Source organism: Renibacterium salmoninarum ATCC 33209, assembly GCF_000018885.1.
Taxonomy (GTDB): domain Bacteria; phylum Actinomycetota; class Actinomycetes; order Actinomycetales; family Micrococcaceae; genus Renibacterium; species Renibacterium salmoninarum.
The window spans coordinates 2052760-2109434 of record NC_010168.1; the positions used below are offsets into that span (position 1 = coordinate 2052760).

A 56675-nucleotide genomic window follows, 5' to 3' on the forward strand; every position below is an offset into this window, starting at 1 on the left:
CGAGTAAAGCCGGGCTAGTGCAATTGATCCGGACGGCGGCAGCCGAGTTTGGCCCATCACGCGTTCGGGTAAACGCGATTGCTCCTGGCGTGGTGGAAAAGCCGCTCACCGCTCAGATCAAAGCAAATCCGGATTGGTTCCGCGCTTACGCTAATAAGAGCGCATTGGCGCGGTGGTCTCAGCCCGAGGAGCTGGCTGGCGCGGTGGTGTATCTTGCCTCTGATGCGGCCAGTTTCGTCACCGGATCAGTGTTGACGGTCGACGGCGGTTGGACCGCAATTGACGGACGCTTCGATCCGCCGGCCTAATAGCTTACCAGGAGTTCTGCCCAATCCGGAATTGCTGATTCTGGCCGATTCGCTTCATACCAAGCTGCGGCGCTCAGCACGCGCTGGTCAGCACCTACTCGGCCGGCAATCTGCACCCCGATTGGCCGACCGTCCGCGGTGAAGCCGCAATTCACGGTCGCCGCTGGTTGATCGGACATATTGTAGGGCGCGGTAAAGGCGATATGACCCATGGTCTGCTCCGGATCATCGTTAGGCATCGGCTGTTCTGCGCCAAAGGCAGCCATTGGTGCTACGGGTGAAATCACGAGATCGTACGGCCAGGTGGCCGCTACCGTGGCCTGCTGAATCGCCGCAATAGCTTCGTAATGGCTGATGGTCGTGGCGCCGTCGAACTCAGAACCGCGAGCGCACCAACGAGCGATATATGGCAGCACCCGGCCTTGATCTTCGACCGTGAGGGCCGCGAAGTCACGATACGAACGAGTGCGCCAGAAATTATCGAGTGAGTCCATGAGCTGCTGGTTGATAAACGGTGGCAGTGACGCGACTTTAGCCCCGGCCTTGGCGAAGACCTCCGCTACGGCAAGTACCGCAGCCGCAATCTCATCATCAACTTCCGCTCCGGCCCCAGCGTCCAAATGGATACCGACCCGCGAATCGATTGGCTGGAAGGCCAAATTCTGCAGCTCCATCTCGGGATAGGGCCGTGCGGTGAAGTCTCGGGCGTCGAACTGAGCTACCACCGAAAGTAAAAGGGCCGCGTCGGAAACGTTGCGCGCGATCGGGCCCGCCGCGCGTCCAAGGTACGGCGCATCGAGCGGCACCAGACCGGCACTAGGTTTGAGTGTGGCCAAGCCTAGCCAGGTTCCGGGAAGCCTAATCGAGCCACCGATGTCAGTACCAAGGTGCAACGGTCCGTAACCAGCGGCAGCGGCAGCGGCTGCCCTGGCTCCGGCGCTAGAGCCACCGGTTGTCCAGTCAGGATTCCAGGGGCTACGACTGATGCCGTGCAAACTTGATACGCTAGATGAGAGCATGCCCCAATCTGGCATCGTGGTGGAGCCAAGGATCACCGCGCCAGATTCCACTAGCCGATCAACTATTGGCGCGTTCGCTACAGCAATCGGTGGATTGGGTAGGGCCGTGCCTGCGGGCATCGGCACACCTTTGCGCGCGATGTTTTCCTTGATCGTCACCGGCACACCATCGAGCGGCCCACGAGCTGCTCCGCTAAGCCAACGCTGGGTGCTTTGCGCCGCCGCGAAGATCGCACCTTCTGCATCTTGCTGATAAAAGGCGTTGAGCGTCGGCTCGCATTCCTCGATTCGAGCTAACACGGCGGCACAGACGTCGCTGGGGCTGAATTCTGCACTGGCGTAACTCGCCGCTAGTTCCGCAGCATTCAAGTCGTGGAGCTTAGTCATCGGGTCATCCTGCTCTGTAGTTCGGAGTGCAGTTGCAGACTAGAGTTCAGCAAGGTCTTGGTGTATTCATGTTGTGGCCGTTCATAGATATCGGCCGCCAAACCCGCTTCCACAATTCGTCCCGCGCTCAGCACAGCTATTTTTTCGCAAAGATGCCGAACCACACCAAGATCATGCGAAACCAGCACCAACGTGAGTTGATACTCCTGGACCAACTCAGCCAAAAGATTCAACACCTGCGCGCGGACTGAAACGTCCAGAGCGCTGACTGGCTCATCAGCGACCAAAACGGCGGGCCGGCAAATCAGCGCCCGCGCTATGGAAATACGTTGCCGCTGGCCACCAGAAATTTCATGGGGATACCGTTCGGCAGACCCTCGGGCCAAGCCGACGGCGTCGAGCATCGTGGCGACTTTCGCCCGTTGTATTTTGCGACTAACTTGTTTGACTCCTGCACCTCGAAGCGGTTCAGAGATGATGTCTTGCACAGTCATCCAAGGGTCCAAAGAACCCAGAGGATCTTGAAAGATCAGCTGCAAATCAAGGCTCGATGCATGCGGATTGTTTCCAGCTACGCTCACGCTGCCCGAGCTGGGCTGATCTAGCCCAGCGAGAATCCGAAGCAAGGTGGATTTGCCCGAGCCAGACTCGCCAACAATGCCCAGGTGCTCCCCTGGCTGCACATCAAAGGAAATGCCACGCAGCGCCGGAACTGATTTTGCCCGGCTGAATAAGGTGCCGCCGCGTTGGTAGTTCCGGGTCAGATCACGAACCGAAATAATCGGCGGGTCCGTAGGCTCGACAGCCGGTTGAACTGTACTCGTGAGTCTATTCGGTTCAACAAGCGACAGCGGCTGGTAGTCACTTGCGGTTGCCACCGTGAAAAGCTTGCCATCGCGATCGGTAGCGCTCAAATCTGAGGCCGTGAGCAGTCCCCTGGTCTAGGGATGTTGCGGACGAAGCAATACTTCTTCGGTGAATCCTTCTTCGACGATTTTGCCGTGATTCATCGCTAACAGCCGATCACAAATATTCGCGACCACGGCTAAATCGTGGGTGATAAACAGCAACCCGGTTCCGCTGGCGCGCACAGATTCCAAAACCAAATCTAAGACCTGACGTTGCACGGTGACATCAAGAGCCGTTGTTGGTTCATCGCAGAGCAACAACGCCGGATCGTTGGCCAAAGCCATCGCAAGCATGACGCGTTGTCGTTGACCTCCAGAGAGCTGGTGGGGATATGCTTTAGCTGCTTCGGCCGGATCCGGTAGCCGAACTTGCGCCAGTAGCTCCAACACTTTCCGGGCTCGTTGTTGGCGCGTTGGCACGCTCCTGTGCACGGCAAGTACCTCGGCAACTTGAGCACCGATCCGCATCAGCGGATTGAGCGCGCTCAGCGGTTCTTGGAAGACCATCGAAATGCTCTGGCCACGAATTGCACTCATTTGCTTTTCGGTAGCGCCCACGAGATCGTGCGAGGCAGCTGAAAATCGAATCGATCCGCTGCTAGAAACCCCTTCGGGCAGTAGCTGCATCAAAGCGGAGGCCGTCATCGACTTTCCGGAACCAGACTCGCCAATCAGCCCTATTCGTTCCCCTCGAGCCATCTGCAGGTTGAAGGACTCTACGAGCGTTTTTTGGCCAGCTCGAATCTGTAGATCTTGAACCGAGGGCAGGGATGCCGCAGCTAGCGGTTGAGCTTGGCTCATGGGCGGACCTGGCTAGATGTGCTCTGGCTAGTTCGGGAATGGTTCAGCTTCGGATCGAAACGGTCGCGAAGTCCGTCACCAAGAAGGTTGAAACCTAGTACTGCAACGGCGATTGCGACGCCGGGCCAGACTGCCAGCATCGGGCTCACACCGAGCAACGACTGCGAGTCCTGCAACATCCTGCCCCAAGACGGCACCGGCGGTGGCGTGCCCAATCCCAAGAAGGACAGCGCAGCTTCGGCAAGTACGGCAATGGCGAACGCGACCGAACATTGCACAATGACCATGCCAGAAATGTTGGGAACGACATGCCGCCGGGCGATCGCGAAGCGAGTTTGCGCTGATGACTTGGCAGCTTGAATATATTCGGTGCTCATCACTTGTAGTGTTCCACTGCGCGCCACTCTGGCGAATCCCGGGATGGAGCCAATGCCAATCGCCAGCATCGCCGTCGTCGTACTTGCACCAAAAACGGCACCGAAGACAACCGCTACCAAGAGCGCGGGAAATGCCAACATAACATCAGAAGCACGCATGATCATTTCGTCAAGCCACCTGCGCCGCATACCGGCGATGATGCCCAGGGGCGTGCCGATCAACAACGCAATTCCGACGGCGACCAGGCCAACCAGCAAGGTAGTACGGGCACCGTAAAGCACGGTGGACAGCACATCGCGACCGTATCGGTCCGTGCCCATCAGATGTTGCCAGCTAGAACCTTGTAATCGGTCGGCCGGGATAGCGTGCAGGGGGCGTACGGCGTCCAAATAAAAGACAGCAGCGCGGCCAGCACAATTACCGTGACAATCAGCAGGCCAAGGCCCAACTGTAGATTGATCCGTTTCACGCTATCGCCGCCCGGCCCAGTCGAATTCGTGGATCAATCACGGTGTACAGCAGATCGACCACTAGATTCACCAACAAAGTAATCGTGACCAGCACCATGACAAGGCTTTGCACAGTTTGCAGATCTCGGTTGGCTACTGAGTCGATGGGCATGCTGCCAAGGCCCGGGAGAACAAAAACCCGTTCCACCACAACAGCACCAATAATCAAGGTGGCAAATTGCACACTAGCTACCGTCAATACCGGAATAGCCGCATTGCGCAAGCCGTGTTTAATCAGCGCCTTACCGGGCTTTAGTCCCTTGGACCGGGCCGTCCGCAGATAGTCCTCATGCATCACTTCCAATACCGCGGAGCGCACGTATCGCGTGAGCACGGCCGCTTGCACAGTGGCGAGCGCAATAACCGGCAAGATCAATCGCCGCAGAAAATCGCCAAAATCATTTCTCGGCGGCGTCCAACCGTTAGCGGGCAACCAGCCTAGCTGAATGGCGAACAGCGCCACCAGCAAGATTCCGGCAAGAAAACCAGGAATTGCCAAACCCAGCTGGCTCGCGCCGCTGACCAGCAGCCCGGAGACCTTTCGGTGATTGACCGCTGCGAAGGTGCCAAAGGGAATCGCCACGAGCAGTGAAAGCAGCATGGCAAGCACTACCAGAATCAGACTTACTTGTAAGCGATCGTTGATGATGGGGCTGATGTCTTGTCGGGTGACAAATGAGGTGCCGAAATGGCCGCTGGGCAGCCCACCGATCCATTCGAAATATTGCACGATGAGCGGTCGATCTGTGCCAAATTCGTGCCGTTTTGCCGCCAAAAGCTCCGGGCTGGCCTTGATGCCCAAAGCAATTTGCGCCGGATCCCCCCCCCCCCCCGCAGCGCACGCAACAGTAAAAAGATTGCGATTGACGCAACAAGAAAGGTTGCTAAGAATCTGGCCAGAAGTACCGAAATCCGAACAATCATGGCGCCCAACTCATGCTGGCCAGATCAAAAGCTTCGGTTGTCGCGTTAGCCGGAATGCCAGTAACGCCGACTTTGGCCAAGATCAGATTGGGGAAAAGGAAAAGCGAGTCCGCGGCCGCATCGTCGGTGATGGTGCGCACAATCTGTTTCATACCTGAGACGTAGCCGTTTTGCTCATCAGCATCGGCTTGAGCGGCCAAATCCTTGATCTTGCTATTGTCATAGCCCAAGTAGTAGTTCGGATTATTGAACATCGTGAGCAGATCATGGCTTTCAACCGCCAGAATCACTGACATTTGGTAATCGTGCCGGGTGAAAACTTTATCTAGCCAAACGGACGGAAATTCTGCCGATTCAATGCTTGCCTGAATGCCGACGTCGGCTAGTTGTGACACCACAATTTCAGAAACCGCTTTGGCATAAGGCCGGTTCGGCACGCTGAAGCTAATCTTGAGATTCCGCACGCCAGCTTGATCAAGCAGCTGCCGCGCTTTCTCTGGATTGTAGGGGTAGCTAGCGCTGAGATCTTCGTAATAGGGATCGGTCGGTGGCACCGGGGCTGACATCACGGTACCGAATCCGCTCCACGCGGTATCCAAGACCGCTTTTCGGTCAAGCGCGTACATTACTGTTTGGCGGACGCGCACGTCGTTGAATGGTGCGGTTTTGTTATTCATCGACAAAATGACTTTGCTGGTGGAGCTGCCCTGGATAACCTGGTACTTGCTGTCTTTGCTGAGAGCTCTGCACCATATCTGGCGCCTGCATGTTGTAGACCAGATCGACGTCGCCCGATTTCAAGGCGTTCGTCGTCGCTACGGCGTCTGAGAAATAGCGCAGCGAAACATGCTTAACCTTGGCTGAACTCCCCCAATAGTCAGGGCGAGCATCCATTTCGATGCTCGCCCTGTGGTTCCATTGCGAAATCACGAACGGACCAGTGCCAATGGCTTTGCTCGCTAGTTTGTCCACACTTGCCGGATCAAACATCGCACCGATCAACGTGCCCATATCGTAAAGCCAGGCATTGGATGGCTTCGCAAGTTGCACCGTGACGTGCAGATCATCGATCACTTCCACAGAAGTGACCACATCCATCTTCTTTTTCAAACTGGAAAGCCAGGCCGGAGATTTCACCCGCTCAATGCTGAACTTGACGTTTGCCGCGGTAAAAGCCGCACCATTGGAGAACTTCACCCCGGGTTGCAAGGCGAAGGTGTAGGCCGTTCGGTCCTGGCTGATCGTCGAAGATTTGGCGAGCAGCGGCTGAATTTGGCCTTGCTGATCGATTTTCACCAGACCTTCGTAGACGTTGTACATCACGGTCTGCGGAATCGCCGCACCGGCGGTGGTCGTGAAATCGAGATTAGCTGGCTCCGAGGTCAGCGCAACTGACAAACCATCGGGGCGTCCGACGGGCGGGCCCAATCTGTTCGACGCCGTGTACCCGGCAGAACAGGCAGAGAGCGCCAAGAGCAGCACTAAACATAAGCCGGTTAGTAGCCGGAATTTCCGGGGGTCCCTCATCAGTTTTCAACCGCTTTTCATCAGTTCAATACTGCCGTTCCAGTGCCGTTCTTTAGCGCCAAAACGTGGCGAAGTGTGATCACCTTAGCACCGGACCTTCAGCGAATGTCAACCTAGTTTGCTGGTATGACCACTAAACCTCGTGAGATCTGCGCGCTATGCTGTGCACAGCAAAAACCGCCGCAAGATCAATGAATGACGACGATCAGGAGCGTAGCGTAATGAATAAAGTCAGCTTCAGCCCGGCCGTTCCCATTCGGACCTACGAGCGCGTCGTCGAACAGATCGAACAGGCCATTCTCGCTGGACAGATTTCCGCCGGCGAAAATCTGCCCAGCGAGCGCGAGCTGATGGTGCAGTTTTCCGTTAGCAGACCAACCATTCGCGAAGCGTTACGAGTGCTACAGAGCTCCGGAATGATCCGATCGATGCCAGGAAATCGGGGTGGGCCCCGCGTATTACCCGTCGATGCGAATATGTTGGGGCATTCGTTTACCAAACTTGCCCGAATCGCTTCACTGTCTTTAGGCGAGCTTGTTCAGTTTCGGCTGATTCTAGAATCCGCAGCGTGCCGTTTGGCGGCCGCCCTGCGCACCGCAGAGCAACTAACCACAATGCGCCAAGCAGTCGCCCAAATGGCTGCCGAAGAAACGCACGGCAGTGAAGAATTTAATCAGGCTGACCTACAATTTCATTCCTCTATTTGGGCTGCAAGCCATAACAGTCTGTTGGCCGTCTGCGGACAAGCCGTCGCTGCCTCAATTTTGAATCTGATGAATGACAGGTTGAACAACGCGGACGACGTCGGCTCGACGATGCGCCAGGCCGTCGCCAAAGACCACGCGATCTTCAACGCGGTCGAAGCTCAAGACAGTGCGCTAGCTGCCCGTCTTTCGCATGAGGCGATCAGCACACATTTTGCTGGTTACCTTTCGGAAGAAGAACGCCGCGGCATCTCCGCTCTAGTCAGCTGATTTCGATCCATTTTGCCGATTCATTTACCTGCGGCTAGATCGCCCGGCGTTTACTACGGAGTGCATCAAATCCGTTGCGGCCCATCATCGAGCCCACGGTCTTCCACCACGGCCTCTTGAGATCAGGGTTCTTTCCTTTGCCAAGGCGATGTAGCTGGTCGGTATGCCATTGCAAGTCTAAGAAACCGTCGATGGTCTTGAGGTTCATGAGCTTACTCATGACCGGGCGGAGACCGACGCGAACCTGCGCAGCGTGCAGACGCTCTTGATCTAGATCCAGGATCAGGCTGGCGGCATCCGGCGCGGTGGCCGTTGGCCTACCCAGTCCAATCACATCGCAGGCGGCCGAGCCGACTGCTTCGACCATGGCAGCCTTAGTCCGGAAACCGCCAGTCACAGCTAACGGGATGTTCCCGGCCACTGCACGGGCGGTGTTTGCGTATTCCAGAAAATATGCTTCGCGATCCAGCGTGCTTTGCGCAGGAGTTTGCCCCATCATGGCTGGTGCTTCATAGCTACCACCACTGATCTCGATCAAGTCGATCTGCTCCCCTGCCAACTGCGCGAGTACGCTAAAAGACTCTTCTTCGCTAAATCCACCACGTTGGAAATCCGCTGAATTTAGCTTGATTCCGACGCTGAAGCCGGGGTTCAATTTGGCCCGAATCGCCCGAATCACGGCAAACAGGAACCGGCTCCGCCGTTGCGGGTCACCACCCCAATCATCGGTGCGCAGATTCGATAACGGCGAGAGAAATTGTGCAATCAAATAACCGTGGGCCGCATGGATCTGCACGCCGTCAAAGCCAGCAGACTGGGCCACTTGCGCTGCGGTAGCAAACCTCGCGATGATCTCTTCGATTTCTGCGACGCTCAGCTCCCGCGGTGTGGGCGCGCCCGGAATATTCATCGCGACTGCGCTGGGCGCAACGGGGCGCGAACGGCCAGCCAACGGGTTCGCCTGCCTGCCGGGGTGATTCATTTGCATCCACAAGCGCGAGCCGCGATCTTGAGCAGCCGTGGCCCAACGCCCTAATCCGGCCAGATCTCGTTCGTCTTCAATCGCGACGTTTCCCGGCTCGCCAAGTTGCCCGGCGTCGACCATGACGTTTCCGGTAATAATCAAACCAAAGCCGCCAGCACCCCAGCGCTTGTACAACTGCTCCAGGCGCTCGCTGGGCCCGTGTGAGGCATTGCCTAAGGCTTCGCTCAACGCAGACTTCATTATCCGGTTGGGCAACACCTGCCCATTTGGCAAGGTTAGCGGCGTCTGCAGTTCTGGCATGGGAGCTCCCTTTTTCACAATTGATACAAGTTAACCATATTTGTATCAACACTTATTGATTGGCCTCGAATTACGACGGCGAAGCTGAGTTTGCGGCGCACCTTCAGGCCGGAACTTTAGCTGGTTAACCAAGAAGGCCGCTGGTCAGAGAGAAACTCTCTGACCAGCGGCCTGGGACCAGTGCCCGAGGTGGGACTCGAACCCACACACCTTTCGATACTGCATTTTGAGTGCAGCGCGTCTGCCAATTCCGCCACTCGGGCGGGCACTGTCTACGCAGTCGCAGCGATGAAGATCACGCTCCGCTTTCAGCTGAGCTTGTCCTTGATATGCGAGAAACAACTCTACATGCAGATAGGCTGATTTATGAAAACCGTCCCGCAGTACAAGGAGTCACCGTGTCAGAATCCCCCGAACAGCAAGCTCCAGTCGCTGTACAGCGGCGCGTCGTCGTCGCTGAAGATGAGACTCTGATCCGTTTGGACATCATCGAAATCCTCCGCGGCGAGGGTTACGATGTCGTCGGCGAAGCCGATAACGGCGAGAAGGCACTTGAGTTAGCAAGCGAGCTGAAACCAGATCTCGTTCTGATGGACGTCAAGATGCCGGTTATGGATGGCATCAGCGCCACTGAGAAGATCGTCAAGGAGCGAATCGCCCCTGTAGTGCTCCTGACTGCCTTCAGCCAAAAAGAACTCGTTGAGCGGGCACGTGACGCCGGAGCGATGGCTTACGTCGTCAAACCGTTCACCCCAGCAGATCTGGTGCCGGCCATTGAGATTGCGCTCTCTCGGCACGAGGAAATCAAGATCCTTGAAAACGAAGTCCACGATCTGCAAGATCGTTTCGAGACTCGCAAGCTCGTTGAGCGGGCGAAATCGCTTTTGACCACGAAGATGGGCCTCACCGAACCGGAGGCCTTCCGCTGGATTCAGAAGACCTCAATGGACCGTCGGCTGAGCATGCGCGAGGTTGCCGAAACCATCATCAACCAGGTCGTCTAAGCAACCCCCAACAAAACGACAAACGCTGCACCACTTTTGCGTTGGTGTGGAGCTTAGCGGCTAGTTAGCCTCAACGACCGGCCACGGGCCGACCTTTTCCTGGTTTGAACGACCGGTTTCAGAGAAATCAGCAAGGTCGCCTACCCGGTGAACCTTAACCGAGTTGGTTGAACCAGCCTGTCCTGGAGGCGAACCGGCCGCGATGACGACGACGTCGTCCACCTCAACCAAGCCCTTCTCCAGCAGCATGTGGTCAACCTGCTGAGTCATCTCATCCGTGTGGTGCACCATCGGCACCATAATCGGCTGGATGCCCCAAGTCAGCGAAAGCTGGTTCCAGACTCGCTCATCAGGGGTGAAAGCGACTACCGGCTTGGTCGGGCGCAAGCGCGAAAGCCGACGAGCCGAGTCACCCGACTGCGTGAAAGCACAAACATATTTAGCATTGAGCTGATCCGCAATAACCACGGCAGCACGCGTAATGGCACCACCGCGAGTCTTCGGGCTAGTACCCAGAGCCGGTACCCGCTCCAGGCCGTGCTCTTCGGTCGATTCGATGATTCTGGCCATCGTTTTGACGGTTTCGATCGGGTATTTACCCACACTAGTTTCGCCGGAAAGCATTACCGCGTCCGCGCCGTCCAACACCGCATTGGCACAATCCGAAGCCTCAGCACGAGTCGGCCTCGGATTCTCAATCATTGACTCAAGAACCTGAGTGGCCACGATAACTGGTTTAGCCCAGCGACGAGCCAACTCGATGGCCTTCTTCTGCACAATCGGAACCTCTTCGAGCGGAAGCTCGACGCCCAAATCGCCGCGAGCCACCATGATGGCATCGAAGGAGTCAATGATTTCGGAAAGATTGTCTACTGCCTGCGGCTTCTCGATCTTCGCGATCGCCGGCACGCGGCGGCCTTCCTCATCCATAATCTCGTGCACTCGAACAATGTCCGACGCATCGCGGACGAATGACAGCGCTATCCAATCAACGCCACGGCCCATGGCCCAACGCAAATCTGATTCGTCTTTTTCACTCAATGCCGGCACGTTGACCGCAACACCGGGCAAGTTGATGCCCTTGTTGTTTGAAACCAAACCACCAACAACAACCTCAGTAACCACTTTGATCGCGTCTACTGCGGTTGCCCGCAGCGACACTTTGCCGTCATCGATCAGCAAGCTGTCGCCGACTTTGACGTCTTCAGTCAAGCTCTTGAGCGTTGTAGAGCAGATGTCCTTGGTGCCAGGCACATCTTCGGTAGTAATCGTGAAGACGTCACCGGGCGCCAGCGCATGCGGGCCATCAACGAAGCGGCCCAAGCGAATCTTGGGTCCCTGCAGGTCAGCCATGATGGCAACGGGCTTGCCCAATACGCCCGCCGCCTTGCGAACGTTTTCATACGTTTCGTTGTGCACGGTGTAATCACCGTGGCTCATATTCATCCGAGCTACATCCACTCCGGCCTCAAGCACGGCCAGAGCCTGCTCGTATCCGGAAATAGCCGGTCCGAAGGTTGCAACAATCTTTGCGCGTCTCATATATCTACCCTAATCTGAGCCCCAGGTGCTCGCATGACCTGGAGTTGACCCTCCAGTCAATCTTCAGTGCTGTTTTGCCTTCTGAACAGCAAGTTCACAGCGGAGAAATAGCTACGTCGGTTGGTGAAACCGGCGCTGGCAAGCTGGTGCTGCCACTGAGGTGGTTATCAACGGCTGCTGCGCATGCCCGACCTTCAGCGATCGCCCAGACGATCAGCGACTGGCCGCGACCGGCATCGCCGGCGACAAATACGCCGTCAGTGTTGGTCATGTAGTAACCGTCCCGATCCACGTTTCCGCGCGGATCGAATTCGGCGCCCACCTGCTCAGTGATCCCGGCTGGTTCGGCACCAGTGAATCCCAGCGACAGGAACACCAGATCGGCTGGAATCTCGCGCTCGGTGCCTGGTTTAGGCACTCGCTGCCCGTCCCGGTACTCAGTCTCCGCGATTTTCAAGGCGGTCAGTACCCCATCAGTGCCGACGAACTCAACGGTTGAAGCCAAGTAGGTGCGCTCGCCGCCCTCTTCATGTGCGCTGGCAACTTCAAAGAGCGTCGGGAACATCGGCCACGGTTGATGCTCGGGCCGCTCGGCAGGCGGTTGCTTGCCGATGGCCAAAGTGCTTACTGAAGCTGCTTGCTGCCGATGCGCGGTACCGAGGCAGTCTGCGCCGGTGTCACCGCCGCCAAGAATCACTACGTGCTTTCCCGCTGCATAAATCTGGCCTGCACCGTCGATCCCGGCGACCTCGTCACCGGCAACCGCACGGTTTGATTGCACTAAGTAATCCATCGCAAAATGCACACCAGAAAGCTCGCGGCCGGGAATCGGCAAATCACGCGGCACGGTAGCGCCAGCGCAAATCACCACGGCGTCATAACGACGGCGTAGTTGTTCCCAAGATATGTCTTTGCCAATTTCGACGCCGGCCCGGAATCGGGTGCCCTCAGCACGCATTTGCTCCAAGCGGCGGTCTAGGTGTTCTTTTTCCATCTTGAAGTCTGGAATCCCGTAGCGAAGCAAGCCGCCAATTCGATCATCGCGTTCATAAACGGCAACGGTATGCCCCACTCGGGTCAGTTGTTGTGCTACCGCTAACCCGGCCGGTCCTGAGCCAACCACGGCCACGGTGTGCCCGGTTAACCGGGCCGGTGGCAGCGGTTTCACCCAGTCGTTATCGAAGGCTTGATCGATAATTGAAACCTCGACCTGCTTGATCGTGACTGCGGGTTGGTTGATGCCTAAAACACAGGACGACTCGCACGGTGCGGGGCAAAGCCGTCCGGTGAATTCCGGGAAGTTGTTCGTGGCGTGTAAGCGCTCGATTGCTTCCTCGCCCTTATCTCGCCACACCAGGTCATTCCACTCTGGAATGAGGTTTCCCAACGGACAACCCTGATGGCAAAACGGCACCCCACAATCCATACAACGGCCGGCTTGAGATTTCAGCACACCTTTTTCTTGTGCTTCATAAACCTCTTTCCAGTCCATGATTCGCACCGGAACTGGGCGACGCGGCTGAGTCTGCCGATCGCGAACTTTCATGAATCCACGTGGATCAGCCACCGGTCACCTCCAAGATCCGTTTCCAGACGACGTCGCCGTCTGGGTCCAAGCCTTCGCCCTCAGCCTGGGCGCGGGTTTCTAGCACGGCGGCGTAGTCACGTGGCAACACCTTAGTGAAGTGCTGCGCGATAGCTGCCGGATCAGTCTCAAAATCGGCCAGCATTCTGGCAGCAAGTGCGGAGTCAGTTTCCTCTTGATGCGTGCGCAGAAGAGCTCGCACAAAGTCCACATCAGCCTCGTCAAGACGCAGCAACTGCAGCTCGCCAGAATCCAACGCCTGCTTGTTGACTTCGGCAACCGCCAAGTCGAATACGTACGCCACGCCGCCAGACATTCCCGCACCAAAGTTTCGACCGGTTCGACCAAGAATCAAGGCGCACCCACCGGTCATGTACTCGCAACCATGGTCGCCAATGCCTTCAACGACGGCGGTTGCCCCGGAGTCACGAACCAGGAAGCGCTCCCCTACCTGGCCACGCAAGAACATCTCGCCACTGGTAGCGCCATAGCCGATGACATTTCCGGCAATTACATTTAGTTCTGCCTGAAAGGTTTTTGCCCGATCCGGCCGAACCATAATTCGGCCGCCCGAGAGTCCCTTGCCTACGTAATCGTTGGAGTCGCCAAACAACCGCAAGGTGATACCAGCGGGTAAGAACGCACCCAGCGACTGGCCTGCTTGGCCGGTCAAAGTCACATCAATCGTGTCGGTACCAAGTACCTCAATGCCAAATTTCTTGGTCACTTCGTGGCCCAGCATTGTGCCCACTGAGCGATCAGTATTTACCACGGCAATACTAATCTTCACCGGGCTACGATCCGCCAACGCTTCGGCAGACATCGTGATCAGCTGCTGGTCAAAATGCTTTTCCAGCTCGTGGTTCTGTCCAATCAAATTCCGCAGCGGTACATCACGGTCAAAGTTCTGGCCTTCTAAGAGCGGGCCGAGTTCCAGTCCTTCAGTCTTCCAATGATCTACGGCCTTGCGGATGTCCAAAGCATCAGCATGACCAATAGCTTCTTCAATCGAGCGGAATCCCAGTTCAGCGAGAATTTCGCGGACTTCTTGAGCCAGGAATTCAAAGAAATTGACCACGAACTCAGGCTTACCGGAGAACCGCGCACGCAATTCCGGGTTCTGCGTCGCTACGCCTACTGGACAGGTGTCCAAGTGGCACACCCGCATCATCACGCAACCGGAAACCACCAGCGGCGCGGTAGCAAAACCATATTCTTCAGCACCGAGCAAGGCAGCAATCACCACCTCGCGACCGGTTTTGAGCTGGCCATCAACTTGCACTACCACCCGGTCGCGCAGACCGTTCAAGATCAGAGTCTGTTGAGTCTCAGCCAGGCCAAGCTCCCAGGGCGCACCAGCGTGCTTGAGCGAGTTCAGCGGCGAGGCACCAGTGCCGCCGTCGTGCCCGGAAACCAGCACGACGTCGGCCTTGGCCTTGGTCACGCCGGCCGCTACGGTACCGATGCCGACTTCCGAGACCAGCTTGACGTGCACCCGTGCCGAGGGGTTTGCCCGCTTGCAGTCGTAGATGAGCTGGGCCAAGTCTTCGATCGAATAAATATCGTGATGTGGTGGCGGCGAAATCAAGCCAACGCCGGGGGTGGAATGCCGGGTAGCTGCAACCCAGGGATAAACCTTTTGTGCCATCAGCTGGCCACCCTCACCGGGTTTAGCGCCTTGAGCCATTTTGATCTGAATATCTTGCGCATTGGTGAGATAAAGACTCGTTACACCAAACCGGCCCGAGGCCACTTGCTTAATCGCTGAACGCCGACGCGGATCCAGCAGTCGATCGACGTCCTCGCCGCCTTCACCGGTATTCGACTTGGCCCCCAGCTGATTCATCGCAATCGCAAGCGTTTCGTGCGCTTCTTGAGAAATCGAACCGTAGCTCATAGCGCCGGTAGAAAAACGCTTCACTATCGAAGAGACCGGTTCCACATCATCGATTGACAGCGGTTCACGCAGGCCCGCTTTGAAGCCAAGTAAGCCACGTAAGGTCATTAGGGTCTTTGATTGGTCGTCAATCGCGCTGGTATAGCTCTTGAAAATGTCATACCGACGTTCCCGGGTTGCATGTTGCAGACGGAAAACCGTGTCTGGGTTGAAAAGATGCGGTTCGCCTTCACGGCGCCATTGATATTCGCCGCCACCAAGCAAGGGCCGGTGCGCCTGCTCAATGCCTTCCGGCGGGTAGGCCATCGCGTGCCGAGCGGAAACCTCAGCGGCAATCACACCAAGTCCCACGCCGGAAAGCTGAGTTCTGGTGCCAGCAAAGAATTCGTCAACCAGGTCTTGGAACAGACCAAGGGCCTCAAAAGTCTGCGCACCACAATATGAAGCCACAGTGGAGATGCCCATCTTGGACATGATTTTCAGCACGCCTTTGCCCAGGCCTTTAATGAGATTACCGACGGCGGCTTCCGGAGTAACGCCAAGCACGTCACCGCTTCGAATCAGCTCTTCCACCGACTCCATCGCCAAGTACGGATTGACCGCAGCAGCGCCATAACCAACCAACAGCGCGACGTGGTGCACTTCGCGCACATCGCCCGCCTCTACGACCAAAGCCGTTTTAGTCCGAGTGGCGCTGCGCAAGAGGTGATGATGGACGGCGCTGATCAGCAACAGCGAAGGAATGGGCGCCCACTGTGCATTGGAATCTCGGTCCGAGAGCACCACGTACTGCACACCACGATTGATCGCGCCAGAAACTTGCTCGCAGATTTCGGTGAGTCGGGCCCGTAAGGCTGCTTCGCCGCCGTCGGACCGGTAAAGACCTCGAACTTTGATCGCGAGCCGCTCGCCCTCGTTCTCTGCCCCAATCGGAGCTTCGATGTTGGCGATCTTTGCTAGTTCATCATTGTTGATCACCGGGAAATCAAGAGCTACTTGCGGCTTTTTGACCTTCTTAGTGGCCAATAGATTCCCGTTCGGGCCGATCGAAGTCTTCAAAGAGGTAACTAGCTCTTCACGGATGGCGTCCAAAGGCGGGTTGGTCACCTGGGCAAAGGACTGAGTGAAGTAGTCGAAAAGCAGCCGCGGCCTCGTAGACAAGACCGCAAGCGGCGTGTCTGAACCCATCGCGCCAAGCGGATCTGCAGCATTTTTGGCCATCGGTCCAAGCAGAATACGCAGCTCTTCTTGGGTGTAACCAAAAGTTCGCTGGCGCAGATTGACCGAGGCCGAGGTGTGCACCACGTGTTCACGTTCCGGCAGATCATTGAGGCTAATTAGATTGTCTTTGAGCCAATCGGCCCAAGGCTCAGCGCTGGCTAGCTCCGACTTGATTTCAGAATCGTCAACAATTCGGCCGGCCTCGGTATCAACCAAAAACATTTTGCCTGGCGAAACTCGGCCCTTTTTGACGACCTTCGCGGGTTCAATATCAATCACGCCGACTTCAGAAGCGAAAACAACCAAACCGTCTTCGGTGATCCAATACCGTCCCGGGCGCAGACCGTTACGGTCAAGCGTCGCCCCGACGAGCGAGCCATCGGTGAATGACACTGCTGCCGGACCGTCCCATGGCTCCATCAGCAGCGAGTGATAATCGTAAAATGCTCGACGCGCGGGATCCATTGTGGCGTGGTTTTCCCAGGCCTCCGGAATCATCATCATGATCGCGTGCGTAATTGTCCGGCCAGAAAGCCAGAGCAGCTCAGCTACCTCGTCAAATGAGGCCGAGTCAGAAGCGCCGGGCGTACAGATCGGGAAGAGCTCTTCCGGATTCTCGCCCAATCACGGGCTAGCCAGCGTTGATTGGCGGGCGCGCATCCAATTACGGTTGCCTTTAACGGTATTGATTTCCCCGTTGTGCGCAATGGTGCGAAACGGCTGTGCCAACGGCCAAGAGGGAAAGGTGTTGGTGGAGAAGCGCGAGTGCACAATGCCAAGTTTTGTTTTAAATCGGCTGTCCGAAAGGTCCGGATAGAACGGCTCTAGCTGCGCGGTAGAGAGCATGCCCTTGTAGACAATGGTCCGGCTGGATAGCGAAGGAAAATAAACGCCCAGCTTGTTTTGCGCGCGTTTGCGAACTCGATATGCCCGTGAGTCGAGCACAGTAGCAATCTCGTTAGCTTCTTCGCCTTCTGACAGCGCCAAGAAGAATTGCCGGAACTGCGGCATCGAGGTTCGGGCCATCGAGCCGACCAGGTCCGCGACTACCGAAACCTTGCGCCAACCCAGTACCCGAAGACCTTCCTCAGCCGCCAATGCTTCTAAACCCTCGACGGCGATGAGAGTTTCGCTTTCCTGCACTGGCAAGAATGCTGTGCCCACTACGTACTGACCGGAGGCCGGTAGCTCCAGGTCCACCACAGCGCGGAAAAACTCGTCGGGAATCTGCGTCAGAAGTCCAGCCCCATCACCGGTACCTTCGTCAGCGCCAACAGCGCCTCGGTGTTCAAGAGCCCGCAAGGCAGTGAGTGCTGCGTCAACAATGTCGTGCCCGGCATGGCCGCGCAGGGTGGCAATAATTGCTAGGCCACAGGCATCTTTTTCATCTTCTGGCGAATAGAGGCCCTGAGCTGCTGGAGCCATGGCGAAACGTTCGAATGGGGAAATAATCGGCTGCGCGGAAGTCGCAGGATTATTTGGCTGGTATTGAGTCATAGCTGAGTCCTTCCCCCTGAGAGAGCTTTCGGAGGGGACAACACTGGCCCCGCTCGTCCGCTTCGCCAAGAAGCAGCAACGACCTGATAATGAATTCCTTAGTAGGAATTATATGACACGGATCACATCCAGCCGAGCGTAAAAAAACTCCACTGCAGGCTACCGCGGTTGCCACTGGGATATGTAGTTGCAGCTCGGTACTGCCGCCACTACTCAGGACTGTTCTTTGCTTCCGACCTGTTTCCCGGCCTCGGATTCGGTGCTGGTGTGCACCTCCGAGGGGTTATCGGCGAGATTATCACGAGCCGATTCAGCAGTCGCATTCTGCGACGCAGTGTCCGCATTATGGACGCCAACCTGCTCCGCTAGCGCCTCATCCAGCTGAACTGAATCCGGCTCAGTAGATTCAGCTGGCTCAGCTTGCGTTACCGGATCTGGCTCGGCGATCCGTTCGACGTCGTCGACGGGCTCTGCTTCAACGGGCTGCTCAACGTGTTCAGTTGGCTCAGGTTCGTTTAGCTCTGGTTCGTGGCCCGATAACAAGACCGATTCTTGATTGGCTTTATTGCGGCCAATAACGCTCAACGCAAGGAAAACGAGCAGCGATATAACGAAGACCAGAATCGAGGTCCAAACGTTCAAACGCGTTGTGATGCCGAAGAAAGTGATTTGCTCCGCAGTGTCGATCCGGAGCGCTTCGATCCAGACCCGGCCCAGTGTGTAATAAATTGCATACAGCCAGAGCAGTCTGCCGCGGCGCAGTTTGAATCGACGGTCGATAAGCAGCAAGAGCGCCACGCCGACCAGGTTCCATAGGGACTCATATAGGAACGTGGGGTGGAACAACGTGTCTGCCGCATAACCGGTAGGGAAATTCCCGCTACTCGGGTCTACCTGCAATCCCCAAGGCAAGGTCGTTGGGCCGCCAAAAAGCTCCTGATTGAAGTAGTTTCCCCAGCGTCCCAGAGCTTGCGCCAGCAACAGTCCAGGAGCGGCAGCATCAATGAGTGCTGTTAGCTTCACGCCAGCCCGGCGACAGCCAATCCAAGCACCCACAATACCCAAGACCATGGCACCCCAGATACCCAGACCACCGCGCCAAATTTGCGGGATCAAGGACAGATCCCCTGTGCCGTTGAACCCTGGCCCAAAATAAGCCTCCGGCGAAGAGAACACGTGATAGAGACGACCGCCAATAATGCCGAACGGTATTGCCCAAATAGCAATGTCCCACAGCGAGCCAGCGGGGGCACCGCGCCGTTTCCAACGCACATTCGTTAGCCAGAGTGCGGCAATGATGCCGAGCAAAATACACAGAGCATAGGCTCTGATCGACAACTGCCCCCAAGGCAGCGGAATTTCAAAGCCAGACCATGTGGGACTAGGAATGCTTGCTGGAAGGACGCTCATCGCTTGCGCAGTGCTCGCAAGATGCCCGCCTAGTGCCAAGATGCTCAAATCAGTGACCTTCCAGAATCTGTTGCGCGGCTTCTGATCTCGAAGTTCCGGAGCTCAGCTCGCTCGTTAGCTGACCGACGGAGTCAACGCCACCATCACGAAGTGCCGCCACCAGAGCCGTTCCGACAATAACACCGTCGGCGTAGCTGCCAATTTCTTTGACGTGATTGGCATTACTAACGCCCAACCCAACGCAAACTCGCTCGGCGCCCGCTGCTCGGGTTCGGGCCACCAACGACTGCGCGCTGGTCGAAACATTCGCCCGAGTGCCCGTGACGCCCATGACCGAAACGGCATAAACAAACCCGCGGCTAGCGGCCACGGTGCTGGCCAGCCTTTCCGGCGTCGAGGACGGTGCAACGAGGAAAACTCGATCCAGGCCGAATTCTTCCGAAGCCTCTAACCATTCGGATGCCTCGTCCGGGACTAGATCAGGTGTAATCAGCCCGGCTCCCCCGGCCTCAGCGAAACGGCGAGAAAAATCGCGCACACCCATCCGGACAACGGGGTTCCAATACGTCATGACCAGCACGGCAACATCGGTAACAGCAGTAATGCCGGCCACCACATCGAAAACACTAGCTACTCGGAACCCGTTGGCAAGCGCCTCAGTAGTTGCCGCTTGGATCACCGGGCCGTCCATTACCGGATCGGAATACGGAATACCGATTTCGATCAAATCCGCGCCATTGCGCGACATCGCAATTCCAGCGTCAATGGAGCTCTGCACATCCGGATAACCTGCTGGCAAATAGCCAATCAACGCGGTACGGCCAGCAGCGTGCGCGCGGTCAATTGCCGCGGCAGATTTGCTGGGCACAATTTCACTCGAGACGCTCATTCGCCGGCACCTTCGTCGTTTTTGGCATCAAGTAAGTCAAACCATTCGGCGGCGGTGCCAACGTCCTTATCGCCACGGCCGGACAAGTTCACCAGCAGCACAACTTGCTTCGGGTCTGCAACGCCTTCGGTGAGCTTCTTGCCTACGCGCATGGCACCTGCCAGCGCGTGCGCAGATTCGATTGCCGGAATGATGCCCTCAGTGCGGCAAAGCAACCGGAAGGCTTCCATGGCCTCAGTGTCCGTTACCGGCTCATAAGTTACCCGGCCGATGTCGGCCAAATAAGAATGCTCCGGCCCAACTCCTGGGTAGTCCAAACCAGCTGAAATTGAATGCGACTCAACAGTCTGGCCGTCTTCATCTTGCATCAAATAAGATCGAGCTCCGTGCAAAACTCCGGGCCGTCCCAGCGTGATGGTAGCGGCATGCCTCCCAGTTTCTACGCCGTCGCCACCTGCCTCGAAGCCAAAAATCTTGACCTCGGCATCGTCCAAGAATCCGTGGAAGATGCCAATCGCATTTGAGCCACCACCGATACAAGCGCAGACCGCATCCGGCAACCGACCGATTTGCTCAAGAATCTGCTCGCGAGCTTCTTCACCAATGACTTCATGGAAAAAGCGCACCATAGCCGGGAAGGGGTGCGCTCCGGCAGCGGTACCAAGCAGGTAGTGCGTGGTACCTACGTTGGCGACCCAATCGCGCAATGCTTCATTGATCGCATCTTTTAGCGTCTGCGAGCCGTTGGTCACCGGAATCACGGTGGCGCCCAGTAGTTTCATTCGAGCGACGTTAAGCGACTGCCGTCGAGTGTCTTCAGCGCCCATGTACACAACGCACTCCAGGCCCAGTAGGGCCGCTGCTGTGGCGCTAGCAACTCCGTGCTGCCCGGCACCGGTCTCCGCGATGATACGAGTTTTACCCATTCGCTTCGCGAGCAGAGCCTGGCCGAGCACATTGTTAATTTTGTGCGAACCAGTGTGGTTGAGGTCCTCGCGCTTTAAGAAAACTCGAGCTCCGCCAGCGTGCTCTGCAAACCGTTCCGCTTCTGTGAGCAAGGAGGGCCGACCGGAGTAATTCTTGTTCAGCCAGGCAATTTCGGCGAGGAATTCCGGATCAGCCTTGGCTTTCTCAAAGGTGTCTTCCAACTCGTCAATCGCAGCAATCAGCGATTCCGGCATCCAACGTCCGCCGTACTCACCAAAGTACGGGCCACTAGCGTGCTTCAGGCTAGCGGGGCGTGCGCCAGCAAGGAAGCTAGCGGCGGTGTCTTCGGCTCCATCGGGTGTGCCGGTATTGGCTGAGTTCGCCATCTGCTGGATCCTTCGAGTTGTTTCGGTAAGACGAGGTCAGGCTGGGGTATGGGCCGCGGCACCAGCAGCCCGAAATTCGGAAATCCGTTCGGCCGGGTCGGCATCGCTAACTAATGCTTCACCCACCAGAACCGCGGTAGCGCCATGTTGAGCATAGTGGGCAACGTCAGCTGCATCTTTGACGCCGGATTCGGCGACCAGGATGCCACCGGAGGGCACGAGAGCTGACAAGGCAGAAAAGACTCCGCGGTCTACATCAAGCGTTTTAAGATTGCGGACGTTGATTCCGATAATCTTGGCACCGATCGCTAGCGCCCGCTCGATTTCCTCCGCCGTGTGTGTCTCTACTAAGGCGTTCATACCAAGTTGCTCAGTCAACGCTAGGAACTCACGCAATTGGTCATCGCTGAGCGCCGCAACAATAAGTAGAATCAGATCCGCTCCATGGGCGCGGGCTTCCAAAATTTGATAGGCCTCAACGGCGAAATCTTTGCGCAATACCGGGATCTGCACCGCTTTACGCACCGCATCCAGATCAGCTAAAGTGCCGGAAAACCGTCGTTGTTCGGTCAAAACACTGATGACAGCCGCGCCGCCAGAGGCGTAACCAGCCGCTAGCACAGCCGGATCTGGAATGTCGGCCAGCTGCCCTTTGGAGGGACTGCGTCGTTTCACCTCCGCAATCACACTCACACCAGGTGAGCGCAAGGCAGCAAGGGCGTCCATTGCTGGGGCTTGCGCTGCAACGAGGCTCTGGAGTGCTTCGAGTGAGACGTCAGCTTGCCTGACGGCGAGGTCTTCGCGAACTCCCGCGATGATGTCGTCCAGGACGCTCACGCTCAGTGGCTCGAGTTCTTGGTCCTGGATCCGCCGACGCCGAAGCCCATTTTGCGCATAACGATGCCGATAATTCCGCCGATCGCCATGATGACCAGGCCAACAATAAAAATCGGCGTGTTTGCGAACACAAAGGCGATGGAGCAAACCAATGCCCCGGCCAAGGATACAAATACCGTGGTCCAGGCGGACGGGCTGCTGCCGTGGCCTTCCACCACTGCGCGCTGTACCGGCTCGGTGGCGGCTTGAGTTGTGGTGGTCTTGCTGCTCATGGTCTCTCCTGAAGAGTTCGCTGGTTCACTTGCTTCGGTTCTATTCTGCCAGATCTGTGGGCTTTGGCCGTCCGGAGGTTTCCTCCGCCGTGACGGAACTCGCAGAAGAGGTTGGATCCTTGCCTCTGCTGAGCTGATCCCAGCTGTCGATGTCGTCCAATGGCTCATCGTCGGAGACCTGGTCGGCGCTTTCGGCGCTGCGCGTATACTTCTTCGCTCCGGACCATTGCCGACCGAAAACGATGATGGCTAGCGCCACCAGCGCAAGTAGCCCGCCAGCAACTACCGCGATCCAGACCAACGGCGCCGTCGTCACTTGCAGTGGTACCCCGGTAACGCCGGTCTGCGCGCCGGCTTGACCGTTAGCCGCACCAGCAGGATCGGCCAGAACCGCGACCGAAGAGGTCAAAACGCCAGCGGCGGCGAGCAAAATCACTGCGGCGGAGATAATCCGGCCAACCCGACCCGATATTGCCGCGGCTAATGCCCCAGCGACAGCCACTACCGCAAAAGCCGTAACCGTGGTTGCCGCTTTCGAGCCCGGAATGGCAATGCTTACCGCTTTTGCAGCACCTTCGTTAACTTCGGCTTGCAGCCAAGTTTGCGTGGTCAGCCCAAAGACGACGGCGGCAAAAACGATCGCGGCCAAAACCAAGATTGACTTACGGCGGTAAAAAGCCGGATTTCGTCTTGGCTCGGCTGAATTCTCAAGCATGATCTGCTCTCTGATTGATGGCTTGCTCGGTATTTGAGGCAGTTTCAAAAGCCTCAAAGCTGCGCAAATGTTGCGCTGCGAAAATTGCCCGCAGCGGTGCCGCCGCCTTGTTCACAGTCTCAAGCGCCTCGGTGGCGTCATGAGAGTCCGCTACGATCCCGCCGCCTGCTTGCACATAGGCAACGCCATCTCGCAATAATGCGGTGCGGATAGTGATTGCGGTGTCCATATTTCCGGCAAAATCGAGATATCCCACCACGCCGCCATAGAGCCCACGGCGATGCGGTTCTAGCTGGTCTAATAGCCGCATAGCTCTTGGCTTGGGCGCACCAGATAGTGTGCCGGCGGGGAAGGTCGCAGCCAAGGTGTCATAGGCCGTTTTGCCCGGGGCAAGGGAGCCAACCACGGTAGAGACCAGGTGCATGATGTGGCTGAACCGCTCGACCTCCATAAATTGTGTGACATCAACGCTGCCCGGTAGGCAAACCTTTGAAATATCGTTCCGGGCCAAATCCACCAGCATCAGGTGCTCAGCGCGTTCTTTTTCGTCGGACAGCAAATCTTCAGCTAGTAGCTGGTCAGTCTCAACTGTTTTACCTCGCGGACGGGAACCGGCAATTGGATGCGTAATCACCTCGCTTCCGGTGGCGGTTACCAGAGCCTCCGGCGAAGAACCAACAATGGCATAGTCCTGACCTTCTGAATCCACAAAGCTGTAAAGATACATATAGGGGCTCGGATTTGAAGCACGGAGCGTCCGGTAGATCTCCAGCGGCGTTGCGTTGTTTTCCATTTCAAAGCGGCGAGACACGACGACTTGAAATACCTCGCCATCCACAATCGCTTCTTTGCCAAGCTTGATAGCTGCCAAGTACTCGGCTTCGTCCCAACGTTCACGGACCGCGCCGCGAAATTCACTTTCATGATTTTCCGAACGGTCAATGCTGGCAACCGGTTGCCGAAGCGGTGCACTGATGGCATTGAGCATCGCGTCAACCCGTGCCACTGCATCGTGCCAAGCGTCGTCGACCCGCTCGTCGCTGCCGTCGAAACTGATCGCATTCGCGATCAGTAGTACCGAACCATCAGTGTTGTCGTGCACAGCCATATCGCTGACCAAATTCATCGCCATTTCGGGCAATTTGAGATCGTCAGCTGGCGGATTTGGTAGTTTTTCCCAGTGCCGCACCGATTCCCAACCAATAAATCCGACCATCCCTGAGGTGAAGGGAGGGAAGCCGTCGAACCGCGCGGTCTGCAACAGTTCCACGGTGCGCGCTAGCGCCTCGACCGGGTTGCCCGTGGTCGGTACTCCGGCTGGCGGCTCACCAATCCAAAGGGCTTCGCCATCCAAGGTGGTCAGCGTGGCGCGGGAACGCACTCCGATGAAGGAATGTTGCGACCAAACGCCGCCCGGCGCCGCCGATTCCATCAAAAAAGTACCCGGCGCGCCGTCGGCCAGTGCTCGATACAAGCCAATAGGAGTGTGTGAATCGGCCAATACCCGCAGGCTTACCGGAATGACGCGGTGGTTACGGGCCAATTCACGAAATTCTTCCAAGCTGGGACTAATGGTGCCCAAGCGATCCGGTGCTGACATTGTTATTTGTTCCTCAGTGCTGGTGAGATGTGTCGGATTCATCGGGTCGATCACGCAACGGGCTCAACAAAGACGGGCTCAACAAAGGCTGGTAGCGCACGGCCATCAAAGCAGCTTCGGGTCCCGGTGTGGCAGGCAGGTCCGTGTTGGTCAACGCTGATCAAGAGCGCATCGCCGTCGCAGTCTAGAGCTACGGCTTTGACCATTTGGATATGCCCTGAAGTGTCTCCCTTGCGCCAATACTCCTGCCGGGAACGCGAGAAAAAGGTGACACGGCCGCTCCTCAAGGTACGGCGCAGCGCTTCGTCATCCATCCAGCCAAGCATGAGCACTTCTTTGCTGTCGAACTGCTGGACTACCGCAGCGACGAGGCCAGCCTCATCGCGCTTGAGCCGCTCGGCAATTTTGGTGGAAAGCTGTTGATCTTCGGAGCTGATTTGTGCGGGCATCCTGTCAATTCTATGGCTTCGGCAGCTGAATGGTGGTCTTCAGGCACATGCTGAACATTACGGTGACAATTCCGGCGGTTCGAACCAGGATTTTGTCGCCAGATCGTGCTAATTTCACAAGTGATGCATTTTGTAGATCCTTCCCGAGAAGTCCTGGCCGAAACGCTGCTCGCAGCTGGCCCTGGGGCAGCTACCCTGTGCGAAGGATGGCGTAGCCAAGAACTCGCCGCGCACTTGTATTTGCGCGAGCGAAACGCCGGAGTTGGCCTGGGTTTAATCTTGCGTGCTTTTGCCCGCGCATCAGAAACTTCTACGAAAAAACTGGCGGCTAAAGCCAGCACTCCTGACGCTTATGCGCGGCTCGTCGAGCAATTCCGGTCGGGACCGCCTGCGCTCTCACCAATGCGAATCAAAGCGGTAGATGAGAGTTCAAATCTGATCGAATACTTTGTGCATACCGAAGATGTTCGCCGGGCAACTGATCGCTGGGCTCCACGTGCTTTGGACGAAGAATATTCAAATGCGCTTTGGTCTGAGCTGGTCAAACGGGCCGCAATTCTCTACCGAAGCGTAGATCTGGGCATCGTACTGGTCCAACCATCCGGTCCGCGGCACGTTGCCAAACGGGCTCCGGTTTCAGTAGCCATTGTTGGTGAACCAGGCGAGCTTTTGATGCACGCGCATGGTCGAACCGAACACGCTTTGGTGACCTTCGAAGGCCAACCGGACGCCGTCGCGCTTTTGCAGACGGCAGAAGTCGGCCTTTAGCCCGCGAAGCTGTCCTGCTTTAGCCGAGCTTGAGCCGAATATTGGCGAGCTTACCGAACGGGGAATCCCGCAGCCCTAATTGCGGCCTTGACCTGAGCAATCGCGTCTACCGGTCCAAAGTGGAAAATGCTAGCGGCCAGTACGGCATCTGCGCCCGCTTGCACTGCGGGCGGAAAATCTTCCGGTTTACCAGCGCCGCCAGAAGCGATCAGTGGCACTCGCACGGCAGCACGTACGGCGCGAATCATTTCCAAGTCGAACCCTGCTTTGGTGCCATCGGCGTCGATCGAATTCAACAGAATCTCGCCAACACCGCGATCTGCTGCCTCGCGCGCCCAAAGCACCGCGTCAATGCCGGTGCCGCGGCGTCCGCCATGTGTAGTTACCTCGAAGCCGGAGGGCGTTGATCCGTCCGCAACTCGCCGCGCATCCAGCGAAAGAACCAAAACCTGGGAGCCAAAGTGCCGAGTGATTTCGTCGATCACTTCTGGCCTGGCCACTGCAGCAGAGTTGATCGAGGCCTTGTCCGCGCCGGCGCGCAGCAAGCGATCGACGTCGGCAACTTCGCGCACGCCGCCGCCGACGGTTAGCGGGATAAAGACTTCCTCCGCCGCCCGCGCGACCATCTCAAAGGTAGTTTCTCGGTTGCCGGAGGTCGCGGTGACATCTAAGAAGGTCAGCTCATCTGCGCCCGCTCCGTCATAGCGGCGAGCCAGTTCGACCGGATCGCCAGCATCACGAAGATCGGCGAAATTTACACCCTTTACTACCCTGCCGGCGTCAACATCAAGGCAGGGAATCACGCGGATTGCGACGCTCATGCTTAGATCCGGGCCGCGTGAATTGAGAAGACAACAATTGCACGTGCGCCAATGCCGTACAACTCGTCCATCACCCGGTTGGTATCTTTTTTGGGCACCATGGATCGGACGGCGACCCAGTCAGAATCGTGCAAGGGTGAAACGGTTGGAGATTCCAATCCTGGGGTCAAAGCGCTAGCTTTTTCCACCAGGTCTTTGCGAATGTCGTAGTCCATCATCACGTATTGCCTGGCAACCAAAACGCCCTGCAAGCGTCGAATCAAGACATCTAGACCGGCCGGCGCTTCGCCAGAACGTCCGATCAGAACAGCTTCCGAGCGCAAAATCGGCTCGCCGAAGATCTCCATCCCGGCCGCGCGCAATGTACTACCGGTTTCAACCACGTCCGCGATTGCATCCGCGACGCCCAACCGAACCGACGACTCCACTGCGCCGTCAAGCCGAACAACTTTGGCTTCAATGCCGCGTTCGGCAAGATACTTACGCAGAAGCCCGTCATAGCTTGTGGCCAAACTCTTACCAGCGAGCTCGCCAACCGTGGCAAAGTCCCCTACCGGGCCAGCAAAGTGGAAGGTGGAACCGGCAAAACCCAGCGTCAGCAGTTCGCTCGCTTCAACCTCGGCATCCAGCAACAAATCGCGCCCGGTGATGCCGACATCAAGCGTGCCAGCGCCAACATAAACCGCAATGTCGCGCGGGCGGAGGTAAAAGAATTCGATGTCGTTTTCGGCATCGACGAGAATAAGTTCGCGGCTATCGCGACGTTGCCGATAACCGGCCTCGGCAAGCATTGCCGCGGCGGATTCGGATAATGACCCCTTATTGGGGACGGCTACACGGAGCATAGTGTTTTCTTTCGCAGATGAGGGAATCAGGAGGGGAAAACGTGCCACCAGCGCAAAGGCCGGTGGCTAGAGATGCTCGTAGACGTCCTGAAGCGAGATGCCTTTAGCAACCATCATGACCTGCACGTGGTACAGCAACTGGGAAATTTCCTCAGCTGTTTCGCGATCGCTCTGGTATTCGGCGGCCATCCAGACTTCAGCGGCCTCCTCGACAATTTTTTTGCCGATCCCGTGCAGACCAGAGTCCAGTTCAGCGACCGTTTTGGACCCTTCAGGGCGTTGCACTGCCTTTTCGCCAAGCTCGGCAAAGAGGTCTTCGAATGATTTCACGTGCTTAAGCCTAACTGTTTTTCCACCCCGCATTGCGTCGAGTGTCGAGTTGTGGCGAGTTTTAGCGCGTGAAACTCGCCACAACTCGACACTCGACGCAGGTCAGCGGAGCGTTAGTGCCGTTTCTAGCGCTGCTGATGTTGCTTCGTAACCTTTGTCTTCTTTCGATCCGGCGAATCCCGGAGCAGCTGGCAGCCCAGCCCGGTCTAGCGCTTGCTGATCGTTGTCACAGGTGAGCAGGCCAAACCCCACCGGCACACCCGTCCGAACGCTAACCTCAGTTAGTCCGGAGGTAGCTGCCTGGCAAACGTACTCAAAGTGCGGCGTTCCACCACGAATCACCACGCCAAGGGCGACGACGGCGTCATAGTCCGGCGCCAACCTGGCCGCAGCCACCGGCAACTCGAAGGAGCCCGGAACTCGAACAATCCGAGGCTCCTCAATCCCTGCATCTCGGGCGGCCCGAAGCGCACCGTCGAGCAAGCCATTCATCACCTTTTCATGCCAAGATGCCGCGATAATTACCAGCTCTAATCCCTTGGCATTCAGCTGCGGCGAGACCGGAGCCCCTGCCCCGCTCACGCAGGCATTCCTTTGCTACGCTGCGATACGGCTTCGCCCAAATTTAGCTGATGGTTCATCTTGTCTCTCTTGGTCTGCAAATATCTCAGATTCTCGGCACGTGAGGGCACTTCGGCCGGTTGGGTGCCAACCACGTCAATACCAAGGGCTCGAAGTCGCTCGGCTTTGACCGGATTATTTGACAGCAAAGTGATCGATTCAAAACCTAGCTCACGAAGAATGGCCGCTGCTGCACCATAAGAACGAGCATCAACGGGCAAGCCCAACTGTTCATTGGCTTCAACGGTGTCTGCACCAGCTTCTTGCAATGCGTATGCGCGAAGCTTATTGGACAAGCCGATCCCCCGGCCTTCTTGCCCCCGCAGGTAAATCACCGTTCCGCCCTCTTTTTGTACCTGACGGAAGGCGTAATCAAGCTGCTCGCCACAGTCACAACGGTAGGACCCGAAAACATCACCAGTCAGGCACTCGGAATGAACCCTTACCAGCGGCGTTGTACCTGGCGCCACCGGAACGGTAACCGACATATGTTCGACGCCGGACTCGGTCTCGTGCCAGGCCTGGGTCTGGAATGTGCCATGCACGGTGAGCAATTGCACCACCGGCCCACCAGTCAGTTCCACTTCAGGATCACTGGGAATACTGAACTCAGTCATCGTAATACCTCCGCTGCGTGCAGATGCCCCGCGGCATCTTTCATTTCAAGATAGTCGGCCAAATCTGCAATAGAAACCATCGGGCAGCCGTGCTGAGTAGTAAAACGTCTCAGTTCGTCCCGACGCATGATTTCTCCGTCGTCCTTGACCACTTCGCTAATCACGCCGACCGGTACACAACCGGCCAAAGTGGCCAGTTCCACCGCCGCCTCGGTATGCCCGGGGCGCTGCCTGACTCCAGCTGCAACCGCTCGCAAGGGGAAAATATGCCCAGGTCGAGTGAATTCCCCAGAAACTGCCAGCGAGCTGGCCAGCGCCTTCGCGGTGATTGAGCGATCAGTAGCACTAATTCCGGTGCTGAGCACCGCCGCAGCATCACAGCTGAGCGTAAATGCGGTACCTTTAGCATCTTCATTTTGGGCAGTCATCGGCGGCAATCCCAATAGATCTGCACGGGCTGCCGACATCGGCACACAAATCACGCCGGAGGAATGACGAATCGTCCAACCCATCAATTCTGCGGTGCTGTGCTCAGCGGCAAAAATTATGTCGCCTTCGTTTTCCCGGTCTTCGTCGTCGACCACAATAACCGCTCGCCCAGCAGCAATCGCTTCGATTGCCGTCTCAATCGGATCCAAAATGCTCATCGGGTTGGCTCCGCACCAAAGGAAAGCAATCGCTCGGTATATTTAGCTAAGACATCGGTTTCCAAGTTAACGCCCTCGCCGATTTTCTTAGTGCCTAATCCAGTCTGAGCCAAGGTGGTCGGGATCAATCCGACTTCGAACCAGGGGTCCGACTCTCCGACTGGGCTGACTGCGGTGACAGTTAGCGAAACGCCGTCAATGGCAACTGAGCCCTTTTCGGCCAAATACTTGGCCAACGGAGCCGGAATAGCAAAGCGAAGTCGCTGCCAATTGCCCAAGTCCTCGCGTTCGACCAAAGTGCCGACGCCGTCGACGTGGCCCTGCACAACGTGACCGTCGAACCGATCGCCCGCAGCCAAACAACGTTCCAAATTCACCAGCTCACCGATTTGGCGTTTGCCAAGGGTAGTGCGTTGCAAAGTCTCGCCCATAACATCAATTCGGAGCCGTGCTCCGTCAATATGGGTCGCGGTGAGGCAAATCCCATCAACCGCGATCGAGCCGCCTAAGCCAAGACCTTCGGCTTGCGCACCAGCATCAAGTTCCAAAACGGCGCTGCCATCCGCGCGTTCGACCAGCTCATGGACCGTGCCACGGCCAGCAATAATTCCAGTGAACATCTCAGATCTCCATCTTTGGCTCTGCCGAGCCGGTTTGAACCGTCAAATTTGGCTCGACGGCGACCTTCGCTTCAGTCGCAGTCTCTGCCTCAGTCTCGGTCGCGGGGCCAGGGATAAACGTCAGGGTAAGATCGCTGCCGTGCCGGATAGGCACTGCAGCTGGGTCCCAGCCGAAATGTCTGGCATCCGCCAGGGTTAACACGCCGATATCGCCGATCGCGGTGATGCCGGAGCCTAAAACGGTCGGTGCGATTGAGACGATGAGTTCATCAACCAAATCGGCGCGCAGGAAGGCTGCTGTCACCTGAGCGCCGCCTTCCACAATGAGGTGGTCAACGCCCTGCGCGCGAAGCGTGCGCCCGGCTTTGAGTGCGTCGTGGTCTTTAACCTGAAGCCAGCGACCGTCACCGCGAATCGCGGCATCTGCCGGAACCTCACGATTCCCCAGTGCTACGCGCAACGGTTGCCGAGCGAACAGTTGGCCATCCGGGTCTCTAGCGGTAAGCCGTGGGTTATCCGCCAATATCGTGCCAGTACCGACCAGCATCGCATGGGCCCTGGTTCGCCGGGCATGCTTTGCCGCTAAGGATTCGGGGCAAGAAATCCATTGGCTACTGCCATCAACTGCCGCAATGCGACCATCGATCGTCTGCATAATGTGCACGCTGGTATACGGCCTGCTGTCACGAACTGCAGCAAACCAGCGCCGGTTTAACTCGTGCCCTTCAGCAGCTCGTACATCCGATATAACGGTGATTCCCGCGGCCCGCAGCCGGGCTGCTCCCCCGGCTGCGTTCTGATCAGGATCATCAGCGGCATAGACCACCGTAGTAATTCCGGCATCAATAATCGCTTGGCTACAGGCAGGCGTTCTGCCCACATGTGAACAAGGTTCTAAGGTACATACGAGCGTGGCTCCCGCGCTTTGTGAGGGCTCCAATTGCGCCAAAGCTAAGGCTTCAGCATGTGGTGTTCCAGCACCGGCGTGATGTCCGGCAGCCAATAATTCACCGTCTGCGCCAAGAATCACCGCACCGACAAGTGGGTTGGCCCCGCGGATCCCTTTGATCGCCGTCGCCAGCGCAAGATCCATTGCCTCGTCATGATTCATTTCGAATCAGCGACCGAGATTGTGGGATCTGGAAAACCGGTCTCTACGGAAACCACTTGGCCAGATTGTCGCTTGATCCGCCACCAGACGAAGAAACCTACCAAGGTGAAAGCGCCGTAGAAGATGTACATGAAGCCACTCGCGTAATAGCCGGCGCTGAACAAGAGCGGTACGCCAACAATGTCAACGGCAACCCAGATAAGCCAGAATTCAACCCAGCCACGGGCCATGCCATACGTTGCCAAGAGTGATCCCATGAAAATCCAGGCGTCAGCCCAAACAGGTTCGTAGGACTCCAGCGCCCGGAATATTGGCGTAAGGACTGCAGTGCCGCCCACTAGGGCAACAATGAGGAAGATCCGAGCCTGCCAAGAGGCCCACTGTGGTTCGACCGCGTTTTGGTTTTGCGAATTCTTCTTACGAGTTTGCTGCCAGCGGTACCAACCGTAGATCGAGACCACGATGAACATGATCTGCCGGCCGGCTTGACCCAATAAATTGACCGGATGCGGAGTACCAAAAACGGTGCCTAAAAAGACCGTGAAAAGTAGGACGTTACCGACGATGCCAACTGGCCAAGCCCAAACTTTACGGCGCATACCGCCCAGGGCGCTGAGCAGCCCAAAAAGATTTCCTAGCACTTCTCGCCAAAGCAAGAATCCACCGTTGGCGAATTCGATTTTGGCTTCAAAGAGCCATCGCAGAAAGTCAATCATGTTCTCCCTTTCCATCTGCTGCGATGGCTCCGGGGAACGTCAATGGCGCGCGCTTTTGATAGCGCACAGCATCGTACGTGCTTCTCTCATCCAGACTTTAACTGTCGGTACCGGAATTTCACCGATTCAACCGGTTGCGTGGGCTGTTGCCAGCTTCTGCGCGCGGGTCGCGGACTATAACCGCCGGTTCGGACTTACACCGACCCCGGAGCACGTTGATCTAATGATTATCACATAACAACTTCAGTGCGCTGCGATTCGTTCCCGCAGATAAGTCGTTATATTGCATAGCGGCCCTGAATCAGGCCTCGCCGCCAAAGTACAGGCTAGCGTTTCCGTCGCGAGACATGACTTTCTGCACCAATCCGCCGATTCCCGAGCTCAAACACTGCGGATCGTGGCTGACACCGAATCGACCGACTCGAGGAACTTCGATGAGGCTTTCCAACTGATAAAGCTCAGTCATCCACTCCCGTGATCGGCAGCTTCCGGGGTCGCTGAACACAGTGGCCGACGTCGGCACGTCGATTTTGGTGCCTGGCTCAAGTAGCGGCGGCTCCGCCCGGTTGTCGTAGTAATCCAAAAGCGATGAGCCAACGGTGCCGGTGAGCCAGTAAAGACTAAGCATGGTCAAGAGTGCGTAGTAGTCGCGACGATCACTCAGATCGGCCTCAGGACCGGCCCAAACTCGCCATTGCTGCACAATCCAGGCAGCAATCCCGATAGGTGATTCCGTCAACGCGAAGGAGAGCATATTTGATTTAGCCATTGGCCCGGTGTCCACCGAAACCTCAGCATTTTCCCAAGCGTCACTTTGCGCTAGCGAAAGCATTTCCGCCGTTGATAACGCTTGGCTTGCGCAGGGCGGCCTGCTCACATCCAAGCTATTCAGATAGATACCGATCAACCGTTTTGGTTGTTGCTGCGCCATCATGGTCACGATGCCGGCACCAAACCCAGTTCCAACGGCCGCAATCCGCGAATAGCCAAGCTCATCCATTAGCCGGTGCCAAAGCTTGGCGGTATGGGCGTAACTCCACGTCGAACCTCTTGGCCGTTCCGAAAAGCCAAATCCCGGGATCGATGGAATCACTACGTCAAAAGCGGGTCCGGTCAAACCGTGCCGACGTTGATCGGTCAACATCGAAATTGCTGGCACATATTCTAAGAAAGTACCGGGACAGCTGTGCGCCAATAACAGTGGGACGCCGTTTCCTCCCACCGCTCGGACGTGCACAAAATGCACCCGAACACCGTCAATATTGAGGGTGAATTGCGGGATTTGGTTGAGATTTTGCTGCTGTTTTTTCCAGTTGAATTCGTGAGACCAATACTGGCAAAGCTGTTCAAAATGAGCTTGATCTCGTGGACATTTCCAATTGGAAACGCCGTCGGCCAGGTCATTGGCTGTCTGGCCGACTCGGGACAGCAACTCGGTGAGCTCATGGTCAGAGAACTCGATGGAAAATGGCTCGACTCGACCCATAATCATCCCCTCTGATTGTTTGCCCCATTGCTATGCCAAGCTCATTGCCCTGCCAAGCCCATTGCTCTGTCAGCCAAAGTCAGTCACGTTCGAATGGTTTCGGCTGAACGGAGCCGAGCCGGCGCAAAGCCTCAATTGCCGCCGCCGGATCTGGTGTGTTGTAGACAGCTGAGCCAGCAACAAAAACATTGGCGCCAGCTTCGGCGGCACGCTCAATGGTGTCAATCGAAATGCCGCCGTCTAACTGCAACGAAATAGCCGCGCCTGAGCCGTCAATAGCTGCCCGAGCACGCCTGATTTTGGGAAGAACTACGTCCAGAAATGCCTGACCGCCAAAGCCTGGTTCTACCGTCATGAGCAGCAACATATCTAGCTCCGCGAGCATGTCCAAATATGGCTCAACCGGTGTGGCTGGCCGTAGCGCCATACCGGCCCGAGCACCGCGCTGGCGCAGTTCCCGAGCAAGTCTGATCGGAGCTGCTGAGGCCTCAACGTGAAAAGTCACCGATGCTGCGCCAATATCAGCGTATTCGGGCGCCCAACGATCAACATCCGAAATCATCAAGTGCACATCGAGTGGGATCGGGCTGACCTGTTGAATTCGGTTGACAATCGGTAAGCCGAGGGTCAGATTCGGCACGAAATGGTTGTCCATCACGTCAACGTGCACGGCTTCTGCGTTGCTAATTCGGGCTAATTCCGATTCGAGATTGACGAAATCCGCGGACAAGATGCTCGGATGAATGGCAGCCATCGAGAGTTCCTTTAGTTTTTCTTGCTGATCAAGGCCAAGAACATTGCGTCCGTGGCGTGCAGATGTGGCCAGAGCTGGCTGGTCTTGCCAAGTCCTGGTTCGGGGTGTGCCGAATCAAGTGGTTTCAGCGCGACGCCGTCGATCACTTCACCGGCGTCAAGCAGCGCTAAATCATCGCGCTTTCGCAAGACATCAGTGATCACTGCGATGGTCTCCGCTGGATGCGGCGAACAGGTTGCATAAGCCAACACACCGCCAGGTTTGAGCGCTTCGAGGCCAGCGGTAAGCAATTCTCGTTGCAGCTGGCTGAGTTCAGCGACTTCGGCAGGGGTACGCCGCCAGCGGGACTCTGGACGACGCCGCAATGCACCAAGACCGCTGCAAGGCGCATCAATGAGGATCCGGTCAAAAGTCTCAGGTTGCGAGGTACCGATCTGCCGGCCGTCCCCGACCTGCACCTTCCAAGCCGTATTCGGTACCGCAGCCAAGGCCTTTCGGACCAGTTCCGCACGGTGTTCTGCAGGTTCATTGGCTAATAGCGTGGCACCTCGTTGGGCCGCTAGAGCAGCCAATAAAGCGGCTTTGCCTCCGGGACCAGCACAAAGATCCAACCATTTTTCCGCAGCCGAATCTTTCGTGTGTACCGGCGCCGAGGCAAGGGCTCGCGCCACTAATTGCGAGCCAACGTCTTGAACTCGAACGATGCCTTCGCAAATCGATTGCAAGCGCCCTGGATCGCTGCCAGAAGACAAAGCAGAATCGACTGCCAACGGACCGGGCGTGAAGTCGGCGTCGAAAGCTTCAGCGGGCGAGCCAAGCCCGGGAAGCGCCACGAGATTCACTACCGGTGCTGCGTTATCTGCCTCAAGCAGCGCATCAATTTCAGTCACCGGCCGGCCATGGGCGACTAATGATTGCCGAAGCGCCCGCACGATCCATTCCGGATGCGCTTGCCGGATTGCCGCTACCTTCACCTGGTCAGTAACGCCAGCGGTGAGTTCATCAAGCCATTCCGCGAGATCTTTCGCAGCGATCTTGCGCAGCACCGCATTGATAAACGACGCCGGACCCGCACCGATCACGGCCCTGGCCAATCCCACGGTCTGGTTGACGGCAGCATGCGGAGGAATCCGCATTGCGAGCAGCTGATGGCTGCCGAGCCGCAGGGCATCAAGAATTGCTTCGTCAACTTCAGCTAGCGGCCGGTCTACGCAGCTCGCAATGATTGCGTCGTAAGTACCTTTTCCACGCAAGGCGCCGTAGCACAGCTCAGTAGCTAAACCGGCGTCGCGTTTGTCTAACCGGTTCTGCCGAATCCGAGCCGGTAACACCAAGTTCGCGTACGCATTGTCTTTTGAAACAGCGCGCAATACTTCGAATGCCACCAACCGCGCTGCGTCCGCTTCGCGTACTCGTTGCGCAGGGGTCGACTCGGAAAAGGCCCGGGCGGTATTGCCGCCGCGGTTGCGCTCACGTCCTCGATCATTACGCCGTCTGTCGTTTTCTTGTTGGCTATTCACCAAAAACCATCCCGTCAACCATTCCGACGCCGCGCAACCAGTCTGCCGCATCCATCATCTTTTTTCCGGCTGGCTGTACGGCCAACAATTCAATTGCGTGTGATCCAGTGCCAACCAGCAGCGATTTTCCAGCTTGAGCAAGCTGTCCGGGTGCCAGCTCGCGCCGATCCGGACGCAAGGTAGCCGCAGCAACCTTAAACCGTTGTCCAGCCAGTACTGTCCAAGCTCCGGGTTCTTCGGTAACTCCCCGAATACGCCTAGATACCGCCAATGCGGGCACTGAAAAATCGATTCGACCGTCCTCAATAGTCAATTTTGGCGCCAAGCTAACCGGGCCAGTTTGTTCGATCGCGGTTGCCGTTCCGGCCGCGACTGCGCTGAGGGTTTGTGTGAGCAGTACCGACCCAGAATGCGAGAGCCTAGTCAAAAGGGCGGAGCCGGTGTCATCACGACGGATGAACTCGGTGACCGTGCCAAATACTGGTCCAGTGTCCAAGCCGGCTTCAAGCTGGAAGGTAACGGCACCAGTGACGTCGTCTCCGTTGATGACCGCATGTTGAACCGGTGCCGCTCCACGCCAGGCCGGCAAGAGCGAAAAGTGCAGATTGATCCAGCCGTAATCGGGAATGGTCAAAGCAGCCGGTGGCACCAAAGCGCCATACGCCACGATCGCGGCCACCTCTGGACGCAACAGCGCGATCTGCTCTTGTACTTCAGTATCCAGACGGTTCGCCCGGATAATTGGTAATCCGAGTTCCTCGGCACGAGCAGCGACAGGCGACGGTGCCAGCACTCGCTTACGGCCAATCGGTGCGTCCGGCCGGGTCAAAACACCAACGACGTCGAACCCGGCGGCTAGCAGTGCTTCCAGCGATGGCAGGGCAACCGCTGGCGTGCCGGCAAAAAGCACTCTCACGCTCTGGTACCTGAATTCACGCTAAAACTGGACCCAATCGTCTGCGCTCGATGCGCAGTCGTCTTGGCGCTCATCTGGTCAAATTGTGCGTCGCGGATAGTGCGCATGGCGGCTCGGCGATCGTCGCCGGTCAGCCGGTCAATGAAGAGTTTTCCGTTGAGATGGTCTGTCTCATGTTGCATGCAACGAGCTAGCATCCCGTCGGCTTCGATCAGCACCGGATTGCCATTCATATCCATGCCGCGGACCCGACTGGTTTGCTTACGCTCAACGGCGTAGCCAAGCCCTGGTACGGAAAGGCAGCCTTCGGCTCCAGATGGCTGGTTGGCTTCACCATTTTCAAGCACTGGATTGATCACGTGTCCGGAGAGTTCGCCAATCCGGTAAGTGAAGATCTGCTTACTGACCCCAACCTGCGGTGCCGCGAGCCCGACGCCGTCAACGTCGTCCATGGTCTCAAACATATCTGCGATCAACTTGGCCAGCTCTGGGCCAAATTCGGTGACCGGTTCGGCGACCGTGCGTAGTACAGGATCACCCATGATCCGAATTTCCAGGATGGCCATAGCCCGTCCAACTCCATCTATCCGTGAAGAACAGTCAATTGATTCTAGTCGGGTGCAGTTGCAGTTTGGGCATTGGCCACAACATCAACGCTGAGGCGGTGGAACAGGCAACAGCGGGGCGGCAGCCTTTGCCGTTTCAAGATTGCGCTCCCACAATCTGCGCAGTGCACAGAACTTGTACCAATGTTGGGGCAGAATTTCCGGATTCGCTCGCATTGGCAAAACTTCCGTTTCACCAATAGCCACGGCAAGCAACAGCGGATCTTGGCCATATTGCCACTGTTCCCACTGCCCCGAAGTGGCATCCAATAAGCTTTCTTCAGCTTTCATACCGGCGACGAGCTGCATCACCACTTTGGGATCCATTGCCTTGATCTGGCCATTGCGGTCGGTACCTTTGGTTTTGAAGTCGATCAGGCAAAGCCGCCCCGCGATCTTGGCGACTAAGTCCATCGTGCCGGCGTAGCCAACGCTTTGGTTCCAAATAGTCACCTCAGGGACCAACGGTTCAACGCCGTAATCCTGCCACCAAGTATCGAACCGATCTGCATAAGCGCTCTCGCCATTCTCGGCAAGCTGGGTTCTGGCTCGTTCCAGCTCATGATCGCGTTCAAGCGCTTGTAACGAGACCTGCTCAGCATAAAAATGCACTCGATCGCCACGCTCAGCGGCCGCATTTCGGTAGTCCTCAGCAGCTGAGGCGGCTCCACGCACCAAAAGCCGCATTTTTTCCGCACGGCCAACCGCCTCTGGCAGACCAACATGATCAGCTAATGCCTTAGCTGCCATATAGCCAATCCAGCCATTAAGATCCATGGCTTGCAACCCAATAACCGTGGTGATCGATGGCGCTGCTGGCTGCTCGCTCAGCGAACGAGCATACATTCGACCAAAAGCTGTGGCATGGGCTAGGGCTGGCTGAGTCATGAATCCACTATGTCATCTTGGGCCGACAACTTCTCCGGCGGCGATTCGGTCTGCGGATCGGACACGGTTCGCGGATCAGGCAGCGGCACTTCTGCCGCAGAGTCGAAATAGGCCTGATACGCAGCATGCACCGTTAAGGCCTTGCCAGTTTGCTGAATCAGCGGATCGAAGAACGCGTCCCGATAGTCCTTGCTCGAATTGACCGAAACGACAAAGTTGAGCGCGCCAATCGCGGCCAGGAATGCGGATACGCGCACCGGAGTTTGACCGATCGGCAAATTCAGACCAAACATTTGCAATGGCACATCAGGGCGGCCCGCCCATTGATCGACCAACGAAGCTGGAATCGACAGCTTAGCGAGCACCATCATGAAGAGAAAAACCAATAGCCCAAAGATCAGTACTTGCAGGCACTGGGCAAGCACCATGACCCAGACAACATTGGCCTGCTCAGTGCGGCTTAGTTCCTTCCAGCTACCTCGCTGCGACTCCTGAATGCCAGCAAGCAGCGTATTGCCGCGGAGCAGTTCCCGGGTCTCAGGAGTCAGTGTTTCCGGTAAATCTCGCAGTTCTTTGCGAGCGCTGTAGATAACAAACAGCAAGCCAATCCCGAGCAGAAACATCAGCAGCCAAAAGACCTGTCCCCGTTGCAAACTCGCGGTCATTTGCCACATCTCTTGCGAATAGAACGCAAAGATGACCACCAGAATTAATAACGGCAAAGCGACAGCGGCCAACAACCAGATCGCCGACAGCTGCCGAAAAGCTGCTCGCACGCTCCAGCCCAAGAAAGAGCCCAAACCTAACCAGCCCAGGGCCAAGACCAGCAGCACCAAGGCAACGTTTTGCCAGATTTCACTCCACCAGGACGTTTCTGGCGAGCCAATAGCTATCAACGGATTGATCAGAATAAGCAACACAATCGACGCCAGCGCGAGCGTGCGTGCCGCGGCAAACTTCATGGTGAAGTACCGACGCGCAATCAGCGCAACGATCAAGGGCAATACGATGATGGCTACTGGCAATGAAACCAGGACTAGCGCCTGCGTATCATTCAACTCAGAAGTCTCGTCACTCAGAAACCCGATGGCAGAAGAGTGCGAGTAGATTGCCCAGGCGAGGGCTGCTAAGGCGAAAAACAGCAGGACCGGCGCACATCGGGCAAGTAACCGACGTCCTCGGGATTTACGGTCAACAAAGTACGGCAATCCTTGTTCCCGGAACCACTGTTCGGTGATGTAGCGAGCCTTTTGCGATTCGGTCGAAGCCATGAAAACAGCTTAGGCGACTAACTAGGCCTGGTTTGGCTTCAAGTACAGCGCAAAATAGTCTTCAACTCTTCGCCAGGCGGTTGCCGCCGGCTCTGGTTCTGGACCGATCCCCATCACCCTTATCAAAGGCTGGATAAGCTTTGGGCCGGTCGGTTCGTCATTGAGAAAGGCTTGTCCCGCTTGCGGATATTCGGTGACCTGATGGGGCACACCTGCTTTATTGAGCGCAATCTCCAGCTTTCCGGCGGCGCCTCGCAGGGTTCGATCTTTCGCTCCGTAGCTGGCGATCAGCGGACAAGTACCGGCCATCGCCTCGTCGAGCATTTCGGTTTTAGGGGGCAGCTGCCCATAGTTGACTGAAGCGACGTGATGCCCCATTTTGGCGGTCAGCAAAGCAAACCCGCCGCCCATACAAAACCCAATCACACCGGTCTGTCCATTGCAGAGTTCACTTTTGAGTAACCACTGCCGGGAGGCTTCAATATCGGCAAAGGCCCTGCCTTGGCCCGCACGCATGGCGCGCATTGTCGACACCAAACATCGACGCGCCCCGCCGTCGGAAAAGAGATCCGCAGCCAAGGTGAGATAGCCGGCACCCGCCAGTCGATCAGCATGGCGGCGCTGCACGTCATCGAGCCCAGTTGCCTCGTGAATCATCACGACACCTGGCCAAGGACCTTCTCCAGCGGGCGTCGCCAAATAACCGTTGAGAGTTTTGGAACCGCCAAGCTCCGCAGCAATATCGGTCAAATCAATTCGCTCACCCATTTTTGCTCCTCTTGACTGGCTTTACGCTTGGCGTCGTCGGCCGAACCACGGCCCAAACCGGTTGCAGCACAGTCAAATCAGCAAGCATCGGAGCAAACTGAGGGCAGCTGACTATCAGACACCCGTCCAGTCGGCCTGGTGCAGCCAGTCTGCAAAACTCAACAAGCCTGGATGGAGCCAGCGCAAGAGCGAAATATCTCGATCACAATCGATGAGATCCCGGTCGGCGAAAAACTGGAACATCGGCGCATCATCGTGGCCAAACTCGGGCATGATGATCATCAAGTCCTGAGTTGGCATAGGAATGTAACCGCAGGGAATATCGGTAACCCGAGTGAAAGTCGCGGCGATTGCCTGGTTACGGTTTAGCCGAACGTCAGAGCCCGGGCGAGAAGTTTGAGTACGTGCTGACTGAATGGGCTCACGTGCACGGCAGAGCCGTGGCGGAATTCCAGGCATAAGGGGTGGGCGATACTGGGTTCGAACCAGCGACCTCTTCGGTGTGAACGAAGCGCGCTACCACTGCGCCAATCGCCCCTAAAGCTGCTCAAAAAGCTTAGCCGACTTTCGACGTCGAGACCTAATTGACAAACCTTGGACGGCCAGACCCGCAATCAGCACCACGACAAAGCGATTCGGACCGGAGAACGAATAGCCGAAGCTCCTCGTGCGTCTGCTGAGGATGAACTTTGCTAGCCGCCCCGAAAACTAATTTCCGGATCGAGGTCAAAATACTTCTCTTCCCGCGGAATCACAGGGCAAATTGGCATCATTTATCGATCTCCATGCCGCAAAACGACACCCTGAAAAAATGCTGATTTTGCGTTTACTGATTCGTCCTATAGAGTTTTTACTCGCAGGAACACGAGGAAATGAAGACCGAAACGGCCACTAAGCCGGCTCGGAAAACATTGATTCACAATGAAAATTGGTTCCTTCTGCGGATGTGGCTCAGTGGTAGAGCATCACCTTGCCAAGGTGAGGGTCGCGAGTTCGAATCTCGTCATCCGCTCGCAGGAAACTGTCGATAGTGCTCCGGTAGTCAAACTAGTTTGACGAAAATGCCGGAGCATTACACTACGGTGGGGTGGCCGAGAGGCGAGGCAGCGGCCTGCAAAGCCGCCTACACGGGTTCGAATCCCGTTCCCACCTCTCGACTGCAATCTGTATTGATTGCACGAAAGACGCGGATAGACAATGGGCGATTGGCGCAGCGGTAGCGCGCTTCCCTGACACGGAAGAGGTCACTGGTTCGATCCCAGTATCGCCCACTCGGATGGTTGCGCTCAAGGCAACATTCCAGCCACTCGCCAAGCGGGTGGCTTTTTTGTTCTCATAGTCTTCATTCTCACCGTCCAGCATTCCACCATCCTTTGGGAAGCTAACGGACGAGGTACTCCCCCGCCGCTAAAACAGCTGGTCTGATGCCCAGTTCGCGCACGCTTCGCTCAAACCGCCAAACAGCATCGGGCGTTCGCGCATAAAGCGGTGGCCGATCCAGACCATAGTGCATCGGGACCGCGATGCTAGCGCCCAGCAAATGTGCAGCAACCGCTGCCTGCTCCGGTAATAAGACTGAAGGCAAGGGACTGGACGGATGCAAATTGGGCACCTCCGCGAGCACCAGACCGTTGATTGGTAAAACTGCAATATCTATCGGACCCAGCCGTTGAGCAATTAACCACCAATACCCGTGGAACATAGTGTCACCGCCATGAAAAATGCGCAGGTCTCCTGTGTCCACAACCCAGGAAATCTGCAAATCACCTAACCCGTCGACGGCGGGGCACGCGGTTACTCGAAACGGCCCAGCCCAATCTGCGTAGTCTCATTGCTGACTTCCAAGATTGCTATCAAGCTGATGACCGTGTGGCATTCGTTCCTCCAGTTGATTGTGAGTCAGGGCATGAATCGCCAGCGCTCAAGAGCAGTGCAGCGCAGCTGCGGGCAGCGGTGGCAATCGAAGAATCCTGCTCGATCGCGCTCACCATCGTGGCACCCTCGATAAGAACCAGCAGCTACGTCGTCAGCTCGGCAGCTCCGGCAAGGCCGACGGCGTCGAGTTCTTCACGGAGAAAGCCTCGGTAAGCGGATAGGTTCCGGCGAGCCAAAACCGTGGCCACACCGCCACTCACCCGTTCTTCAGCTGCAGCACTCACCACGGCGCAGCCAGCAAAATCTTCCGCACTAAACCATGTCAAGAGCAGGTCAAAGATCGCCAGGATTCGCGCAATACCCGGCGGGTGAAGTTCCGCGACTGACCTGATCCACCGTTGCGCCTGGCGGCTGGCGGCTGCGATGGTCCAATACTGCTTCGACCAGACCCTCTTTGGAGCCGAAGTTCTTATAAATTGACGCCTTTGAGGACTTGGTGGCCACGGCAATTTCGTTCATGCCTGCTAGATGAATACCTCGGCTGGCGAACACTGAATCGCAGACTTCAATAATCCGTTGTCGAGCACGCTCCGGATCAATCGATTCTCCTGGCGGTATTGGCATCTGCTCGCCTAAGTAGGTAACAAACGTTACCTACTTAGGGTTAACCGCGCAAGCAACAAAAAAGTGGCCCCCGCACGATTGCCGAGGACCACTTTTATTCAATCAGTTCACAATTTCAGTGCAGCAGCTTCAAGCCCACGACGCAGCTAACAATGCCCAAGAGCAACAAGATTTTCAGTAGCGAAACGGTTTCAGTGCCGGTGATCATGGCATACGCAACGGTTAGTACCGCACCAATTCCGACCCATACCGCATAGGCCGTGCCGACCGGGAGCGTTCGCATTGCCCAAGCCAATCATGCTTGCCACCACTGCGACCCCGAAAATTACGCTGGGCCAGAGCTTGCTAAAACCTTCAGATTTGCCCAAGGCAGTAGCCCAAACAGCTTCTAAAACACCGGAAATTGCCAAAATTATCCATGCCATGATTTACCTTCTTACGCCGTCTTGTCGCTGGCCGGGTACGGCGCACCTCGTCCGGGCGCCTTTGGCCCTTTGATTGTTTCACATTGCCTGCAGAAACGATAGATGACCGAATATCTAACACCCTCTAGCAACCGGGACGCGTCCCGATTAGGATCAAGGCTAGAGGAGCAAACTGGCTCCGGTAATCGAAGGGAGGTGCCCGTGGGTCTATTTGACGAGATCAAGGACAAAGCCGGGGATCTGGTTGGTGGCAATAAAGACGCCCTCAAGGACGGCATCGAGAAAGCTGGCGATTTCATCGACAGCAAGACCGGTGACAAGTTCAAAGATCAGATCGACTCGGTCCAGAGCACTGTGGGTGGATTCGTTGATAAGGCTTCTGGCGGCAGCGCCGAAGCTGAATCTAGCGAAGCTCCTGCAGAAGCACCTTCCGAGGCACCTGCACCGGAGGGCGAAGCTCAGGGCTAAGCCCCGGCTTCCACGATTTGAGTCAACGGGGTGCTGGCCCCGCCGAGAGGCGGCGCCGGCACCCTTGGCGTTTAACGCGGCAGGATCTCCCAGTTACCCCCTTGACCGAGTGGGGAATTCCGATTTATCCCGTTCAACCCGCCAACTCAACGGGATATCCTGGCCGTCCGCAGCGCTGGCTACAGGCACGAGACGAGGAATCTAAGGCCAACTAGTGCCGTCTGGCTCCTTGAGCGCGACGACGTATTGCATAAGATCAACACTCAAGCTTTTACCGGACCAGGAAGAACTATGCCAAGCACCTCACCTGCTACCACGCCAGCAACAAAAGGCACGTTGTCCCGCCCGATAGTGGCCGGAATCATCACTGCGCTGGTCGGATTTACTTCCTCGTTTGCCGTAGTGCTGGCTGGTTTAAACGCAGTAGGCGCAACCGACGCGCAAGCTGCATCTGGGCTACTCGCCTTGACCGTCACTTTCGGCGTGGGCATCTTGATCTTGTCCTGGCGCAGCAAACTTCCCATCACCTTGGCTTGGTCAACACCTGGTGCCGCACTACTGGCGAGCACTGGCGCCATCGACGACGGCTGGCCGGCCGCCGTCGGCGCATTTCTGGCCGTGGGCGCGCTCATCGTGCTCACTGGGCTGATTCCGGCTTTAGGCAAGCTGCTAGGCCGAATACCGACGTCGTTGGCGCAGGCAACGTTGGCTGGCGTGGTGCTGTCATTGTGCCTAGAGCCTTTTCCGCACTGGGCGCTACCCCAGCACTAGTGGCGCCGGTGATCTTGTGCTGGCTAATCATGGTCAAATTTGCGCCCCGTTGGGCGGTGCCAGTGGCATTGGCTGCCGCCCTGTTAGTCATTGGCATCTACCTGACTAGCACCGGTGCACGGATTGACCCAGCTAACCTGCTTCCTGCCTTTAGTTGGACTACGCCGACCTTCAGCTGGCAAGCCATGATTGGCATCGCCTTGCCATTTTTTATCGTGACGATGGCATCCCAAAACATCCCCGGCGTCGCGGTACTGGCTTCCTTGGGTTTCCGGACGCCATGGCGGTCCTCGATGATCGTCACGGGTATTGGCAGTATGGCTGGTGCGCCCTTTGGCGGGCATGCGATCAATCTTGCCGCGCTCAGCGCAGCCTTATCCGCAGGCGAAGAGGCCGGCCCGGACAAGAACCGTCGCTGGATTGCCGCTTTCAGCGCGGGCTGGGCTTATCTGGTGCTGGCCGCACTGTCCACCGCTTTAGTTAGCCTGGTAGCTTCCGCACCGCACGGCGTCGTCGAGGCAGTTGCCGGGCTGGCCCTGCTTTCCACCTTCATCAGTTCCATCTCGGCCGCCTTTGCTCAGGCGAATGACCGGGTTGCTGCCGGCATCACTTTTCTGATGGCAGCGTCCGGGTTAAGTTTCTTCGGCATCGGCGCGGCATTTTGGGTGCTGCTTGCCGGTCTTCTGGTCAGCTGGCTGCTCAGCCCGCGTAAATCTGACTAAGCTACCGGGCTAAATTCAGCCTTGTTGAGCTTCGCGAGCCAACGCCATCAACCGAGAAACTGCGCGGAAGTACTTTTTCAAGTAGCCGCCAGCCATCATCTCGGCGGTAAAAAGCTGATCAAACGGCACACCACTCGCTAAAATCGGCACATCCCGATCGTAAAGGCGGTCGGCCAGCACCACGAACCGGAGCGCCACGCTCTGCTCCGTAATGGTTTTGACGTCTTTCCACACCACGCCATCAATACCAGCTACCAGCTGCCGGTATCTGCTCGGGTGCACGCCGGCCAAGTGATCCAAAAGCGTGCTGAAATCGTCAACGGCTACGGTTTTCTCCGGCTCAGCGCCGCCAAACTCGGCTTCCATCGCTGCATCAAGTTCTTCAGTTGCCAACGGTGCCGGCGGAGTCGGTAGACCACGATGCCGAAAGTCCTCGCCATCAATCCGAATCACCTCGAACTGATCGGCTAAAACCTGGATTTCGCGCTGAAAGTCCACCGCGGCAAAGCACCCCTCGCCCAACGAGCCCGGTAGGGTATTCGACGTCGCTGCCAACCGCACGCCCGCGTCAGCTAACTCGCGCATCAGCCGAGACATCAGCACCGTATCGCCCGGATCATCGAGCTCAAACTCATCGATGCAAACAAGTTTGTATTCCTTAAGCGCCTCAACAGTTTTACGGAACGAGAGCGCGCCCACCAGATTCGTATATTCAACGAAGGTGCCAAAAGCTTTGGGGCCGGGCGCTTCGTGCCAGAGCGAGGCAAGTAGGTGAGTTTTACCAACGCCGAACCCGCCGTCGAGATAAATTCCGGCCTTAGCCACCGGTTTTTTCGAACCAAAAAATTTCCGCAAACCGCGAGCGCTACTAGCACCGAATGAGGCAGCAAAGTCCCGAAGCGCCGTCACCGCAGCAGCCTGGGACGGCTGCGCCGGATCTGGACGGTAGCTATCGAACGAAACCTCGCCAAACCTTGGCGACGGGTAGAAGCCCTGCAGCAATTCATCGACGGAAACTGCCGGTCTGCGGGTGGCAAGGTGCTCGATCTGTACCAAAATCAATCCATTCCGGGCAGGCACCCGTGCTCTGAGATCATTCAAAATATGCCTACGGCAATCGAAGGCTGTGCGCTCGCACCACAGTTATTTTCGCACCCTTACCCCAGCTAGACCGAAATCGGGGCTTTGCTAGATGTGTCTTTACGTGACTTCGGGAAGCTTTCAACTTCCGGCATTGTTGAGCACGTCGTTAAGCTGGTGTGAAGGTGATACACCGCCAACGACCAGCCGATCTAACAGGAGTACACCATGAGCCTTGCCCCAGAGACAGACACCGAGAACGCCACTAAGTTCTCCGGTTATGCCCACCCCGAACGCTTAGTCTCGACCCAGTGGGTGGCCGATACGATTGCCGCTGGAAAAGTTGGCACCGCTGAGTTGGCAATCGTCGAGTCAGATGAAGACGTGCTTCTCTACGGAACCGGACACATCCCCGGCGCCGTCAAAATTGACTGGCATACCGACCTCAACGACCATGACACTCGCGATTACATCGACGGAGCAGCCTTCGCTCAGCTGCTGAGCAGCAAAGGCATCGGCCGGGACACCACCGTGGTCATCTACGGCGACAAATCAAATTGGTGGGCCGCTTATGCGCTCTGGGTTTTCACGCTTTTTGGCCACCAAGACGTGCGTTTGATTGATGGTGGTCGGGATAAGTGGCTTGCCGAAGGCCGCGAGGTTTCCACCGAGAGTTCAGCGCCAGCACCAGCCGAGTACCACCCGGTTGAGCGCAAAGACGAAGAAATCCGCGCCTTCAAAGACGATGTACTGCAGCACTTGGGCAACGGGTCGCTGATCGATGTGCGCTCCCCCGAGGAATACACCGGAGCACGTACGTCAATGCCGGCCTACCCGGAAGAGGGTGCGCTGCGCGGCGGGCACATTCCCACCGCAGCTTCAGTGCCGTGGGCCAAAGCAGCCGCTGAGGATGGTAAGTTCCGCAGCCGAGAAGAACTCGAGAACATTTACCTTAATTGCGCTGGTCTAAAGGGCGGCGATGACGTGGTTGCCTACTGCCGAATTGGCGAGCGCTCTAGCCACACTTGGTTTGCACTCAAGCATCTGCTCGGCTTTGACAATGTGCGCAATTACGACGGTTCCTGGACTGAATGGGGCAACGCGGTTCGAGTTCCGATCGTCAAAGGTGAAGAACCCGGCTCGGTCAACTAGGCCCGGTAAAAGGACTACGCTGGAAACTGCGACTGATACCAAGATGCCGCCGTCAATACCTTTGGCCCTGGCCGAGATCATCGACGACTTCCAAGCGCTCGAAGAAAAAGAGCGATTGCAATTATTGCTCGAGTTCTCCAGAACTTTGCCGCCTTTGCCCGACCGTTTGGCGAACCACTTGGAATTGCTCGAACAAGTAGTTGAGTGCCAATCACCGCTTTTCTTAACGATTGAAAAGGCCGACGACGGCGCCGTACAGCTGTTCTTCTCGGCTCCAGCTGAGGCACCCACTACTCGCGGTTTCGCCAGCGTGCTCTACGAAGGTCTCAATGGTCGCAGTGTTGCCGAGATCCTTGCGGTTCCGGACGATATGCCGGAAAACTCGGTCTGATGCGTGCGCTCACGCCGTTGCGCTTGCGTGGCATGTCTGCGATGCTCGGCCGAATCAAACGTCAATTGCGTGATTTAGACGCCGCCTAATCGGTTCTATCGCTTGCACGATTATCAGTAGAGGCCGCCAATCCGACCTACGGATTGGCGGCCTCTACTACACGCACTGAATGCTCGGACTTCTCAGTGCCCGTCCGCAGATAAGCAGCACAACAACCGTCATCAATATCAGGCAAAGCCAGGCCCAAGCTGCGCGGTCCTAATCTGCGGGAGCCTTCGGCAACCGTCCCGAGCTCGCTGAGACTAATCTCGGTATTCTTCTGGAACGGTATCTCTCGGAAGTTCGTAACGCCCCAATCTGGGCACGAGCCAGGCTGTCACCACGGCCTCCCAGCGAGCGGCGTCGACGTTCCATTCTCTCGTGTGGCCGGCTTGCGAAAACTCAACAAACGTCACCATCTCTGGGTTCCGTCGCGCCAGTTCTTTGGATGGCCCATACGGCACAAAGTCGTCGTCTCGACTGTGCATAATCAGGGTTGGCGTACGTAGTTCCACCGCCCGACTCACCCAATCCATACTCTTCAGATCGACCGGTGCAGCCAGGCCGGTGATTCGCCGCCCCAGCGGATGGCTAAGCATAAGCTGCCCGTAACGGCCGATTGCTGCGGGCACTTTGTTGAGCGCTGCTTGATGCGCTAAGACATCAATCCAATTGATCACTGGGGAATCAAGCACCAAAGCAATCACTTGGCTACGGTAGCGGCTCTGATCAACCAATTGCAGCGAAATCGCGCCGCCCATCGAGTAACCGAACAACACAATGTCTTTTGCGCCACGACTTAACGCGAACTCAATTGCTGCCTCGACATCTCGCCATTCAGTAAAGCCCAGGCCGTAAAGTCCATCCGCAGTTTCCGGCGCATCGCCATCGTTGCGATAAGAAATCAACAAACTCGTCAGGCCAAGTTCGCGGGCCGTGCGCACTGCCCGTAAACCTTCAGTTCGCCGCGCTCCCCGCCCGTGCACCATGATTGCCCAGGTAGATAGGGCCCGACTCGGTTCCGCTGGCACAATCCAGGCGGGCGCGGGCCCAACAGACAAGTTGATCAGTACTTCCTCGGCAGCTAATCCGAGCTCACTTGGGTCACGATAGACCGCACCGGTGAGCCGTCCGCGCAACGCGTGCTGCAGATCGCCTTCCAGCACCTCTTCAACGACGCGAGTCACCGATCCCTCGCGCGGCACATAAGAACGGATGGCACCAATTCGTGCTTGACCACTACCAGCATCAAAGGCAAGTCCGTAGACGCCGTCAACCGTAGTGTCTTTTGTTGCCGGCAGCACAATGTGGAATTCGTCGCCTTCGCGCAAGACCGCGAGAATCGCTAAATCATCCGGCTGCTCTTTTTCCGGCGTAACCACCCGGCGCGCAAAGTAGCCAGCCAATGCCGAGCTACCAGCTGCCGCTACCGAAAGCGCCGTCGTCCCGGCAGCAACGCCTAGCAAACTCCATTTGAGCCAACTGCTGGAACGCCCTGCTGCGTTCTCGCCATCAATCAACTTGGGCATCGGCTGTCGGTCTTGGTGTGCTGCCATGCTTCTATTGTTCCTTAAGGACTTGAGGCTTTGGGCCTCCAGGTGCGGTGATTTGCGTTGCGCAACGTCGTCGAGCTGACTAGCCGATACGCTTAGGCTATGACCGATACCATCATCATTCTCACCGAAGCGGCGCTTGCTCAGATCGACGTGGAGAACATCAGCGGACTTTACGAGGACGGCGAGCAGATTGAACTGACGCTGTTAGTCCCGGAAGACACTCGCCGGAATCTCTTGGTTGATGTCATCGACCAACTGTCGCTGTGGGATATTCCTGCTGCGCTCAAGGAATTCGGCGGCCGTCCTCATGCCGCCCAGGCCCGAACCAGTGCGGAAGCAATCTTAGCGGCCTCGTTGGCTGCGTTGGCTGATAGTGGCGCTCAGGTAAGTGGCAAGGTGATTGATGGCGACGCCGTCGCCGGTTTAGTTGCCGAGGTAGAAGCTAGCCAGGCTCGGCAGGCCATTGTCATCACCGAGCCACATGCAGTAGAAGACACCTTCCGCACAGATTGGGCCAGCCAGGCGCAGCACAAACTCGGCCTGCCGGTCCTGCACCTGTATGCAGGATCGGGATTTATCGGCGACTCCTGAGCGTTACAGAAGTATGACTGATTCAAACGCTGGCTATTTCAAAAACAGCTACACCCCCGCAGTGGTCAAAACTGACCAAGAGTGGCGGCAGGAATTGAGTCCCGAGGAGTTCCGAGTACTGCGCCAATCGGGCACTGAACGGGCCTACTCGGGCGAATACACCGATACGCATACCGAAGGCGTCTACAAGTGCCGTGCCTGTGGTGCGGAGCTTTTCCGCAGCAATGAGAAATTCGATTCACATTGTGGCTGGCCATCGTTTTTCGCGCCCTCCGAAGAAGGAACGGTGCGGTACATCCATGATCGGACCATGGGCATGGACCGCGTGGAAGTACGTTGCGCCAACTGCGATTCCCACCTGGGCCACGTCTTCGAAGGCGAGAGATACGGCACCCCAACAGATAAGCGGTACTGCATCAACTCGGTGTCGATGACGCTGGTTCCGGCCGAATAATCTGTCACTGCTTAAATTCCTAGTCCGTTCTTCCCCACGCTAAGACAAGTGTGCGTGGGGAAGAACGGGTTCACCCCACTTGGGTGTGCTCACCCGTGGGGAGCAGCCACCAAGGTTTCGAGTTACCCGCGCGTAGATTTTTTGCCGTTTTATTCTTACCGGTTGAGAAGCTCAGACCGCAGCTGCTCAACTAGCTCAGCTGCCTCCTCCTGACTCCCCCGGCGGGCGCCCGGCCAAGAATCACTTTCCAACCAGGCAACATCCTTCGGAGTACCGTGACGACGCGGCACCAAATGGATATGTAAATGCGGATAACTGTGCCCGGTGACTAATACATACACGCGCTCAGCGATTGTCGCCTCCAGCGCCGCCGTCAGCTGCTGCATGACGCGGCCGAAGTCGGTAGCTTCCTCAGCAGTCAAGGTACCAAAGCTCGGGTTATGCCGCTTGGGTGTCACCATCATATAGCCCAAGTAGACATCTGATGCATCTGGCAGTACTGGCAACTGGAACCCAACAACCATGTCGGTTTCGACCAGCATGCCGCCTGGCACGGCAAGCTGGCCTGAGACCTCATTCACATAAAAGGCATGCATCGATTCCTGAAATCATGCAGCGAATCTACTCTTCTTTTGCAGCGGCTCCGCGAGACCTATAGCCAGGCAGCCCAGCAAATCCTCATGGTGATGCGCGCGGCCAACGGCATAAGCAACAGTAATACTTATCTATTATCTAAGTTGAGGCATAAGAATCGTTGATCTGTTGTTACGGTGTAAAGGAATTGTTAAGAACACTTGAAAGGACCGAGCCATGACCCAGACTGTGACCACACCTGAGAGCATTACCGTTATCTCTGCCGAGGAACTTGATGCCATTGGCAACAGCCCGGCATGGCTCGATTTGAAATCCGCCGCCACCGAGCTACAAAGCCTCCAGGTCAAAGACGGCTCCGTGCCGGAATCTGAAAACTTGGCTCACGCCACTGAGCTAGTCTCCACCATCACCGCATCGATCGATGCGCTTGCGCCAAACTTCCCGCATGATGCGAATTACCTCTCCCTTTTGGTGAAAAACTTCGGTCGTTGGGCTGACGGTGGCTTTGGTGTGCCGGATTTCCTTGACTCGCTGCTAGCTTTCCAGCCACAAGAACACCGCATTGATGGCCTGGGCCACCTGGTGGTATTCCCGATGTACACCCAAAACGGTTCCACTAACCGCTTCGTAGAAGCCGTTCTGGTCAAAGTTGTCTGGCCCGAGTTCATCGCTGAGCTAGAAGCTTGCGCCTATTCAAACCGACTCTTTGTGCCAATCAGCTTCATCGATTTCACCCCGGGCTACGACACTAACTCGGCAGTACTTTTCCCGGAGTCGGTGGGCGTACGCGAAACGCCGAAGTTTACTTGGGGTGCCATCTTCCAGGACCGCGAAGCCGCTCGCTTCCGCAAAGTACTCAAGGCAGCAGCGGACATCACTTCGCTGGAATTGCCGGAAGACGCCGCTGAGTTCCTTGGCGACCAAAACCTTACCCAGGAAACTTTCGTGATGTGGGACCTGATCCACGATCGCACCCACATGCGCGGCGATCTGCCTTTCGACCCCTTCATGATCAAACAGCGGATGCCCTTCTTCTTGTACTCACTCGAAGAACTGCGTTGCGACCTGACCGCTTTCAGCGAATCGGTCAAGCTGGAGAAGGACGAAAACGCTTCTGAAGGAGTGCGCAAATACGCGAAACTCGTCCAATACGCGGTGCTCTTCGACCGGATCTTCCGCTTCGCTATTACCGGCTCCCGGGTGCGTAACTACGACGGCCTTGGCGGTCAGCTACTCTTCGCTTGGATGCACCAACACCACGTACTGCACTGGACTGACACCAAGCTGACCATCGATTGGGACGAAGTTGCCGACGTCATCGTGGCATTAGGCGAGAAGATCCACGATCTTTACTGGCGCTCAATCGACCGGCCTAAGACCGCGCACTGGCTTGCGGCCTACGAATTGGTCTCCGAAACGGTGACGCCAAACCCCGCCTCGGTCTGGGCTAAAGGCCCCGATGCGCTGCCGCTGCATGAACCGCCGCGCGCGCTCACCGATCAGGTTTTGGACGACGAATTCCCGCTGTCGATGTTCTACGAAGCATTAGAGAAGAAGATGCGTCCAATCATCGAGTCAACCACTGGTATTACCGGAAAAGACAACATCGGCGATCCATCTGAGGCTTCAGAGACAATAGGGGCATGAAGAATATTCTGATCGCCGGCGGCTCCTCAGCCGCCGGCATTGCCGCTGCAAAAGTATTCGTTGACGCCGGTTATCGGGTTATTACGGTCGGCTCCAGTCTGGAGCGGATTTCTACCGCGGCCGATGCCAGCGGCGCCATCGGGTTGGTTGCCGATTTAGCCAATTCGGACGACGTCGCACGCCTGCGCCAGGAGATCAACGGCCAGTACGGCCCCGTGTACGGGCTAATTCATCTGGTTGGCGGCTGGCGCGGTGGCGGCTCAATCCCGGAGCAAAGCGACGCTGATTGGGATTTCCTGCAGCGCAATGTGGTGCAAACGTTGCGACTAACCAGCCAAGAGTTTTTCACCGAGCTGGTAACTGAAGCTGGACGCCTAGCTGTAGTTTCTTCAACCGGCTTAGCCAAGCCGACGGCATCGAACGCCAACTATGTGGCGGCCAAAGCCGCGGCTGAGGCCTGGGTCTTGGCCCTTGCTGAGGGCTTCGCGAAACAAGCTACCGAGTCAGCTTCCGCCGCAGCCGTAGTATTACGCGTCAAAGCGCTCTTGACCGACGAGATGAAAACGGCCCAGCCGGAACGGAAATTTCCTGGCTATACCCACGTTGATGAACTCGGAACTCAGATTCTAGAAGCCTTTACGAACACCGCCGAAAGTCTCAACAGCACCATCATCAGTCTCGGATAGCTAGCCGACTTTGGGATAGCCTGAAGACAGGTCTGCTGGCTATCCCAAGTACGCCTGACTATCGCAAACGCTTGAATATGAGGACATCACTGTGACCGAATCGCTCCACGATAAAAACCTGCGCGGATTCGCTTCCGATAACTATGCGGGCGTGCACCCCGAGATCTTGGCTGCTCTGGCAACCGCCAATGAGGGCCACCAGGTCTCCTATGGCGAAGACATTTACACGGAAAAGCTCACCCAGGTGTTCGAAAAGCATTTCGGCCCAAGTCTTTCGGGCGCAGACATCGAGGTCTACCCGGTATTCAATGGCACCGGTGCCAACGTGGTGAGCCTACAAGCCATGATGCCGCGCTGGGGTGCGGTAATCAGCGCTAAAACCGCACATATCAACATGGATGAAGGCGGCGCCCCAGAGCGAGTGGGCGGCATGAAGTTACTGACCGTAGAAACCCCTGATGGCAAGCTCACGCCCGAGTTGATTGATCAAGAGGCCTGGGGCTGGGGCGATGAACACCGCGCGCAGCCTTTGGTGGTCTCCATCACCCAGGTCACCGAACTTGGCACCTGCTATACCCCGGAAGAGGTCAGCACGATCGCCGATCATGTGCACAAAAACGGCATGTTGCTGCATATGGACGGTTCTCGGTTGGCGAATGCGGCAGCCTCGCTGGGGCTGCCTTTCAAAGCCTTCACTACCGACGCCGGCGTTGATGTACTTTCGTTTGGCGGCACGAAAAACGGCATGATCTTCGGTGAAGCAATCGTCTTGCTGAACCCGAGCGCCGCGCCCGGAATCAAGTTCTTGCGCAAACTCAACATGCAGCTTGCCTCAAAGATGCGTTTCATCTCGGCACAATTCCTCGCATTGCTAGAAGGCGATCTCTGGCTGCGTTCAGCGTCGCACGCGAATGCTATGGCAACCCGGCTTCGTACTGGAATCGAGCAGATTCCAGGGGTGGAAGCCACTCAAACGACCCAAGCCAACGGCGTTTTTGCGATCCTGCCAGAAGGCGTCGCTGATCGAGTTCGGGAGAAGTTCCGTTTTTACGATTGGGACGAAGCACGCTGTGAAGTTCGGTGGATGTGCTCCTTCGATACCACTGAAGCTGATATCGATGCGTTCCTAGCGGCAATCCGAGCCGAAGCGGCACGCTAATACCGCTTGCTGAAGAAGATATTTAGCCCGGGCAAGCCGGTGCTGGCGCTCGACGGCGGCGCGCCTGAGCGTAATTGTCGGTGCCCGGGTATATTCTGCAAAGGTGAGCGCGCTAGCACAGGTTCCCTCTGATTTCCTGACTGCGTTAGGAACACTTCGACAAGCAACATGTCGGAGTGAATTGAGGCTGGAAGAAATCCCCGCACCGTCCCGACTCTCCCCCTACGCGGTGGCGCTCGGCGCTGAGGTCTTTGCCAAAAACTCTTTTGGCTTAGAACTCAAAGACTCTGAGGAACCGGAGGAACTCGCCACGGGCCGATTCATCCTGTTGCACGATCCAGACGGTTCAGCGCTTTGGGATGGCACCTTCCGAGTGGTGACCTATATCCGTGCGCAGTTAGAGGCTGATATTGGCACCGATGCAATGCTGGGATCGGTTGCCTGGACCTGGCTCGTTGAGGCCCTAGAAACCCACCAGGCGGCTTATCGTGCCGCTGGCGGTACCGCTACTCGAATTTTGTCCGAAAGCTACGGTTCCTTGGCTGGTAGCCCCGATGCCATTGATATTGAACTGCGCGCTTCCTGGACGCCCGAGAGTTCAGATGTTCAGGCGCACTTAGAAGCGTGGTCAGATATGGTCTGCACCTTTGCCGGCTTGCCACCGCTGCCAGAAGGCGTCAGCGCGTTACCGAATAGGCGTCGGAATTGAGACGAATAGTTCTTGGGTCAACTTGCGCCAACTGACAGATAAACTAGGACCATCATGAGTTTGCCGAACGATGGAACCGAATCCAACGAAAAACTTACCCGGAGTCGATCTGGCCGGGTCAGCCGCCCCGCCAGCAAAGCCGGAAATGCTGGTAAAGATGAGAACCTCGTGGCACCTAGCCCTGAGGGCGCCGGTCCCGAATTAGCCGGTCCCGAATTAGCCGATGGGACGGCACTAGATCTTTCGGCAATCCCAGAGATCATCGAACTCAATGCTCCGCGCGACGGCGTGCCGTTGATTATCAACACAGCCGAGGGATTGGAACGGGCCGCTAGGGCGCTAGCAAATGGCAGTGGTCCAGCAGGCGTAGATGCCGAACGAGCCTCCGGCTTTCGCTATGGCCAAAGAGCGTTCCTGGTACAGATTCGGCGCGAAGGTGCCGGCACTTGGCTGATTGACCCAGAGCCATTTGACGATCTCAAAATCATTGACGACGCGCTGAACGGCGTCGAGTGGATCCTGCATGCAGCTAGCCAAGATTTACCGTGCCTTTCTGAGCTAGGTATGTGGCCCAGTGCGCTGTTCGACACTGAGCTAGCCGCCCGAATTGCTGGGCTACCCAAGGTTGGCCTAGCCGCCGTCGTCGAACAACTGCTGGGCTTTGGCCTGGCCAAAGAACATTCCGCCGCTGATTGGTCTACTCGTCCACTGCCAGAACCTTGGCTGCGGTATGCAGCGCTAGACGTCGAAGTCCTCGCTGAATTGCGCGAGGAGCTCATTGAACTTCTTGAGGCCGACGGCAAACTAGAGTGGGCAACCCAGGAATTCCAAGCGATTTTGGCTGCAGGACCACCACCGCCAAGAATTGATCCTTGGCGGCGCACTTCCGGGGTGCACCAGCTTCGAGATCGAAAGCAATTGGCTGCGGTTCGGCAGCTCTGGTTAGAGCGTGACGCGCTGGCGCAGAATCGTGATGTGGCCCCCGGGCGTTTATTACCAGATTCCGCACTCGTCGCCGCAGCGCGCGCCATGCCAGATACTGTTCCGCAGCTATTGGGCACTCCCGGTTTTCACGGTCGCGCAGCCCAACGAGAAGCACCGCGCTGGCTGCGCTCCATCGCGGAAGCTAAGGCCAGTAAAGAGCTGCCTCCGCTACATCTACCCAGCAGTTCGCCGC

Annotated in this window: 52 protein-coding genes, 5 tRNA genes, 7 pseudogenes and 2 riboswitches (2 of these 66 only partly in view); of the genes and pseudogenes, 18 read left to right on the plus strand and 46 right to left on the minus strand. The window is 56.9% G+C overall.

All coding sequences use genetic code 11. From position 1 onward, the window contains the following. Window positions 1–308: pseudogene (locus RSAL33209_RS10230) on the plus strand (SDR family NAD(P)-dependent oxidoreductase); its annotated part reaches 88 nt to the left of the window's first position; the annotation flags it as partial. Here the strand turns inward: RSAL33209_RS10230 and RSAL33209_RS10235 are convergent. From RSAL33209_RS10235 to RSAL33209_RS18785, 7 genes and pseudogenes are all read right to left on the minus strand, one after another. After that, the gene (locus RSAL33209_RS10235; protein ID WP_012245709.1) at window positions 305–1714 is read right to left on the minus strand and encodes an amidase; all 1410 of its coding nucleotides are present in this window, start codon (window positions 1712–1714) and stop codon (window positions 305–307) included. The pseudogene RSAL33209_RS10230 and the gene RSAL33209_RS10235 overlap by 4 nt on opposite strands. Beyond that, entirely contained in the window at window positions 1711–2628 is a 918-nt protein-coding gene (locus tag RSAL33209_RS19690) for an ABC transporter ATP-binding protein (protein ID WP_012245710.1), read from the minus strand. Before RSAL33209_RS19690 ends, RSAL33209_RS10235 begins: the two co-directional genes overlap by 4 nt. A gap of 27 nt (window positions 2629–2655) precedes the next feature. Continuing rightward, window positions 2656–3423 carry an ATP-binding cassette domain-containing protein gene (locus RSAL33209_RS19695; protein ID WP_012245711.1) on the minus strand — a complete coding sequence of 256 codons (768 nt, stop codon included), beginning with the start codon at window positions 3421–3423 and terminating at the stop codon, window positions 2656–2658. Next, window positions 3420–4270 (minus strand): annotated as a pseudogene (locus RSAL33209_RS10250) (ABC transporter permease). Before RSAL33209_RS10250 ends, RSAL33209_RS19695 begins: the two are co-directional and overlap by 4 nt. Then, window positions 4267–5112 (minus strand): ABC transporter permease, encoded by an 846-nt coding sequence (locus RSAL33209_RS10255; RefSeq protein ID WP_012245714.1) that lies wholly within the window; start codon window positions 5110–5112, stop codon window positions 4267–4269. The pseudogene RSAL33209_RS10250 and the gene RSAL33209_RS10255 overlap by 4 nt, the downstream one beginning before the upstream one ends. A gap of 118 nt (window positions 5113–5230) precedes the next feature. Further along, window positions 5231–5911 carry an ABC transporter substrate-binding protein gene (locus RSAL33209_RS18780; RefSeq protein WP_233494173.1) on the minus strand — a complete coding sequence of 227 codons (681 nt, stop codon included), beginning with the start codon at window positions 5909–5911 and terminating at the stop codon, window positions 5231–5233. Continuing rightward, complete coding sequence (locus RSAL33209_RS18785; protein WP_012245716.1) at window positions 5904–6761, minus strand: ABC transporter substrate-binding protein; 858 nt, start codon at window positions 6759–6761, stop codon at window positions 5904–5906. The genes RSAL33209_RS18780 and RSAL33209_RS18785 overlap by 8 nt, the downstream gene beginning before the upstream one ends. Window positions 6762–6982: 221 nt before the next feature. Between RSAL33209_RS18785 and RSAL33209_RS10265 the strand changes: the two genes are divergently transcribed. Then, entirely contained in the window at window positions 6983–7735 is a 753-nt protein-coding gene (locus tag RSAL33209_RS10265) for a FadR/GntR family transcriptional regulator (protein WP_041685586.1), read from the plus strand. 34 nt (window positions 7736–7769) lie between these two features. On the opposite strand, the gene RSAL33209_RS10270 is transcribed toward RSAL33209_RS10265, so the two are convergent. Together RSAL33209_RS10270 and RSAL33209_RS10275 are read right to left on the minus strand one after the other, a co-directional pair. Continuing rightward, the gene (locus tag RSAL33209_RS10270) at window positions 7770–9020 is read right to left on the minus strand and encodes an NADH:flavin oxidoreductase/NADH oxidase family protein (protein WP_041684674.1); all 1251 of its coding nucleotides are present in this window, start codon (window positions 9018–9020) and stop codon (window positions 7770–7772) included. 181 nt (window positions 9021–9201) lie between these two features. Then, a tRNA-Leu gene (locus tag RSAL33209_RS10275) sits at window positions 9202–9283 on the minus strand. Window positions 9284–9349: 66 nt separating this feature from the next. On the opposite strand from RSAL33209_RS10275, the gene RSAL33209_RS10280 reads away from it, so the two are divergent. Beyond that, window positions 9350–10024: an ANTAR domain-containing response regulator gene (locus RSAL33209_RS10280; protein WP_012245719.1), complete on the plus strand. Its 675-nt coding sequence runs from the start codon at window positions 9350–9352 to the stop codon at window positions 10022–10024. 60 nt (window positions 10025–10084) lie between these two features. Here the strand turns inward: RSAL33209_RS10280 and pyk are convergent, their stop codons facing one another. From pyk to hisI, 11 genes and pseudogenes are all read right to left on the minus strand, one after another. Then, the gene (pyk, locus tag RSAL33209_RS10285) at window positions 10085–11566 is read right to left on the minus strand and encodes a pyruvate kinase (RefSeq protein WP_012245720.1); all 1482 of its coding nucleotides are present in this window, start codon (window positions 11564–11566) and stop codon (window positions 10085–10087) included. Between the two features lie 94 nt (window positions 11567–11660). Next, window positions 11661–13133: a glutamate synthase subunit beta gene (locus RSAL33209_RS10290; protein WP_012245721.1), complete on the minus strand. Its 1473-nt coding sequence runs from the start codon at window positions 13131–13133 to the stop codon at window positions 11661–11663. Next, window positions 13126–17766: pseudogene (gene gltB / locus RSAL33209_RS10295) on the minus strand (glutamate synthase large subunit). Before gltB ends, RSAL33209_RS10290 begins: the two are co-directional and overlap by 8 nt. Window positions 17767–17979: 213 nt before the next feature. After that, entirely contained in the window at window positions 17980–19176 is a 1197-nt protein-coding gene (lgt, locus tag RSAL33209_RS10300) for a prolipoprotein diacylglyceryl transferase (RefSeq protein WP_049759090.1), read from the minus strand. Between the two features lie 49 nt (window positions 19177–19225). Then, on the minus strand, window positions 19226–20065 hold the full coding sequence (gene trpA, locus RSAL33209_RS10305; RefSeq protein ID WP_012245725.1) for a tryptophan synthase subunit alpha: 840 nt from the start codon (window positions 20063–20065) through the stop codon (window positions 19226–19228). Then, a complete protein-coding gene (gene trpB, locus RSAL33209_RS10310; RefSeq protein ID WP_012245726.1) occupies window positions 20062–21378 on the minus strand; it encodes a tryptophan synthase subunit beta in 1317 nt (438 codons plus the stop codon). The genes trpA and trpB overlap by 4 nt, the downstream gene beginning before the upstream one ends. A 36-nt stretch (window positions 21379–21414) precedes the next feature. Beyond that, a complete protein-coding gene (gene trpC, locus RSAL33209_RS10315; protein ID WP_041684676.1) occupies window positions 21415–22215 on the minus strand; it encodes an indole-3-glycerol phosphate synthase TrpC in 801 nt (266 codons plus the stop codon). A gap of 2 nt (window positions 22216–22217) precedes the next feature. Then, window positions 22218–22487 (minus strand): HGxxPAAW family protein, encoded by a 270-nt coding sequence (locus tag RSAL33209_RS10320; RefSeq protein WP_012245728.1) that lies wholly within the window; start codon window positions 22485–22487, stop codon window positions 22218–22220. A 40-nt stretch (window positions 22488–22527) separates the two neighbouring features. Next, entirely contained in the window at window positions 22528–23202 is a 675-nt protein-coding gene (locus RSAL33209_RS10325; RefSeq protein WP_012245729.1) for a Trp biosynthesis-associated membrane protein, read from the minus strand. Further along, the gene (locus RSAL33209_RS10330) at window positions 23195–24802 is read right to left on the minus strand and encodes an anthranilate synthase component I (protein ID WP_012245730.1); all 1608 of its coding nucleotides are present in this window, start codon (window positions 24800–24802) and stop codon (window positions 23195–23197) included. Before RSAL33209_RS10330 ends, RSAL33209_RS10325 begins: the two co-directional genes overlap by 8 nt. A 50-nt stretch (window positions 24803–24852) precedes the next feature. Then, window positions 24853–25251, minus strand: a complete 399-nt coding sequence (hisI, locus tag RSAL33209_RS10335; protein WP_012245731.1) for a phosphoribosyl-AMP cyclohydrolase — start codon at window positions 25249–25251, stop codon at window positions 24853–24855. Between the two features lie 123 nt (window positions 25252–25374). Between hisI and RSAL33209_RS10340 the strand changes: the two genes are divergently transcribed. After that, window positions 25375–26019, plus strand: coding sequence for a TIGR03085 family metal-binding protein (locus RSAL33209_RS10340; RefSeq protein WP_041684678.1), 645 nt, complete (start codon window positions 25375–25377; stop codon window positions 26017–26019). A gap of 50 nt (window positions 26020–26069) precedes the next feature. Here the strand turns inward: RSAL33209_RS10340 and hisF are convergent, their stop codons facing one another. The 19 genes from hisF to RSAL33209_RS10435 form a co-directional block, all read right to left on the minus strand. Further along, window positions 26070–26840, minus strand: coding sequence for an imidazole glycerol phosphate synthase subunit HisF (hisF, locus tag RSAL33209_RS10345; protein WP_012245734.1), 771 nt, complete (start codon window positions 26838–26840; stop codon window positions 26070–26072). 2 nt (window positions 26841–26842) lie between these two features. Continuing rightward, window positions 26843–27685 (minus strand): ATP phosphoribosyltransferase, encoded by an 843-nt coding sequence (gene hisG, locus RSAL33209_RS10350; RefSeq protein ID WP_041684680.1) that lies wholly within the window; start codon window positions 27683–27685, stop codon window positions 26843–26845. Between the two features lie 66 nt (window positions 27686–27751). Continuing rightward, window positions 27752–28015 carry a phosphoribosyl-ATP diphosphatase gene (locus tag RSAL33209_RS10355; protein ID WP_041685596.1) on the minus strand — a complete coding sequence of 88 codons (264 nt, stop codon included), beginning with the start codon at window positions 28013–28015 and terminating at the stop codon, window positions 27752–27754. 102 nt (window positions 28016–28117) lie between these two features. After that, a complete protein-coding gene (gene ribH, locus RSAL33209_RS10360) occupies window positions 28118–28597 on the minus strand; it encodes a 6,7-dimethyl-8-ribityllumazine synthase (RefSeq protein WP_012245737.1) in 480 nt (159 codons plus the stop codon). Beyond that, entirely contained in the window at window positions 28594–29253 is a 660-nt protein-coding gene (locus RSAL33209_RS10365) for a GTP cyclohydrolase II (RefSeq protein ID WP_012245738.1), read from the minus strand. Before RSAL33209_RS10365 ends, ribH begins: the two co-directional genes overlap by 4 nt. Then, window positions 29250–29900, minus strand: a complete 651-nt coding sequence (ribB, locus tag RSAL33209_RS10370) for a 3,4-dihydroxy-2-butanone-4-phosphate synthase (protein WP_012245739.1) — start codon at window positions 29898–29900, stop codon at window positions 29250–29252. Before ribB ends, RSAL33209_RS10365 begins: the two co-directional genes overlap by 4 nt. Beyond that, the gene (locus tag RSAL33209_RS10375) at window positions 29897–30520 is read right to left on the minus strand and encodes a riboflavin synthase (protein WP_012245740.1); all 624 of its coding nucleotides are present in this window, start codon (window positions 30518–30520) and stop codon (window positions 29897–29899) included. Before RSAL33209_RS10375 ends, ribB begins: the two co-directional genes overlap by 4 nt. A gap of 1 nt (window position 30521) precedes the next feature. Further along, complete coding sequence (ribD, locus tag RSAL33209_RS10380; protein ID WP_012245741.1) at window positions 30522–31631, minus strand: bifunctional diaminohydroxyphosphoribosylaminopyrimidine deaminase/5-amino-6-(5-phosphoribosylamino)uracil reductase RibD; 1110 nt, start codon at window positions 31629–31631, stop codon at window positions 30522–30524. After that, window positions 31628–32344, minus strand: coding sequence for a nicotinamide riboside transporter PnuC (gene pnuC / locus RSAL33209_RS10385; RefSeq protein ID WP_114597730.1), 717 nt, complete (start codon window positions 32342–32344; stop codon window positions 31628–31630). The genes ribD and pnuC overlap by 4 nt, the downstream gene beginning before the upstream one ends. A gap of 77 nt (window positions 32345–32421) precedes the next feature. Continuing rightward, window positions 32422–32564: riboswitch (FMN riboswitch) on the minus strand. An 84-nt stretch (window positions 32565–32648) separates the two neighbouring features. Next, window positions 32649–33833 carry an epoxide hydrolase family protein gene (locus RSAL33209_RS10390; protein ID WP_158539311.1) on the minus strand — a complete coding sequence of 395 codons (1185 nt, stop codon included), beginning with the start codon at window positions 33831–33833 and terminating at the stop codon, window positions 32649–32651. 79 nt (window positions 33834–33912) lie between these two features. Then, window positions 33913–34587, minus strand: coding sequence for a ribulose-phosphate 3-epimerase (gene rpe / locus RSAL33209_RS10395; protein WP_012245744.1), 675 nt, complete (start codon window positions 34585–34587; stop codon window positions 33913–33915). An 11-nt stretch (window positions 34588–34598) separates the two neighbouring features. Continuing rightward, on the minus strand, window positions 34599–36107 hold the full coding sequence (locus RSAL33209_RS10400; RefSeq protein ID WP_233494174.1) for an RsmB/NOP family class I SAM-dependent RNA methyltransferase: 1509 nt from the start codon (window positions 36105–36107) through the stop codon (window positions 34599–34601). Continuing rightward, entirely contained in the window at window positions 36100–37023 is a 924-nt protein-coding gene (fmt, locus tag RSAL33209_RS10405) for a methionyl-tRNA formyltransferase (RefSeq protein ID WP_012245746.1), read from the minus strand. The genes RSAL33209_RS10400 and fmt overlap by 8 nt, the downstream gene beginning before the upstream one ends. Next, entirely contained in the window at window positions 37020–37589 is a 570-nt protein-coding gene (def, locus tag RSAL33209_RS10410) for a peptide deformylase (RefSeq protein WP_012245747.1), read from the minus strand. The genes fmt and def overlap by 4 nt, the downstream gene beginning before the upstream one ends. An 84-nt stretch (window positions 37590–37673) precedes the next feature. Next, entirely contained in the window at window positions 37674–38516 is an 843-nt protein-coding gene (locus tag RSAL33209_RS10415) for a hypothetical protein (protein WP_012245748.1), read from the minus strand. Further along, window positions 38513–39787: a hypothetical protein gene (locus RSAL33209_RS10420; RefSeq protein ID WP_012245749.1), complete on the minus strand. Its 1275-nt coding sequence runs from the start codon at window positions 39785–39787 to the stop codon at window positions 38513–38515. Before RSAL33209_RS10420 ends, RSAL33209_RS10415 begins: the two co-directional genes overlap by 4 nt. 21 nt (window positions 39788–39808) lie before the next feature. Then, window positions 39809–40555, minus strand: coding sequence for a dienelactone hydrolase family protein (locus tag RSAL33209_RS10425; protein ID WP_012245750.1), 747 nt, complete (start codon window positions 40553–40555; stop codon window positions 39809–39811). Between the two features lie 114 nt (window positions 40556–40669). Further along, complete coding sequence (locus RSAL33209_RS17575) at window positions 40670–40840, minus strand: hypothetical protein (RefSeq protein WP_155116080.1); 171 nt, start codon at window positions 40838–40840, stop codon at window positions 40670–40672. 180 nt (window positions 40841–41020) lie between these two features. Beyond that, window positions 41021–41092 (minus strand) — tRNA-Val (locus RSAL33209_RS10435). Between the two features lie 403 nt (window positions 41093–41495). Between RSAL33209_RS10435 and RSAL33209_RS10440 the strand changes: the two genes are divergently transcribed. The 3 genes from RSAL33209_RS10440 to RSAL33209_RS10450 all read left to right on the plus strand — a co-directional run bounded on the left by RSAL33209_RS10440 (window position 41496) and on the right by RSAL33209_RS10450 (window position 41826). Then, window positions 41496–41567: transfer RNA gene (locus RSAL33209_RS10440), tRNA-Gly, on the plus strand. Window positions 41568–41636: 69 nt separating this feature from the next. Next, window positions 41637–41707, plus strand: a tRNA-Cys gene (locus RSAL33209_RS10445). 47 nt (window positions 41708–41754) lie between these two features. Continuing rightward, window positions 41755–41826: transfer RNA gene (locus RSAL33209_RS10450), tRNA-Val, on the plus strand. Between the two features lie 110 nt (window positions 41827–41936). Here RSAL33209_RS10450 and RSAL33209_RS10455 read toward each other — a convergent pair. The 4 genes and pseudogenes from RSAL33209_RS10455 to RSAL33209_RS10470 all read right to left on the minus strand — a co-directional run. After that, window positions 41937–42347, minus strand: a pseudogene (locus RSAL33209_RS10455) (MBL fold metallo-hydrolase); the annotation flags it as partial. A gap of 226 nt (window positions 42348–42573) precedes the next feature. Then, the gene (locus RSAL33209_RS10460; RefSeq protein ID WP_041684684.1) at window positions 42574–42756 is read right to left on the minus strand and encodes a hypothetical protein; all 183 of its coding nucleotides are present in this window, start codon (window positions 42754–42756) and stop codon (window positions 42574–42576) included. Window positions 42757–42763: 7 nt separating this feature from the next. After that, window positions 42764–43054 carry a TetR/AcrR family transcriptional regulator gene (locus tag RSAL33209_RS10465; protein ID WP_012245754.1) on the minus strand — a complete coding sequence of 97 codons (291 nt, stop codon included), beginning with the start codon at window positions 43052–43054 and terminating at the stop codon, window positions 42764–42766. A 115-nt stretch (window positions 43055–43169) separates the two neighbouring features. Further along, a pseudogene (locus RSAL33209_RS10470) lies at window positions 43170–43479 on the minus strand (DMT family transporter). Window positions 43480–43489: 10 nt separating this feature from the next. After that, a riboswitch (guanidine-III (ykkC-III) riboswitch) is annotated at window positions 43490–43550 on the minus strand. Between the two features lie 130 nt (window positions 43551–43680). On the opposite strand from RSAL33209_RS10470, the gene RSAL33209_RS10475 reads away from it, so the two are divergent. Both RSAL33209_RS10475 and RSAL33209_RS10480 read left to right on the plus strand, forming a co-directional pair. Beyond that, window positions 43681–43947: an antitoxin gene (locus RSAL33209_RS10475; RefSeq protein WP_049758965.1), complete on the plus strand. Its 267-nt coding sequence runs from the start codon at window positions 43681–43683 to the stop codon at window positions 43945–43947. Window positions 43948–44238: 291 nt separating this feature from the next. After that, window positions 44239–45440 (plus strand): annotated as a pseudogene (locus RSAL33209_RS10480) (benzoate/H(+) symporter BenE family transporter). 15 nt (window positions 45441–45455) lie between these two features. Here the strand turns inward: RSAL33209_RS10480 and zapE are convergent. After that, window positions 45456–46496, minus strand: a complete 1041-nt coding sequence (gene zapE, locus RSAL33209_RS10485; RefSeq protein ID WP_041685603.1) for a cell division protein ZapE — start codon at window positions 46494–46496, stop codon at window positions 45456–45458. 252 nt (window positions 46497–46748) lie between these two features. On the opposite strand from zapE, the gene RSAL33209_RS10490 reads away from it, so the two are divergent. Both RSAL33209_RS10490 and RSAL33209_RS10495 read left to right on the plus strand, forming a co-directional pair. Next, window positions 46749–47672, plus strand: coding sequence for a sulfurtransferase (locus tag RSAL33209_RS10490; RefSeq protein WP_012245761.1), 924 nt, complete (start codon window positions 46749–46751; stop codon window positions 47670–47672). 43 nt (window positions 47673–47715) lie between these two features. Next, a pseudogene (locus tag RSAL33209_RS10495) lies at window positions 47716–48152 on the plus strand (SufE family protein). 213 nt (window positions 48153–48365) lie between these two features. Here RSAL33209_RS10495 and RSAL33209_RS10500 read toward each other — a convergent pair. Further along, the gene (locus RSAL33209_RS10500) at window positions 48366–49658 is read right to left on the minus strand and encodes an alpha/beta hydrolase family protein (RefSeq protein WP_012245764.1); all 1293 of its coding nucleotides are present in this window, start codon (window positions 49656–49658) and stop codon (window positions 48366–48368) included. 99 nt (window positions 49659–49757) lie between these two features. Here RSAL33209_RS10500 and RSAL33209_RS10505 point away from each other — a divergent pair, with 99 nt between their 5' ends. Beyond that, the gene (locus RSAL33209_RS10505) at window positions 49758–50249 is read left to right on the plus strand and encodes a hypothetical protein (RefSeq protein WP_012245765.1); all 492 of its coding nucleotides are present in this window, start codon (window positions 49758–49760) and stop codon (window positions 50247–50249) included. Between the two features lie 13 nt (window positions 50250–50262). Beyond that, window positions 50263–50703: a peptide-methionine (R)-S-oxide reductase MsrB gene (msrB, locus tag RSAL33209_RS10510; RefSeq protein WP_012245766.1), complete on the plus strand. Its 441-nt coding sequence runs from the start codon at window positions 50263–50265 to the stop codon at window positions 50701–50703. Between the two features lie 155 nt (window positions 50704–50858). Here msrB and RSAL33209_RS10515 read toward each other — a convergent pair whose 3' ends face one another. After that, on the minus strand, window positions 50859–51284 hold the full coding sequence (locus RSAL33209_RS10515; RefSeq protein ID WP_158539312.1) for an HIT family protein: 426 nt from the start codon (window positions 51282–51284) through the stop codon (window positions 50859–50861). Between the two features lie 229 nt (window positions 51285–51513). Here RSAL33209_RS10515 and RSAL33209_RS10520 point away from each other — a divergent pair, with 229 nt between their 5' ends. The 5 genes from RSAL33209_RS10520 to RSAL33209_RS10540 form a co-directional block, all read left to right on the plus strand. Continuing rightward, entirely contained in the window at window positions 51514–52944 is a 1431-nt protein-coding gene (locus RSAL33209_RS10520) for a DUF6421 family protein (RefSeq protein ID WP_012245768.1), read from the plus strand. Then, on the plus strand, window positions 52941–53630 hold the full coding sequence (locus RSAL33209_RS10525) for an SDR family NAD(P)-dependent oxidoreductase (protein WP_012245769.1): 690 nt from the start codon (window positions 52941–52943) through the stop codon (window positions 53628–53630). Before RSAL33209_RS10520 ends, RSAL33209_RS10525 begins: the two co-directional genes overlap by 4 nt. 91 nt (window positions 53631–53721) lie before the next feature. Continuing rightward, on the plus strand, window positions 53722–54789 hold the full coding sequence (locus tag RSAL33209_RS10530) for a threonine aldolase family protein (RefSeq protein WP_012245770.1): 1068 nt from the start codon (window positions 53722–53724) through the stop codon (window positions 54787–54789). Between the two features lie 103 nt (window positions 54790–54892). After that, window positions 54893–55498 carry a DUF3000 domain-containing protein gene (locus tag RSAL33209_RS10535; protein ID WP_012245771.1) on the plus strand — a complete coding sequence of 202 codons (606 nt, stop codon included), beginning with the start codon at window positions 54893–54895 and terminating at the stop codon, window positions 55496–55498. A gap of 54 nt (window positions 55499–55552) precedes the next feature. Next, on the plus strand, window positions 55553–56675 hold the 5' portion of the coding sequence (locus RSAL33209_RS10540; RefSeq protein ID WP_012245772.1) for an HRDC domain-containing protein. The gene runs 320 nt beyond the window's last position; only the first 1123 of its 1443 coding nucleotides appear in the window; it begins with the start codon at window positions 55553–55555; the stop codon falls past the right edge of the window.

Excerpts from the sequence above, each read along its gene's own strand:
- RSAL33209_RS10235 (WP_012245709.1), bottom strand. The coding sequence starts at position 1,714 with ATGACTAAGCTCCACGACTTGAATGCTGCGGAACTAGCGGCGAGTTAC.
- RSAL33209_RS19695 (WP_012245711.1), bottom strand. The coding sequence starts at position 3,423 with ATGAGCCAAGCTCAACCGCTAGCTGCGGCATCCCTGCCCTCGGTTCAA.
- RSAL33209_RS18780 (WP_233494173.1), bottom strand. The coding sequence starts at position 5,911 with ATGAATAACAAAACCGCACCATTCAACGACGTGCGCGTCCGCCAAACA.
- RSAL33209_RS18785 (WP_012245716.1), bottom strand. The coding sequence starts at position 6,761 with ATGAGGGACCCCCGGAAATTCCGGCTACTAACCGGCTTATGTTTAGTG.
- RSAL33209_RS10265 (WP_041685586.1), top strand. The coding sequence starts at position 6,983 with ATGAATAAAGTCAGCTTCAGCCCGGCCGTTCCCATTCGGACCTACGAG.
- RSAL33209_RS10270 (WP_041684674.1), bottom strand. The coding sequence starts at position 9,020 with ATGCCAGAACTGCAGACGCCGCTAACCTTGCCAAATGGGCAGGTGTTG.
- RSAL33209_RS10280 (WP_012245719.1), top strand. The coding sequence starts at position 9,350 with ATGCGAGAAACAACTCTACATGCAGATAGGCTGATTTATGAAAACCGT.
- pyk (WP_012245720.1), bottom strand. The coding sequence starts at position 11,566 with ATGAGACGCGCAAAGATTGTTGCAACCTTCGGACCGGCTATTTCCGGA.
- lgt (WP_049759090.1), bottom strand. The coding sequence starts at position 19,176 with ATGAGCGTCCTTCCAGCAAGCATTCCTAGTCCCACATGGTCTGGCTTT.
- trpA (WP_012245725.1), bottom strand. The coding sequence starts at position 20,065 with ATGAGCGTCTCGAGTGAAATTGTGCCCAGCAAATCTGCCGCGGCAATT.
- trpB (WP_012245726.1), bottom strand. The coding sequence starts at position 21,378 with ATGGCGAACTCAGCCAATACCGGCACACCCGATGGAGCCGAAGACACC.
- RSAL33209_RS10320 (WP_012245728.1), bottom strand. The coding sequence starts at position 22,487 with ATGAGCAGCAAGACCACCACAACTCAAGCCGCCACCGAGCCGGTACAG.
- RSAL33209_RS10325 (WP_012245729.1), bottom strand. The coding sequence starts at position 23,202 with ATGCTTGAGAATTCAGCCGAGCCAAGACGAAATCCGGCTTTTTACCGC.
- RSAL33209_RS10330 (WP_012245730.1), bottom strand. The coding sequence starts at position 24,802 with ATGTCAGCACCGGATCGCTTGGGCACCATTAGTCCCAGCTTGGAAGAA.
- hisI (WP_012245731.1), bottom strand. The coding sequence starts at position 25,251 with ATGCCCGCACAAATCAGCTCCGAAGATCAACAGCTTTCCACCAAAATT.
- RSAL33209_RS10340 (WP_041684678.1), top strand. The coding sequence starts at position 25,375 with ATGCATTTTGTAGATCCTTCCCGAGAAGTCCTGGCCGAAACGCTGCTC.
- hisF (WP_012245734.1), bottom strand. The coding sequence starts at position 26,840 with ATGAGCGTCGCAATCCGCGTGATTCCCTGCCTTGATGTTGACGCCGGC.
- hisG (WP_041684680.1), bottom strand. The coding sequence starts at position 27,685 with ATGCTCCGTGTAGCCGTCCCCAATAAGGGGTCATTATCCGAATCCGCC.
- RSAL33209_RS10365 (WP_012245738.1), bottom strand. The coding sequence starts at position 29,253 with ATGACTGAGTTCAGTATTCCCAGTGATCCTGAAGTGGAACTGACTGGT.
- ribB (WP_012245739.1), bottom strand. The coding sequence starts at position 29,900 with ATGAGCATTTTGGATCCGATTGAGACGGCAATCGAAGCGATTGCTGCT.
- RSAL33209_RS10375 (WP_012245740.1), bottom strand. The coding sequence starts at position 30,520 with ATGTTCACTGGAATTATTGCTGGCCGTGGCACGGTCCATGAGCTGGTC.
- ribD (WP_012245741.1), bottom strand. The coding sequence starts at position 31,631 with ATGAATCATGACGAGGCAATGGATCTTGCGCTGGCGACGGCGATCAAA.
- RSAL33209_RS10390 (WP_158539311.1), bottom strand. The coding sequence starts at position 33,833 with ATGGGTCGAGTCGAGCCATTTTCCATCGAGTTCTCTGACCATGAGCTC.
- rpe (WP_012245744.1), bottom strand. The coding sequence starts at position 34,587 with ATGGCTGCCATTCATCCGAGCATCTTGTCCGCGGATTTCGTCAATCTC.
- def (WP_012245747.1), bottom strand. The coding sequence starts at position 37,589 with ATGGCCATCCTGGAAATTCGGATCATGGGTGATCCTGTACTACGCACG.
- RSAL33209_RS10415 (WP_012245748.1), bottom strand. The coding sequence starts at position 38,516 with ATGACTCAGCCAGCCCTAGCCCATGCCACAGCTTTTGGTCGAATGTAT.
- RSAL33209_RS10420 (WP_012245749.1), bottom strand. The coding sequence starts at position 39,787 with ATGGCTTCGACCGAATCGCAAAAGGCTCGCTACATCACCGAACAGTGG.
- RSAL33209_RS10425 (WP_012245750.1), bottom strand. The coding sequence starts at position 40,555 with ATGGGTGAGCGAATTGATTTGACCGATATTGCTGCGGAGCTTGGCGGT.
- RSAL33209_RS10465 (WP_012245754.1), bottom strand. The coding sequence starts at position 43,054 with ATGCCAATACCGCCAGGAGAATCGATTGATCCGGAGCGTGCTCGACAA.
- RSAL33209_RS10490 (WP_012245761.1), top strand. The coding sequence starts at position 46,749 with ATGAGCCTTGCCCCAGAGACAGACACCGAGAACGCCACTAAGTTCTCC.
- RSAL33209_RS10500 (WP_012245764.1), bottom strand. The coding sequence starts at position 49,658 with ATGGCAGCACACCAAGACCGACAGCCGATGCCCAAGTTGATTGATGGC.
- RSAL33209_RS10505 (WP_012245765.1), top strand. The coding sequence starts at position 49,758 with ATGACCGATACCATCATCATTCTCACCGAAGCGGCGCTTGCTCAGATC.
- msrB (WP_012245766.1), top strand. The coding sequence starts at position 50,263 with ATGACTGATTCAAACGCTGGCTATTTCAAAAACAGCTACACCCCCGCA.
- RSAL33209_RS10520 (WP_012245768.1), top strand. The coding sequence starts at position 51,514 with ATGACCCAGACTGTGACCACACCTGAGAGCATTACCGTTATCTCTGCC.
- RSAL33209_RS10525 (WP_012245769.1), top strand. The coding sequence starts at position 52,941 with ATGAAGAATATTCTGATCGCCGGCGGCTCCTCAGCCGCCGGCATTGCC.